The organism is Brevundimonas sp. 2YAF1 (assembly GCF_052114745.1).
Classification (GTDB): domain Bacteria; phylum Pseudomonadota; class Alphaproteobacteria; order Caulobacterales; family Caulobacteraceae; genus Brevundimonas.
This window is the reverse complement of the sequence record NZ_JBFRFI010000005.1, coordinates 1-57671: the sequence shown is the minus strand read 5'-3', so window position 1 is coordinate 57671 and position 57671 is coordinate 1. Positions and strand designations below refer to the sequence as shown.

General features: G+C 68.7%; 44 protein-coding genes and 1 tRNA gene (1 of these 45 running past the window's edge). 9 read left to right on the top strand and 36 right to left on the bottom strand.

What is annotated here, in order from left to right:
* On the top strand, positions 1 to 1973 hold the 3' portion of the coding sequence (locus tag AB4Y68_RS08335) for a M13 family metallopeptidase (protein ID WP_441455059.1). It extends 163 nt beyond the left edge of the window; 1973 of the gene's 2136 nt are visible here — the last part of the coding sequence; its start codon lies beyond the left edge, outside the window; it ends in the stop codon at positions 1971 to 1973.
* Positions 1974 to 2344: 371 nt separating this feature from the next.
* On the opposite strand, the gene hisS is transcribed toward AB4Y68_RS08335, so the two are convergent.
* The 5 genes from hisS to AB4Y68_RS08310 all read right to left on the bottom strand — a co-directional run bounded on the left by hisS (position 2345) and on the right by AB4Y68_RS08310 (position 7095).
* The gene (gene hisS / locus AB4Y68_RS08330) at positions 2345 to 3838 is read right to left on the bottom strand and encodes a histidine--tRNA ligase (protein WP_441455058.1); all 1494 of its coding nucleotides are present in this window, start codon (positions 3836 to 3838) and stop codon (positions 2345 to 2347) included.
* Between the two features lie 9 nt (positions 3839 to 3847).
* Positions 3848 to 5125 (bottom strand): DUF418 domain-containing protein, encoded by a 1278-nt coding sequence (locus AB4Y68_RS08325; protein WP_441455057.1) that lies wholly within the window; start codon positions 5123 to 5125, stop codon positions 3848 to 3850.
* A 68-nt stretch (positions 5126 to 5193) separates the two neighbouring features.
* Positions 5194 to 5757: a hypothetical protein gene (locus AB4Y68_RS08320; protein ID WP_441455056.1), complete on the bottom strand. Its 564-nt coding sequence runs from the start codon at positions 5755 to 5757 to the stop codon at positions 5194 to 5196.
* Positions 5757 to 6635, bottom strand: coding sequence for a 3-hydroxybutyryl-CoA dehydrogenase (locus AB4Y68_RS08315; RefSeq protein ID WP_441455055.1), 879 nt, complete (start codon positions 6633 to 6635; stop codon positions 5757 to 5759). The genes AB4Y68_RS08320 and AB4Y68_RS08315 overlap by 1 nt, the downstream gene beginning before the upstream one ends.
* A gap of 130 nt (positions 6636 to 6765) precedes the next feature.
* Positions 6766 to 7095: a YggT family protein gene (locus tag AB4Y68_RS08310; protein ID WP_441455054.1), complete on the bottom strand. Its 330-nt coding sequence runs from the start codon at positions 7093 to 7095 to the stop codon at positions 6766 to 6768.
* Between the two features lie 122 nt (positions 7096 to 7217).
* Here AB4Y68_RS08310 and AB4Y68_RS08305 point away from each other — a divergent pair.
* Together AB4Y68_RS08305 and AB4Y68_RS08300 are read left to right on the top strand one after the other, a co-directional pair.
* Positions 7218 to 7293: transfer RNA gene (locus AB4Y68_RS08305), tRNA-Ala, on the top strand.
* A 164-nt stretch (positions 7294 to 7457) separates the two neighbouring features.
* Positions 7458 to 8654, top strand: a complete 1197-nt coding sequence (locus AB4Y68_RS08300; protein WP_441455053.1) for an MFS transporter — start codon at positions 7458 to 7460, stop codon at positions 8652 to 8654.
* Here the strand turns inward: AB4Y68_RS08300 and AB4Y68_RS08295 are convergent.
* From AB4Y68_RS08295 to chpT, 5 genes are all read right to left on the bottom strand, one after another.
* Positions 8639 to 9661: an NAD-dependent epimerase gene (locus tag AB4Y68_RS08295; RefSeq protein ID WP_441455052.1), complete on the bottom strand. Its 1023-nt coding sequence runs from the start codon at positions 9659 to 9661 to the stop codon at positions 8639 to 8641. The genes AB4Y68_RS08300 and AB4Y68_RS08295 overlap by 16 nt on opposite strands.
* Positions 9662 to 9707: 46 nt before the next feature.
* On the bottom strand, positions 9708 to 11594 hold the full coding sequence (locus AB4Y68_RS08290; protein ID WP_441455051.1) for a M28 family peptidase: 1887 nt from the start codon (positions 11592 to 11594) through the stop codon (positions 9708 to 9710).
* Between the two features lie 108 nt (positions 11595 to 11702).
* A complete protein-coding gene (locus AB4Y68_RS08285) occupies positions 11703 to 12518 on the bottom strand; it encodes a CheR family methyltransferase (RefSeq protein WP_441455050.1) in 816 nt (271 codons plus the stop codon).
* Complete coding sequence (locus tag AB4Y68_RS08280; protein ID WP_441455049.1) at positions 12515 to 12904, bottom strand: response regulator; 390 nt, start codon at positions 12902 to 12904, stop codon at positions 12515 to 12517. The genes AB4Y68_RS08285 and AB4Y68_RS08280 overlap by 4 nt, the downstream gene beginning before the upstream one ends.
* Positions 12905 to 12982: 78 nt before the next feature.
* Positions 12983 to 13669 carry a histidine phosphotransferase ChpT gene (gene chpT, locus AB4Y68_RS08275; protein WP_441455047.1) on the bottom strand — a complete coding sequence of 229 codons (687 nt, stop codon included), beginning with the start codon at positions 13667 to 13669 and terminating at the stop codon, positions 12983 to 12985.
* An 89-nt stretch (positions 13670 to 13758) separates the two neighbouring features.
* On the opposite strand from chpT, the gene cysQ reads away from it, so the two are divergent.
* The gene (cysQ, locus tag AB4Y68_RS08270) at positions 13759 to 14544 is read left to right on the top strand and encodes a 3'(2'),5'-bisphosphate nucleotidase CysQ (RefSeq protein ID WP_441455046.1); all 786 of its coding nucleotides are present in this window, start codon (positions 13759 to 13761) and stop codon (positions 14542 to 14544) included.
* Positions 14545 to 14555: 11 nt separating this feature from the next.
* On the opposite strand, the gene AB4Y68_RS08265 is transcribed toward cysQ, so the two are convergent.
* From AB4Y68_RS08265 to map, 5 genes are all read right to left on the bottom strand, one after another.
* Entirely contained in the window at positions 14556 to 15416 is an 861-nt protein-coding gene (locus AB4Y68_RS08265) for an aldo/keto reductase (RefSeq protein WP_441455045.1), read from the bottom strand.
* Between the two features lie 66 nt (positions 15417 to 15482).
* Entirely contained in the window at positions 15483 to 15725 is a 243-nt protein-coding gene (locus tag AB4Y68_RS08260) for a BolA/IbaG family iron-sulfur metabolism protein (RefSeq protein WP_441455044.1), read from the bottom strand.
* A 67-nt stretch (positions 15726 to 15792) separates the two neighbouring features.
* Positions 15793 to 16317: a GNAT family N-acetyltransferase gene (locus AB4Y68_RS08255; protein ID WP_441455043.1), complete on the bottom strand. Its 525-nt coding sequence runs from the start codon at positions 16315 to 16317 to the stop codon at positions 15793 to 15795.
* Positions 16314 to 17045, bottom strand: a complete 732-nt coding sequence (radC, locus tag AB4Y68_RS08250; RefSeq protein ID WP_441455042.1) for a RadC family protein — start codon at positions 17043 to 17045, stop codon at positions 16314 to 16316. Before radC ends, AB4Y68_RS08255 begins: the two co-directional genes overlap by 4 nt.
* A 26-nt stretch (positions 17046 to 17071) precedes the next feature.
* Positions 17072 to 17893: a type I methionyl aminopeptidase gene (map, locus tag AB4Y68_RS08245; RefSeq protein WP_441455041.1), complete on the bottom strand. Its 822-nt coding sequence runs from the start codon at positions 17891 to 17893 to the stop codon at positions 17072 to 17074.
* Positions 17894 to 18029: 136 nt separating this feature from the next.
* Between map and AB4Y68_RS08240 the strand changes: the two genes are divergently transcribed.
* Together AB4Y68_RS08240 and AB4Y68_RS08235 are read left to right on the top strand one after the other, a co-directional pair.
* The gene (locus AB4Y68_RS08240; RefSeq protein WP_441455040.1) at positions 18030 to 18788 is read left to right on the top strand and encodes a competence/damage-inducible protein A; all 759 of its coding nucleotides are present in this window, start codon (positions 18030 to 18032) and stop codon (positions 18786 to 18788) included.
* A 168-nt stretch (positions 18789 to 18956) separates the two neighbouring features.
* Complete coding sequence (locus tag AB4Y68_RS08235; RefSeq protein ID WP_441455038.1) at positions 18957 to 20258, top strand: OmpP1/FadL family transporter; 1302 nt, start codon at positions 18957 to 18959, stop codon at positions 20256 to 20258.
* A gap of 480 nt (positions 20259 to 20738) precedes the next feature.
* On the opposite strand, the gene AB4Y68_RS08230 is transcribed toward AB4Y68_RS08235, so the two are convergent.
* Positions 20739 to 22250 (bottom strand): DEAD/DEAH box helicase, encoded by a 1512-nt coding sequence (locus AB4Y68_RS08230; RefSeq protein WP_441455037.1) that lies wholly within the window; start codon positions 22248 to 22250, stop codon positions 20739 to 20741.
* A 407-nt stretch (positions 22251 to 22657) separates the two neighbouring features.
* Complete coding sequence (locus AB4Y68_RS08225; protein ID WP_441455036.1) at positions 22658 to 23311, bottom strand: DUF1345 domain-containing protein; 654 nt, start codon at positions 23309 to 23311, stop codon at positions 22658 to 22660.
* Between the two features lie 87 nt (positions 23312 to 23398).
* Here AB4Y68_RS08225 and ku point away from each other — a divergent pair, with 87 nt between their 5' ends.
* Positions 23399 to 24238 carry a non-homologous end joining protein Ku gene (ku, locus tag AB4Y68_RS08220; RefSeq protein WP_441455035.1) on the top strand — a complete coding sequence of 280 codons (840 nt, stop codon included), beginning with the start codon at positions 23399 to 23401 and terminating at the stop codon, positions 24236 to 24238.
* Here ku and AB4Y68_RS08215 read toward each other — a convergent pair.
* From AB4Y68_RS08215 to AB4Y68_RS08195, 5 genes are all read right to left on the bottom strand, one after another.
* Entirely contained in the window at positions 24235 to 24696 is a 462-nt protein-coding gene (locus tag AB4Y68_RS08215) for an isochorismatase family protein (protein ID WP_441455034.1), read from the bottom strand. The two genes, ku and AB4Y68_RS08215, sit on opposite strands and share 4 nt — an antisense overlap.
* Before the next feature lie 8 nt (positions 24697 to 24704).
* A complete protein-coding gene (locus tag AB4Y68_RS08210; protein ID WP_441455033.1) occupies positions 24705 to 24887 on the bottom strand; it encodes a DUF3606 domain-containing protein in 183 nt (60 codons plus the stop codon).
* 50 nt (positions 24888 to 24937) lie between these two features.
* The gene (gene ligD, locus AB4Y68_RS08205) at positions 24938 to 27502 is read right to left on the bottom strand and encodes a DNA ligase D (RefSeq protein ID WP_441455032.1); all 2565 of its coding nucleotides are present in this window, start codon (positions 27500 to 27502) and stop codon (positions 24938 to 24940) included.
* Positions 27503 to 27610: 108 nt separating this feature from the next.
* The gene (gene gltB / locus AB4Y68_RS08200; protein ID WP_441455031.1) at positions 27611 to 32152 is read right to left on the bottom strand and encodes a glutamate synthase large subunit; all 4542 of its coding nucleotides are present in this window, start codon (positions 32150 to 32152) and stop codon (positions 27611 to 27613) included.
* Positions 32149 to 33582 carry an NAD(P)-dependent oxidoreductase gene (locus AB4Y68_RS08195; protein ID WP_441455030.1) on the bottom strand — a complete coding sequence of 478 codons (1434 nt, stop codon included), beginning with the start codon at positions 33580 to 33582 and terminating at the stop codon, positions 32149 to 32151. Before AB4Y68_RS08195 ends, gltB begins: the two co-directional genes overlap by 4 nt.
* A 260-nt stretch (positions 33583 to 33842) precedes the next feature.
* Here AB4Y68_RS08195 and AB4Y68_RS08190 point away from each other — a divergent pair, with 260 nt between their 5' ends.
* Complete coding sequence (locus tag AB4Y68_RS08190; RefSeq protein WP_441455029.1) at positions 33843 to 36653, top strand: M16 family metallopeptidase; 2811 nt, start codon at positions 33843 to 33845, stop codon at positions 36651 to 36653.
* A gap of 294 nt (positions 36654 to 36947) precedes the next feature.
* Here AB4Y68_RS08190 and AB4Y68_RS08185 read toward each other — a convergent pair whose 3' ends face one another.
* From AB4Y68_RS08185 to AB4Y68_RS08165, 5 genes are all read right to left on the bottom strand, one after another.
* On the bottom strand, positions 36948 to 38210 hold the full coding sequence (locus AB4Y68_RS08185; RefSeq protein ID WP_441455028.1) for a glutamate-5-semialdehyde dehydrogenase: 1263 nt from the start codon (positions 38208 to 38210) through the stop codon (positions 36948 to 36950).
* A complete protein-coding gene (gene proB / locus AB4Y68_RS08180) occupies positions 38207 to 39346 on the bottom strand; it encodes a glutamate 5-kinase (RefSeq protein ID WP_441455289.1) in 1140 nt (379 codons plus the stop codon). The genes AB4Y68_RS08185 and proB overlap by 4 nt, the downstream gene beginning before the upstream one ends.
* A gap of 460 nt (positions 39347 to 39806) precedes the next feature.
* Positions 39807 to 41246, bottom strand: coding sequence for an efflux transporter outer membrane subunit (locus AB4Y68_RS08175; protein ID WP_441455027.1), 1440 nt, complete (start codon positions 41244 to 41246; stop codon positions 39807 to 39809).
* Complete coding sequence (locus AB4Y68_RS08170) at positions 41246 to 44521, bottom strand: efflux RND transporter permease subunit (RefSeq protein WP_441455026.1); 3276 nt, start codon at positions 44519 to 44521, stop codon at positions 41246 to 41248. The genes AB4Y68_RS08175 and AB4Y68_RS08170 overlap by 1 nt, the downstream gene beginning before the upstream one ends.
* Positions 44522 to 44527: 6 nt before the next feature.
* The gene (locus AB4Y68_RS08165; RefSeq protein WP_441455025.1) at positions 44528 to 45721 is read right to left on the bottom strand and encodes an efflux RND transporter periplasmic adaptor subunit; all 1194 of its coding nucleotides are present in this window, start codon (positions 45719 to 45721) and stop codon (positions 44528 to 44530) included.
* Positions 45722 to 45886: 165 nt separating this feature from the next.
* Here AB4Y68_RS08165 and AB4Y68_RS08160 point away from each other — a divergent pair, with 165 nt between their 5' ends.
* Complete coding sequence (locus tag AB4Y68_RS08160; RefSeq protein ID WP_441455024.1) at positions 45887 to 46480, top strand: TetR/AcrR family transcriptional regulator; 594 nt, start codon at positions 45887 to 45889, stop codon at positions 46478 to 46480.
* Between the two features lie 51 nt (positions 46481 to 46531).
* Here the strand turns inward: AB4Y68_RS08160 and leuB are convergent, their stop codons facing one another.
* Genes leuB through ilvD form a run of 9 tightly spaced genes read right to left on the bottom strand, consistent with a single transcriptional unit; the run spans position 46532 to position 56606 of the window.
* Positions 46532 to 47632, bottom strand: a complete 1101-nt coding sequence (gene leuB / locus AB4Y68_RS08155; RefSeq protein WP_441455023.1) for a 3-isopropylmalate dehydrogenase — start codon at positions 47630 to 47632, stop codon at positions 46532 to 46534.
* Positions 47632 to 48222: a 3-isopropylmalate dehydratase small subunit gene (leuD, locus tag AB4Y68_RS08150; protein ID WP_441455022.1), complete on the bottom strand. Its 591-nt coding sequence runs from the start codon at positions 48220 to 48222 to the stop codon at positions 47632 to 47634. Before leuD ends, leuB begins: the two co-directional genes overlap by 1 nt.
* Complete coding sequence (gene leuC / locus AB4Y68_RS08145; RefSeq protein ID WP_441455021.1) at positions 48215 to 49672, bottom strand: 3-isopropylmalate dehydratase large subunit; 1458 nt, start codon at positions 49670 to 49672, stop codon at positions 48215 to 48217. Before leuC ends, leuD begins: the two co-directional genes overlap by 8 nt.
* Positions 49659 to 50627 (bottom strand): branched-chain amino acid transaminase, encoded by a 969-nt coding sequence (locus AB4Y68_RS08140; protein ID WP_441455020.1) that lies wholly within the window; start codon positions 50625 to 50627, stop codon positions 49659 to 49661. The genes leuC and AB4Y68_RS08140 overlap by 14 nt, the downstream gene beginning before the upstream one ends.
* Complete coding sequence (locus AB4Y68_RS08135; protein WP_441455019.1) at positions 50611 to 51867, bottom strand: 2-isopropylmalate synthase; 1257 nt, start codon at positions 51865 to 51867, stop codon at positions 50611 to 50613. Before AB4Y68_RS08135 ends, AB4Y68_RS08140 begins: the two co-directional genes overlap by 17 nt.
* A 1-nt stretch (position 51868) precedes the next feature.
* Positions 51869 to 52114 (bottom strand): ACT domain-containing protein, encoded by a 246-nt coding sequence (locus AB4Y68_RS08130; protein ID WP_441455018.1) that lies wholly within the window; start codon positions 52112 to 52114, stop codon positions 51869 to 51871.
* A 2-nt stretch (positions 52115 to 52116) separates the two neighbouring features.
* Positions 52117 to 53823 (bottom strand): acetolactate synthase 2 catalytic subunit, encoded by a 1707-nt coding sequence (gene ilvG / locus AB4Y68_RS08125; RefSeq protein ID WP_441455017.1) that lies wholly within the window; start codon positions 53821 to 53823, stop codon positions 52117 to 52119.
* Positions 53824 to 53849: 26 nt separating this feature from the next.
* Positions 53850 to 54863, bottom strand: a complete 1014-nt coding sequence (ilvC, locus tag AB4Y68_RS08120; RefSeq protein ID WP_441455016.1) for a ketol-acid reductoisomerase — start codon at positions 54861 to 54863, stop codon at positions 53850 to 53852.
* A 3-nt stretch (positions 54864 to 54866) separates the two neighbouring features.
* A complete protein-coding gene (gene ilvD, locus AB4Y68_RS08115; protein WP_441455015.1) occupies positions 54867 to 56606 on the bottom strand; it encodes a dihydroxy-acid dehydratase in 1740 nt (579 codons plus the stop codon).
* Positions 56607 to 57671: the final 1065 nt, after the last annotated feature.

Genomic DNA, 57671 nt, shown 5'->3' with positions numbered 1-57671 from the left:
GGACGGGGACGGATGCGCCCAAGTACGGCGACTGGGGTTTCGACCTGTCGGGTCGCGACCCTTCGGTGGCGCCGGGCGACAGCTTCTTCCGCTACGCCAACGGCACGGCTTTCGACAAGCTGGAGATCCCGTCGGACCGCACCTCCTACGGCTCCTTCCCGCTGCTGCGCGAACTGTCGGACAACCGCATGAAGGCCCTGATCCAGGGTCTGGTCGCGCGCACCGACCTGAAGCCGGGCTCGGACGAAGCCAAGATCGCCGACGCCTACCGCAGCTACAGCAATGAGGCGCGCATCGAGCAACTGGACGCCCAGCCGCTGCAACCCTTCCTGGTCGCGATCCGCGCCGCGAACACGCACGCCAAGATCGCCGCCTACATGGGTCAGACCCAGGGCCGCGTCGGGTCGTCCTTCTTCGGCACCGGCATCACCATCGACCAGAAGAACCCCACCCGTTACGCCGTGACGACCGGCCAGTCGGGCATCGGTCTGCCGAACCGCGACTACTATCTGGACGCCCGCTTCGCGGACAAGAAGGACAAGTATCAGGCCTATGTCGCGCGGATGCTGAACAATATCGGTTGGGCCGATCCGGCCGGTCACGCCGCCGCCATCGTCGCGCTGGAAACCAAGATCGCCGAGGCCCACTGGACCCCGATCGAGAACCGCAACCGCGACAAGACCTACAACGAATACACCATTCAGACCCTGGCCGCCGAGGCCTCGGGCTTTGACTGGACCGGCTACTTCAACGCCGCCGGCCTGGGTACGGTCGATCGTGTGATCGTGCGCCAGAACACGGCCATGCCCAAGATCGCCGCCATTTTCGCCGCGACGCCGGTCGACACCCTGCAGGCCTGGCAGGCCTTCCACACCACCGACGACGCCGCCGGCAGCCTGTCCAAGCGCTTCTCGGACGCTCAGTGGGAGTTCCGTTCGCGCGATCTGTCGGGTCAGCCCGAGCAGCGCAGCCGCGAGAAGCGCGCCATCAGCTTTGCCGAAGGCGCGCTGGGCGAGGCGGCGGGTCGTCTCTATGTCGCCGAATACTTCCCGGCCGAATCCAAGGCCAAGATGGAAGAGTTGGTCGCCAACCTGCGCACCGCCCTGTCGCACCGCATCGACAACCTGACCTGGATGGGGACGGAGACGAAGGCGGCGGCTCAGGAGAAGCTGCGCAAATTCACCGTCAAGATCGGCTATCCGGACAAGTGGCGCGACTACTCCGCGCTGGAAATCCGCGCCGACGACCTGTTCGGCAACGGCCAGCGTCTGGGCCAGTTCCAGTGGAACTATCAGCTGAATCGCCTGAACAAGCCGGTCGACAAGGCTGAGTGGGGCATGACGCCCCAGACCGTGAACGCCTACTACAACTCGGCCAATAACGAGATCGTCTTCCCGGCGGCCATCCTGCAGCCGCCCTTCTTCGATCCGAACGCGGACCCGGCCGTCAACTACGGCGGCATCGGCGGCGTGATCGGCCACGAAATCGGTCACGGCTTCGACGACCAGGGCTCCAAGTCCGACGGCGACGGCGTGCTGCGCAACTGGTGGACCGATCAGGACAAGGCCAATTTCGAAGGCCTGACCAAGCGTCTGGGCGCCCAGTACGACTCCTATGAGCCGCTGCCGGGCTTCCACGTCCAGGGCGGTCTGACCATGGGCGAGAACATCGGCGACGCCGCCGGCACGGCGGTGGGCCTGGAGGCCTACCACCTGTCGCTGAACGGCAAGCCGGCCCCGGTGATCGACGGCACGACCGGCGATCAGCGCTTCTTCTACGGCTGGGCCCAGGTCTGGCAGTCGAAGTACCGCGAGGACGCGCTGAAGAACCAGATCGCCACCGACCCGCACAGCCCGGCCGAGTTCCGCGTGATCGGCCCGGTGCGCAACGTCGACGCCTGGTACGAAGCCTTCGGCGTCAAGCCGGGGTCGAAATACTACCTCGCGCCGGAAGACCGCGTTCGCATCTGGTAAGGCGCGGCGCCTGACGAATGAAGAGGGCCGGAGCGGCGACGCTCCGGCCCTTTTTCATGGGCGGAAAATAATCGAATAGTTTTCGATAAAGACGCTCGGGCGCTGGCCGCGCGGCCCCTGCTTTCAGGATGTCAGGCATGAAAAAGCCCGCTGCGGGGGATACATCGCAGCGGGCCTTCTCGCTCTCTAAGGAGCGGACGTTTCCTCCCCGAAACGCCTTCAAGATGTCGCTGCGTTTGACCGCTGCGCCTCTCGAGTGAGACCAAATGACGCGAACGCCGGGTTCAAGTCAATCAAGAGGACGCCCGAAGACGCATTTTTTGCGACTGAACGTCGATAATACACGTCGCGGCGTAAAGATTAATCGAAGCCTATTCGATAATGCCGCGAACCGTGGCGACCAGGTCCCCGCGCGCCACCTTCTGTTGTCCAGGACGCTCGGCCTTCCAGGCCTCGTTGTCGGCGATGGCGGCGGCGCGGGCGCGTCCGGCGTCCAGATCCTTGATCGTCACTTCGCCGGCGGCCAGTTCGTCGCCGCCCAGGATGACCACGGCGGGCGAGCGGCGCCGGTCGGCGTATTTCATCTGCGCCTTCATCCCAGCGCGACCCAGATAAAGCTCGGCGGCAATGCCGGCGGCCCGCAGTTCCGATACGGCGTCGAGATAGTGCTGCATGTCGTCCTCGGAGAAGACGATGACCACGACCGGGCCGCGCACTGCGTCGTCGGCGCCGCGTCCCGCCGCGCGCAGGGCCGAGGCCAGACGCGACACGCCGAACGAGAAGCCGGTGGCCGGCACCGACTGGCCGGTGAAGCGCGCCACCAGATCGTCATAGCGACCGCCGCCGCCGATGGAGCCGAAGCGCACGGCCCGGCCCTTGTCGTCCTTGGTGTCCAGCAGCAGCTCCGCCTCGAACACGGCGCCGGTGTAATATTCCAGGCCGCGCACGATGGTCGGGTCGAACTTCACCTCGGCCTCGCCGACGCGCATGGCGGTCAGGGCGCGATCGATGGCGGACAGTTCGGCTAGGGCGGCCTCGCCTGCGGCGCCCAGCGAAGCACCGGCCTTGGCCACGGCGTCCAGCACGCCTGCGCGGCTGAGGCCCGGGGTCTCGGCGGAGACGAGGAAGGCCTCGACCGCGCCGATCACGGCGGCGGGCAGGCGGGCGCCCTTGGTGTAGTCGCCCGACTCGTCCAGTCGGCCCTCGCCCAGCAGGGCGCGCACGCCCTCCAGACCCAGGCGGTCGTATTTGTCGACGGCGCGCAGGGCGGTCAGGCGCTGGACCGCGTCGGTCACGCCGCCGGCGTCGAACAGGCCGTCGAACAGCTTGCGGTTGGAGACGCGGATCACCGACTGGCCGTCGCCCAGGCCGGCGGCGCGCAGGCCTTCGCAGCCCATGGCGATGATCTCGGCGTCGGCCTCGGGCCGATCCGAGCCGACGGTGTCGGCATCGCACTGCCAGAACTCGCGGAAGCGGCCGGGACCGGGCTTCTCATTGCGCCAGACGGGACCGTAGGCGTAGCGGCGGAACGGCTTGGGCAGGGTCTCCCAGTTCTGGGCCGCGAAGCGGGCCAGGGGCGCCGTGTGGTCGTAGCGCAGGGCCATCCACTCGCCCGGCTCGTCCGACCCGGCATCGTCCTGCATCGCGAAGACGCCCTCGTTGGGGCGGTCGGCGTCGGGCAGGAACTTGCCCAGGGCGTCGGCGTACTCAAACGCCGGAGTCTCCAGCGGCTCGAAGCCCCAGCGCTCATAGACCTCGGACACGCGCGCGACGATGCGGCGCTCGGCGGTCAGGTCGCGGCCGCGACGGTCGGCGAAGCCCCGGGGGGCGCGAGCTTCGGGGCGGAGGGGGGCTTCGTCGGTCATGCCGCGCGATTAAGCCATCGGCGAACCCGCTGCAACTTGGGCGACGGTTCTGGGCGTACGGCGAAGCGGCAAACGACGCCCGTAAGTGAGGCAGCGCCACAGCCATTCCAGCGGGCCCATGCGGAATCTGGACAGCCACAACGGGGACCAGATCAGTTGCACGGTCCAGACGGCGATGACGATGGCCCATTGCTCGGGGTAATCGACCCGTCCCATCAGGCGCGGCCCCCAGGGCATGTAGAACAAGGTCGACATGATCAGGGTCTGGGTCAGATAGTTGGTGAAGGCCATCTGGCCCACCGGCGCGAAGAGCCGCCGCACCAGGCCGAGGCTGCGGGTGGTCAGCAGGATCAGCCCGCTGGCGTAGGCCAGGGTGACGAGCAGGGGATAGGAGGCGACGACGGCCGCCCAGCCGTCCGTGGCGGCCTTGATGCTCGGCCCGGCCATGGCCTCGCGCCATTCCAGCGCGCCCAGCAGGGCCAGGACGGCGCCGCCGACAGCGATCAGCGCGACATAGACGCGGGTCGGCAGGCGACCAAGGAAGAAGCCGGCCTTGAACAGCCCCATGCCCAGCATCATCAGCGGCACGGTGGCGAACACGTAGCCGAGCAGACTGGCGCCTTGCAGGATGCCCCACGCCTTGAGGTTCTCGATCAGGCCGCCCGGCCAGCCGCTGCGATAGGCGGCGATGCTGGCGGCGACCGCGTCGTCGGCCAGCGCCATGGCGTCGTTGTTCATGGCATCGACGAGCCCGCTGGGGCCGTTGACCGTCAGCCACATCGTCGCCGCCTGAATTGTCGCCAGCGCGAGGGTCGCGCCCGCGCCGATCAGGATCAGGGGGCGGGCCTGCATGGAGCGCATCAGCATCACGAACAGGCCGGACCAGGCATAGAGCAGCAGGATGTCGCCGTACCACAAGGCCGCGCCGTGGATCAGGCCGAACAGCCCCAGCCACAGCAGCCGCCGACGCAGCACCCGACCGCGCGCCGGATCCCGCCGTTCGCCGCCGACCAGCCAGATCGACACCCCGAACAGCATGGAGAACAGGGTGACGAACTTCTGATGGAAGAAGACCTCGACCGTCCAAAGGGCGACCGCCGACGACCCGGTCAGGGGAAAGGGCGACTGCTCCGGCGACATCGCGACTGCCATGGGCAGGGCGAAGGCGGCGGCGTTGACGGCCAGGATGCCCAGCACCGCCACGCCGCGCAGGACGTCCAGAGTGGCGATCCGATCGCGCGCCGCGACCGGCTGAAGCGTCGTCGCGCCTGTCGTCTGATCGGTCATGGCCGCGTTCCCCTTGAGCGGGAGGCTAGGCGGTCTGGCCGAGACGGAACAGTCTCAAATCGCTGAGATCAGCGCAGGCCGTTCTGCATCAGGCCCATGCGGTCCTTGACCGCGGGCGCGGGCACGAAGGCGATGAAGGCTGCGCACAGACCGGCCCACAGGGCGTAGCTGACGCCGACCAGCACCGCGAGCGGCAGACCTGCGACGCCGAAGATCAGCAGGGTGGTCTCCAGCGCGCCCAGGCCCTGGATCAGGCTTTGCGAGGCTATCACCGACAGCAGCGACATGACCAGGGCGATCAGCGTCTGCACCGCGGCGGCCAACAGTCCGCCGAACACCATGAAGCGGCAGATTACGCCCAGGCGGGTCGAGGGTCGGCCAGTGGCGGCGTGGCTGCGCCGCATCAGCCACAGGCCGATCGGGGCGGCGATCAGGCCGATCACCACCAGCACCAGCCGCCAGTCGGTGTCGACGCCCGAGGCCCAGTTCTCGGGCGGCCAGACGGCCAGGGTGACCAGCAGCGGCGGCCAGGCGGCGGCGGCCAGCGCGGCCAGCACGAAGGCCTGCGTGGCGCGGCGCGGCGCGACGCGCTTCAACCCTGGCAGGTCCTCGATCTGGTCGAGACGCGACATCAGCGGGTCGGCACCGGCGTGACGCCGGAATAGTCGTAGAAGCCGCGGCCGCTCTTCTTGCCCAGCCAGCCGGCCTCGACATACTTCACCAGCAGCGGGCAGGGGCGGTACTTGCTGTCGGCCAGACCGTCGTACAGCACGTTCATGATGGCCAGGACCACGTCCAGGCCCATGAAGTCGGCCAGCTCGAGCGGCCCCATCGGGTGGTTGGCGCCCAGTTTCAGCGCCTTGTCGATCGAGGTGACGTTGCCGACGCCTTCGTACAGGACATAGATGGCTTCGTTCATCATCGGCACCAGGATGCGGTTGACGATGAAGGCGGGGAAGTCCTCGGACTCGGTGGTGGTCTTGCCCAGGCTCTCGGCGAAGGCGACCGCGGTCTCATAGGTGGCGGCCGAGGTGGCGATGCCGCGCACGATCTCGACCAGCTTCATCGTCGGCGCCGGCTTCATGAAGTGCAGGCCGATGAAGCGGTCGGGTCGGTCCGTGACCGAGGCCAGGCGGGTGATCGAAATCGACGAGGTGTTGGACGCCAGCAGGGTGTCCGGGCCGAGGTGGGGCAGCAGATCGACGAAGACCGACTTCTTGACCGCTTCGTCCTCGGACGCCGCCTCGATGATCAGGTCGGCCTGGGCCGTCTCCGCCAGGGTGGCGACGGGTCGGATCCGGGCCAGGGCGGCGTCGGCGATGGCCTGGGTCGTCAGGCCGCGCCCGGCGCGGCGCGCCAGGCTGGCAGCGATCTCGCCCTGGGCCAGCGGCACGCGCTCGGCCGACAGGTCGTAGAGTCGCACCTCGTAGCCGCCGATGGCCACCGCCTGGGCGATGCCCGAACCCATTTGTCCGGCGCCGATGACGGCGACTGTCCTGATCGTGGTCATGAATACGCGCAATCTGCGGCCCCGTCGGGACCATTCGCGGGCACCTTAGGAGCCCGCCCGCCGCGCGCAAGGGGCGGAATCGGGCGGGGTCGAGATTCCTCGCCGCCCGTGTCCGCGCCTCAACGCCGCCTCAGTAGGCGCCGACCAGGTTCAGCGCCGCCAGACGCAGCGGCTCCAGCAGAAAGGCTTGAACGCCCTGGATGATCAGCAGGGCCACGATCGGCGTCAGGTCGATGCCGCCGAGCGGCGGGATCACCCGGCGCAGCGGCGCCAGCACCGGGCTGGTGAACCGGTCCAGGAACTCGGCCACCTGGGCCACGAACCGGTTGCGATAGTTGATGACGTCGAAGGCGAACAGCCAACTCAGGATCGCATTGGCGATGATGGCGAACAGCAGCAACTGTAGCAGCGCGCCCAGCACGAAGAAGATGAAGCCGATGACGCCGGCGCCGATGCCCATTGCGGAAATTCCCTTGAAACCCGTTCGCTTCTAGCGGCGCCACGGCCGAACGCCAAGGATTCCTCCGCGACCCGTTGACACTCCCCCGACGCCCCGCTTATCTCCGCCCCTGCCTGTCGGTCGGGGCCGTAGCTCAGTTGGTAGAGCGCGTCGTTCGCAATGACGAGGTCAGGGGTTCGACTCCCCTCGGCTCCACCAAGGCATTCCATAGCAGGCAGTGATCTCAGGCCAGTTTCGCAGCCTTTCCTACGACTCGCGCGATGACGTGTTCGCAAGGTCGTGAACCGGGCGCCAGGTCGGACAGAGCGACGCTCGCCGGGCGATCTGATATTGGTGCGGTCCCGATTTGATCGAGGGCGGCCGTGCTGAAGCGCTTGAAATCGGTTCCTCGCGGGGTATGGGCGCTCGGGTTCGTCTCGATGTTCATGGATATCTCCTCGGAGATGATCCATGCCCTTCTGCCGGTGTTTCTTGTCGGCGCCCTCGGGGCCAGCGCGATGCTGGTCGGGGTGATCGAGGGGGTCGCTGAAGCGACGACGTCGATCGCCAAGCTCTTCTCTGGCTGGCTGAGCGACAGGCTGGGGCGCCGCAAGATGCTTGTGGTCATCGGCTATGGCCTCGCTGCCCTGTCAAAACCCGTGTTCCCGCTCGCCGTCACGCCCTTCGAAGTGCTCGGCGCGAGGTTCGTGGATCGCGTCGGCAAGGGCGTTCGCGACGCACCTAGAGACGCGCTGATCGCTGACCTCGCAGATCCAGAGGCGCGGGGGGCGGCTTACGGGCTGCGGCAATCTCTGGATACCGTCGGCGCCTTCCTTGGCCCCATGACCGCAATCGGCCTGATGGTGATGTTTGCAAACGACATTCGGGCGGTGTTCGCATGGGCGGTCGTTCCGGCGGTGATCGCGGTGATGTTGCTGGTCTTCACGGTGAAGGAGCCGCGAAGCGCGCCGGAATCGGAGCGCGCGCAGACGCCGATCCGCTGGCGTGAGGTGCGCGGGATGGGCGCCGCTTATTGGACGGTCGTCGGCATCGGAAGCGTGTTCACCCTGGCGCGCTTCAGCGAGGCCTTCCTGATCCTGCGCGCTCGGGATGCCGGGCTGGCGGTCGCGCTGGTCCCTCTCGTGCTGGTGATCATGAACATCGTCTACGCTGCTGCGGCCGCGCCGGCGGGAGGGCTGTCCGACCGCATAGGCAGGAAGCGGCTGCTGATCGTGGGCCTGGTCGTGCTGGTCGTCGCCGACGCGGTGTTGGCCATGAACGCCGAGGTTCCCGGCGTGTTCGCGGGCGTGGCGCTCTGGGGGCTTCACATGGGCCTGACGCAAGGGGTGCTGGCGGCGCTCGTCGCCGATGCGGCGCCGATCCGTATGCGGGGCACCGCCTTTGGCGTTTTCAATCTTACGAGCGGCGTCGCTCTGCTGGCGGCCAGCGTGCTCGCCGGCGCCCTGTGGTCCCGCATCGGGGCGCCGGCGACCTTCGCCGCGGGCGGCCTCCTTGCGTTCATCGCCCTGTTCGCGACGCTGGCGTTCCTCCAGCCCGCGCGGGCTCAGTTCTCGCGGTAGAAGTTGCAGTACCAGTCGACGAAATGGCCGACGCCGTCTTCCACGGGGGTGGAGGGGGCGTAGTCGAGGGCGGCCAGGGTGTCGGTGACGTCGGCCTCGGTATTGGCGACGTCGCCGTCCTGCATGGGCATGAGGTTCAGCTTGGCCTTGCGGCCCAGTTTCTGCTCCAGCACCTCGATGTAGCGCATCAGGGCGACGGGGCGGCCCGCGCCCAGGTTGAGGATGCGCCAGGGGGCGACGCCGCTGGTGGCCGGGTTGGGGGCCTTGGCGTCCCAGGTCGGGTCGATGGCGGCGGGGCGATCCAGGGCCGCGACCACGCCGGTGACGATGTCGTCGACGTAGGTGAAGTCGCGCGACATCTTGCCTTCGCCATACACGTCGATCGGCTCGTCCTTGAGGATGGCGCGGGTGAATTTGAACAGGGCCATGTCCGGGCGGCCCCACGGTCCATAGACGGTGAAGAAGCGCAGGCCCGTGGCCGGGAAGCCGAACAGGTGGGCGTAGGAATGGGCCATGGCCTCATTGGCCAGCTTGGTCGCCGCATAGACGGTCAGCGGATGGTCGGCCGGGTCGCGCACCGAAAAGGGCAGGGCGGCGTTGGCGCCGAACACCGAGCTGGTCGAGGCGAAGACGAGGTTGGCAGCCTTCACCGCGCGGCAGCCCTCGAGGATGCTGAGGAAGCCGACGACGTTGGAATCCACATAGGTCTCGGGCGCTTCGAGGCTGTAGCGGACCCCGGCCTGGGCGGCGAGGTGGACGACGCGGCGCGGTTTGTGCTCGGCGAAGAGGGCGGCGACGCCGGCGCGGTCGGCCAGATCCAGCGTGTGGTGGCGGTAGGCGGGCCAGGCCTGAAGCTGAGCCAGACGGGCCTGCTTCAGCGCCGGGTCGTAGTAGGCGTTGAGGTTGTCGAGGCCGATGACCGTCTCGCCGCGCTCCAGCAGCCGCCGGGCGGTGTGGAAGCCGATGAAGCCGGCGGAGCCGGTGACGAGGACGGGATCGTTGGACATGAGGGTGCGATAGACGTTCGGACGAGGTTTCGCCAGCGGTGGGCGATCAGGGCAGGGCCTCGGCCACGGCGGGCGTCGGCTCGGCGAAGCGGGCGGCGAGGCTGAGGCCGCAGGCGAGGATCAGGCAGGCGGCCGCCCCGATCAACACCGGACGGGTCGCGCCGACGGGCGGGTCGAGCGGGCGCAGGAACAGCAGGACCAGCAGGCCGATCAGGGCCAGGGCGCCGGGCAGGTCCATGCCGATGCCGAGGAAGACGAAATGGCCCAGTCCCATCAGCCAGGCGCCGCCCACGACGCCGGCTACGGCGGGCGGGGTCAGGCTGGCGGGCCGGGTCAGGTCAGGGCAGATCAGGGCGGACAGGGCCGCCGCTGTCGCCGCCAGCAAGGCGGGCCAGACGAACAGGAGGGCGGCCTCGGGCGCTGCGCTCTGGACGATGCAGCCGAGCAGGAAGGCGAGGGCGATCAGGCCGAGCCAGCCGCCCCAGGTCGAGGTCGGCGCCTTGAGCGGCCACAGCGACAGGGCGGCGGCGACCAGGCCTGCGCCGAGCATGACCGGGCTGAAGCCGCCGATCAGCAGGACCAGAAGGGTCAGGACGGCGACGACCCCGGCGACCGTTCGTGGACGCGGACGGCGTGCGCCGGTGAGGAACAGCAAGACCAGGGCGAGGATGGCCAGAACCGCGCCCGCCTCCATCCACGGCAGGCGGCGCAGCAGGACGTAATAGGTTTCGGACGAGATGTGGCGGGTGACGACGGGCCCGGCCAGCAGGCGCACAGCCTGGGCCAGCACCAGTCCGGCGGACAGGAACCATAACCCGTCCAGCAGGCCGCGAGCGACCTGTCCGGCGGTCAGGCCGACAGCGCGGCGGGCGCGCCAGGCGGCGAAACCGCCGAACAGGGCGGTCAGCCCCAGCAGGGCCCAGCCGGTCGCCGCCGAATGGCTGAGCATCAGGCGGCCGAAGACGTCGGCATAGACTTTGTTGGGTCCCTTGGCGGGCAGGGCCGGCGCGCGCAGCAGGGCGTCGGCGGCTTCCAGGGCTTGCGATCCGATGTGCTGCAGTCCGCCCCGGTCGAGGTTGGCGGGGACAGCGTCGGCCGAATGGTACTGGGCCGGGCGGCCGATGAAGGCGAAGTTCAGCCCGCCGATTCCGCGATCCTTGGGGATGGTGAAATCGGTGCCGTTGGGCATCCGCTCGTACATGAAGACGGCCAGGGAGGTGGCGGTGGTCCCGCCGTCGGCACGGTCGGCGGCGCGGCGGAACAGATCTATGGTCGGGCCGGCCTCGCGCCCGGTCTCGAACATGGCGGCGCGACCGCCGCCGCCGCGAGCCTCCAGATTGACTACGGCGCCGATGTGGTCGCGCAGCGGATGGCCGCCGAAGAAGATGCGCGCGCCGTCGAGATTCAGCTCCTCGGCGTCGGTCAGCAGGACGATCAGGTCGCGCTCGGCCGGACCGCGCGCCTCGATGGCGCGGACAGCCTCCAGCACGGCGCCGACGCCGGTGGAATCGTCGGCCGCGCCGGGCGAGCCGACCACGGTGTCATAGTGGGCCATCAGCATGACGGCGGGTTGGCTGCGATCCTTGCCGGGCAGGACGCCGATCAGGTTGATCGCCTGATTGTTCGCCGCGTCGGGATCGCCGCCCGCCTTCTTCAGGCGCTGGATCGAACCCGGCGACAGCGGCCCGGACTGTTCCTGCGGCGACAGGCCCAGCTGGGTCATGCGCGCGGTCAGATAGGCGCGGACGCGGTCGTGTTCGGGCGACCCGACCGGATGCGGGGCGCGGGCGATCTGTTCGACGTCGGTCATGGCCCGCGCGGCCGAGAAGGCGGCGGCGGGCGCGTCTATCGCCGCGGGCTTGGGGACCTGAGTGGTCAGGACGGCGAGGCCCAGCGCCAGCGCCAGCGATCCGAACAGCAGAGCCAGCCGCATAGGTGTGATCCTCCCCGATCCCAGGGGGCAGTAGGGCCGAGCCGCGGCCGGATGGCAAGCGGGCGACGACGGGTCTCTTCACGCCGCCTTTGTATTCAGCCTGAACGCCTAGGCCGCGCGGCGCAGGGCGGCGGGCGCCTTGACATAGAGGCCGGGGCGTCCGGCCACGGGACGGAAGGCGATGCTGTCGCCTTCAGGGCGTTCGTCCACGCCGAGGAAGAGGCAGCCGTCGTCGACCAACCGCCGCTCCAGCCCGTCCAGCACGCGCGCGCGCCGCGCGGGCTCCAGATCGCCGAGCACATGGCGGCAGAAGATGACGTCGAAGCGGCCGTCGTCGGCGGGCTCGTCCAGCAGATTGGCGCGTTCGAACCTCACGGCGGCGCGCAGTTCGGGGCGGGCGCGCCATTGATCGTCGGCCTGTTCGAACCAGCGCAGCATGGTCCGGGCCGACAGGCCGCGCTGAATCTCGAACGAGGTGTAGAGGCCCGAGGCCGCCTTTTCGACGGACAGGCGCGACAGGTCGGTGGCGAGGATCTCGACGTCGGCGCTGTTTTCAAGCGCAGCGATGGCCAGCGAATAGGCTTCCTGGCCGGTCGAGGCCCCGGCGGACCACAGCCGCACCTTGCTGCCGGGACGGGCGGCCGTCAGGGCGGGCATCAGTTCGCGGGCGAAGATGTCGAAGACGGCGCGGTCGCGGCGGAACCAGGTCTCGCCGTTCAGCAGGACCTCGATCACCGCCCAGCCGAGCGAGGCGACAGGCTTGCTCCACAGCGACGACAGCATGGCCTCCACGTTGTGATAGCCCTCGCGCCGGGCGACCGGACCCAGCCGGTGTTCGGCCAGATGCATCCGGTCACGCGTCAGCCGGAAGCCGGCGCGTGTCGCCAGCAAGGTCTGAAGGCGATCAAAATCTTCCGGCGTCATGACGGCGACTGCACAGCTCCCACTTCGGCGAGTTTGGATTGCAGGATCTCGCCGTCGAAAGGCTTCATAACATAATCGTCGGCCCCCGCGGACAGGGCTTCGGCGATCCGGTCGGCGCGGGTCTCGATGGTGCAGAACAGCACCTTGGGCGCGCGGCCGCCGGGCAGGTCGCGCAGGCGACGCAGGAAGGTCAGGCCGTCCATCACCGGCATCTGCCAGTCCAGCAGCACCACATGGGGCAGGGCGCTCATGCAGTAGGTCAGGGCCTCGGAGCCGTCGGCGGCTTCGTCCACCTCGAAGCCCAGGCTCTCGAGGATGCGGCGCGCGACCTTGCGGATGATCCGGCTGTCATCGACGATCAGGCAGGTTCTGGGGTCCAAGGGCATCGTCCCGTTAGGCGTGAACGGCGAACCTTGTTCGCGTCATGATGGCTGGCGGTAACGCACGGTTGGAACCGTGTAAACTCAAGCCGGCGCGTGGGCCGGCATGCGGGCGACCAGGCTGACGCGACCGTCTTGGCTCGCCAGGTCCAGCCTCCCGCCCGCCTCGCGCACCGTCAGCCATAGCCAGTAGGGCTGGATCCATTGCCCCGCCAGGCCCTCGGTCAGCCGCTCGCCCTTCAGGCCGACCACGGCCTCGGCCTTGAGCCGGGCACGCGCGCCCTCGGCCGAGCCGATCAGCAGGACAGCGCCGTCTTCGCGCCGCGCGGTGATGGTCGCGGTTCCGCCTGTCGGCAGGGCCGCCAGGGTCATCCAGGCCAGATTGATCAGGGCGCGGGCCTCGGGCTTGGAAAAGACCTCGCCGTTCATGCGCCAGTCCAGGGTCGCGCGCCCACCCTCGGTCAGGCCGGCGACCAGACCATGCAGTTCGGCGGCGGTGAATTGTTCGCTGGTCGTGGCGGCGCCGAAGGCCACGCGGGCGAAGTGGACCAGGGCCACCATCTTCCCGGCGCTCTGGCGGATCAGGCCCATGGCGTCGTCGCGCATGTCTTGGGCGGTCGGGTCCTCCAGCAGGTCGAGACCCGACATGATGGCGCCCGCCGGACTGATGAAGTCATGGCACAGCTTGCCCGCGATAAAGGCGGCCAGGTCGGCGCCGTCGACTGGCAGGTCGGTGACGGAGAGGTCGGCGGAGAGGTCGGTAAAGGTCATCGCTCGGACGGTCTGCAATCGGGAATGGTTAAGGCTGACCTGATTTGCCGGTTCGTGAAACCGGGCGCATGGGCTATCGGGGACGGAACATGACGCACTCCATCGAGACCGACCTCGCTTCCGGCGCCCTCGCCGAGATCATCGCCGACATCGCCGAGGAGGCCGCGCGCGTCATCCTGCCCTTCTGGCGTGTCGGCACGGCGGTCGAGACCAAGTCCGACGCCAGCCCGGTGACCGAGGCCGACCGCGCCGCCGAGGTTCTGATTCTGAAGCGTCTGGCCGAACATTGGCCCGAGGTGCAGGCCGTGGCCGAGGAGGCGGTGGCCGCCGACGGCGCCCCGGCTTCGGTCGACGACTGGTTCTGGCTGATCGATCCGCTGGACGGCACCAAGGGCTTTATCCAGGGCCGCGAGAGCTTCACCGTCAACATCGCCCTGATCCATGGCGACGCTCCGGTCGCGGGCGTGGTGACGGCTCCGGCGTCGAGCGTCACCTGGGCCTCGACGGCTCCCGGCAAGGGGGCCGTGCGGCGCGCTTTCGGCGAGGCCTGGCGGCCGATCAAGGTGCGCGATCGCCCGGCCGAGGGCATCGCCCTGCTGAGCCACAGCGTGACCGACGAGGAGGCCGCGCGTTTGGCGGCCCGCCACGGCTGCAGCCAGTGGCAGGGGACGGATTCCTCGCTGAAATTCTGCCTCATTGCCGAGGGGCGTTTCGACGCCTATCCGCGCACCGGACCGACGTCCGAATGGGACACGGCGGCGGGACAGGCGGTGCTGGAGGCCGCAGGCGGCCGGGTGCTGGGGTCGGACGGGGCGCGGCTGGCCTACGGCAAGCCGGGCTTCCTCAACGGCCCGTTCGTGGCGATGGGCGGCTAGAAGACGGGGCGTTAGGCTGCCGCCGACGCCGACCCCACGCGCGCCATTTCGATCTGGGCCGACAGGCCGGGCGGCAGGTCGCGCTCGGGCACGGCGGCCAGGGCCTCCATCCGCTCGGGATTGATGGCGCGGACCAGCACGCTGGCGATGGCCGGATCGGTCAGGGTGAAGGCCAGGCAGATGTCTTCGGCGTTCCAGTTCGGCGTCTGGTGCAGGAAGGCGAAGGAGCCGGCGTTGGCCAGGCCTGTCTCCGCCGCCTTGCCGCCGAAGCCGAACAGCCCCTTCTTCTTGGGGGCCGCGCCCGCGCCGGCGGCCTTGCGCTCTGTCGACAGGCTTTCGGGGAAGTAGTCGTAGGTGAAGATGGCCATGTCGCGTTCGCGCGCGGCCCGCATCCGCGAGCGGATGCGCCATTCGACATTGGCGTGGAACGGCGTGAACAGGACGTCGAACGCCCCGGTCGAGACATAGATGTCCATCACCGGGTCGTCGCCCGACACCCCCAGCAGCCGCACCTGACCCGCCTTGCGCAGTGCCTTGAGGGCGATCAGCGAGGCCTGGGGCAGTTCGTCGTCGGCGGGTTGGTCCAGCACGGCCAGATCGAACCAGTCCAGGCCCGAGGCGTGCAGCGCCTGGTCGAAGGAACGGCTCAGCGCCTCGGCGGAGAAGTCGCGGAAGCCCTGCCGGCGGCCGTCGCCGACGCCCAGGGTCATGCTCACGCAGACCAGCCGCCGCTCGACATGGCCCAGGGCCTCGCCGACGATCTCGGCCAGCGCCGGGTCGGCGTTCTCGAGGTGGTAGCTGTTCACTCCGGCTTCCAGCGCGGTGAAGATCAGTTCCTTGAGGGCGGCCGGACCACGCGCGAGCGCGTCCACGCCTAAGCTTAGGGTCAGGCCTGAGACCGCTGCGCCGGAGGAGCCGAACGGGCGATAGCGCATCGGTCAGACCACCTCGGCCGGGGCCGAGGTCTCCAGGGCCAGGGCGTGTAGTTCACCGCCCATCTGCCCTTTCAGGGCGCCGTAGACCAACTGGTGCTGGCGCACGCGCGGCAGGCCCTTGAAGGCTGTCGAGACGATCCGGGCGCGATAGTGATCGCCGTCGCCGGCCAGATCCTCGATGGCGATGTCCGCATCGGGAAAGGCCTCGACCAGATGGGCGCGCAGGACGTCGGCGGACATGGGCATGGGGGCTACTCTCGAAACACGCGGGACAAGTCTGAACGGTAAACCTTAATGAGGGGCGCCGGGTCTGTCAGCCCGCGACCGTGCGCGGGCGTTCGAACAGGGTGACGGTCGAGCCCTTGTAGTCGGCCTCGGCGTAGGGGCGATAGCCGACCCGCTGGGCCAGCTTCACCGACGGCATATTGTCGGGCGAAATCATGCAGACGGTGCGCGGCTCCAGCCGATAGGCGTCGGTCCAGACCAGGGCGGCCTGCAAGGCTTCCTGCGCCAGGCCCTGGCCCTGGAAGGCAGGGGCGACGCCCCAGCCCAGTTCCGGCGCGTCGAACGGCGGATCCATCTCGCGGCGGTAGTCCAGAACGCCGACGCTGCCGACATAGGCCTGCGTCGCCGTCTCGCGGATCGACCAGTTGCCGTAACCCTTGGCCTGCCAGTGGCCGAGGTCCCGCAGGCAGCGGAACCAGACCTCTTCCTCGGACAGGCCGCGCCCCATGATGTGGCGGGTGAAGGCCTCGTCGGCCCACAGGGCGACCAGGTCGTCCATGTCGCTGGCGGCGACGGGGCTCAGGGTCAGGCGGTCGGTGGTCAGGATGGTCACATCAAACCCAATTGCTTGAAACTGGCCACGCCTTCGCGGCCGACGATGAGGTGGTCGTGCACCTGGACGGACAGGGAGCGGGCGGCCTCGACCACCTGTTGGGTCATGTCGATGTCGGCGCGGCTGGGGGTCGGGTCGCCCGAGGGGTGGTTGTGGACGATGATCATGGCGCTGGCCGACAACTCCAGCGCCCGGCGGACCACTTCGCGTGGATAGACGGGGGCGTGGTCCACCGTGCCCCGGTTCTGGATCTCGTCGAGGATCAACTGGTTCTTCTTGTCGAGGTAGAGGACGCGGAACTGTTCGCGCGGTTCGTGCTGCAGCGACAGCCGGACATAGGCCAGCAGCGCCGTCCACGACGAGATGACGGTGCGCTTGTTGGCCTCTTCCTTGGTCACGCGGCGCGAGACCTCGTGCAGGGCCGCCAAGTCCAGGGCGGTCTCGGCGCCGACCCCCTTGGAACGACCGCGCGTGTCCTCGGAGCGGACGGTCATCAGGTCCTCGACCGAGGCGGCCAGGACGGCGGCCAACGATCCGAAGCGGGTCAGCAGGGCCTTGGCGATCGGTTTGACGTCGCCCTGCGGCTGGCTGCGGAACAGGAAGAGCTCGAGCAGTTCATAGTCGGGCAGGTGGTGGAGGCCCGCGCCGCGCGCGCGTTCGCGCAGCCGTTCGCGATGACCGGCGTGGTGCGGTTTCGACTTTGGTTCTTCCGGCGGTTGATCGAGCATCAGCCTCCCCCGAAGGGGAGACTAACTCAGAATTTCGGGCGGAACAGGCCCTTCGGCGAGGCGGAGAAGATTTCCAGTCCGTCTTCCGTCACCCCGATGGTGTGTTCGCACTGGGCCGATAGCGACTTGTCGCGGGTCACGGCGGTCCAGCCGTCGGACAGGACCTTCACCGCCGGCTTGCCCAGGTTCACCATCGGCTCGACGGTGAAGAACATGCCCGGCTTGAGCACGGCCCCCTCGCCGCGACGGCCGTAGTGCAGGACATTGGGGCTGTCGTGGAAGATGCGGCCGATGCCGTGGCCGCAGAAGTCGCGGACCACGCTCATGCGCTGGGCCTCGACGAATTTCTGGATGGCGTAGCCGATATCGCCGAAGGTGGCGCCCGGCTTGACCTGGGCCAGGCCCAGTTCCAGGGCGTCATAGGTGACGTCGATCAGCTTCTTGGAGCGGGCGTTGATCTCGCCCACCGGATACATGCGGCTGCTGTCGCCGTGCCAGCCGTCGACGATGACGGTGTGGTCGATGTTGACGATGTCGCCGTCCTTCAGAACCTTGTCGCCGGGAATGCCGTGGCAGACGACGTGGTTGATCGAGGTGCAGACCGTCCGGGTGTAGCCCTTGTAGCCGAGGCAGGCGGGCACGCCGCCGCGTTCCAGCGTGAACTCGCGCACCAGATCGTCCAGTTCGCCGGTGGTGACGCCCGGCTTCACGTGCTCGCCGATCATGTCCAGCGCCTCGGCCACCAGGCGGCCGGCCTTGCGCATGCCCTCGAAGGCCTCCGCGTCGTGGATGCGGATCTCGTGGCTGCGGACGAAGGCGTCGTTATCCAGGTCGGGGGTCTCGTACATGATCTACTTTCGGGCGCGCCGACGCTGGGGGAGTGGCGCTGTGGCTTTGAGAGTCAGATGGCGAGCCTAGCACAAAAGCTCAACCCCGTCAGGCGGCGGCGATGACGCGGGGGCAGGCGGCGCCTATCTGAAGCCGATGACCGCTCAATCCGCCCCCACCGCTGCGGTCCTGATCATCGGCGACGAAATCCTGTCCGGCCGGACCCAGGACGTGAACCTCAACACCCTCGCCCGCTTCCTGGCGGCGCTGGGGATCGACCTGGAGGAGGCGCGTACGGTTGGCGACCGGCAGGACCGGATCGTCGGGGCGCTGAACGCCCTGCGCGCGACCCATGACTATGTCTTCACCACGGGCGGCATCGGGCCGACGCACGACGACATCACGGCGGACGCCGTGGGGGCGGCCTTCGGCGTGGCGGTGCGGGAGCATCCCGAGGCGCTGGCGATCCTGGAACGGCGCTACGGCCCGGGCGAGTTTAACGCCGCGCGGCGGCGCATGGCCCGCATTCCCGAAGGCGGGACGCTGATCGCCAATCCGGTCACCGACGCGCCGGGCTTCCAGATCGGCAACGTCTTCGTCATGGCCGGCGTGCCCAAGATCATGACGGCCATGCTGCAGGACGTGGCGCCCCGCCTGCGCACCGGGGCGGTGGTTCACGCCCGCACGATCCGCGTCGTCGGCGTGGGCGAAAGCGCGATCGCCGATGTTCTGAGGGCCGCCGCCGACGCCCGGCCGGACCTCTCGTTCGGCAGCTATCCGTTCGGCCTCGGGACCGACGGGGAGGTCGGTACCCAACTGGTGATCCGTGGTCGCGATGTGGCGGAAGTTGACGCTGCGGCACACGATTTTTCTCAAGAACTTCGTTCTTTAGGTATTGAAATTGCCGTAGCCTAATCTCTCAAAGGTTTGAAGTTGTGCGATTTCGCCGCCACGCTTTTGCCGATTTGCGGTCCGACAGGGGCCACGCATGCAACGCTTTCTCGACGTGAACGCTAAGCTTGCGTCCCTCCCCGACAACGGCTCGCCGCATGGACGACGGGCTGGCGCAATAGGTGAACAGAAATGACTCCCAGGACGATCGGCCGCCTTGGCGGCCTGACCCTGACCTCGGTCCTGATGGCCGGCGTCGCCGCCCCGGCCTTGGCCGGCTCCTTCTATCTGCAGGAACAGTCGGTGCGGGGCGCCGGTCGGGCCTATTCCGGCGAAGCCGCTGATCGCGGCGTCGCCTCCCTGTGGTGGAACCCCGCCGCCATCGCCCGCAGCGGCCGAGAACTCTATGTCGGCGCCCATGGGCTCAAGATCGACTCGACCGTCGACAACGCCGGTTCGACCATCACCTATCCGGGCGGAACCACCTTGCCGGTGCAGGGGCTGGGCCACAACATCGACCCGATCGAGAGCGGCCTGGCGCCGAATTTCGCCATCGCGACCCCGATCGGCGACCGGTTCGCCGTCGCCTTCGCCCTGGCCGCGCCCTACAATTTCACCACCAAGTACAATGCCGCCTCCTTCGCTCGCTACGACGCCCTGACGTCGAAGTTGCGCACGGTGGACGCGGGGCTGACGGCGGCGATGCAGGTCACGGACTGGCTGGACGTCGGCGCCGGTTTCAACGCCCAGCACGTCAAGGCCAAGCTGACCTCGGCCCTGCCCAACCTGTCGCCCCTGCTGCCGGACGGCGCCAATTCTCTGGAAGGCGACGGCTGGGACTATGGCTGGAACGTCGGCGCCCAAGCCCACAAGGGGCCGTGGGATTTCGGTCTGAGCTATCGGTCGAAGATCAAGCACGAACTGGACGGCGACGTCGTCATTTCGGGCCTGCTGGGTCCGCTGGCGGGCGCCAACGTCGCCACCCGGGGGACGGCCAGCTTCACCACGCCGTGGTTCGCCTCGGCCTCGGTGCGCTATGCCGTCAGCGACAAGTTGACCCTGAACGCCCAGGTCAACCGCATCGGCTGGAGCGAGTTCCAGTCCATCGACGTCGCCTTTCCGGGCGGCGGCGACTCGATCCCGCAGAACTACAAGGATGTGACCACGGGCGCGATCGGGGCCGACTACGCCCTGAACGACAAGGTCACCCTGCGCGCGGGCGTCGGCTATGATCCGACCCCGACCCGCGACAGTCTGCGCACGGCCCGTATCCCGGACGCCAACCGTTGGCTGTTCTCGGCGGGCGGCACCGCCGAGGTGCGTGACGGCCTGAAAGTCGACGCCGGCCTGACCTATATCGCCTTCAGCGACAGCCAGATCTTCGACGACCGCACCTTCTATGCAGGCACGCCGGCGGCGACGACCTCGCACCTGCGCGGCGGCGCCAAGGGTTCGGCCGTGGTCGCCTCGGTGGGCGCGCGCTGGGCCTTCTGATCCCGCGACGCGGCTGACATGGAAACGGCGGCTTCCTCGCGGGAGCCGCCGTTTTTCGTGGGCGGGATTGCACGGCGCCGCAAAAAAACAGTGCAATTGGTGCAATCCGGGGCGGCGGGAGGGCCGGCCTGGGCGGAGAAGTCTCTGGGGCGGGAGGTCTGGGCGGTCATGCGCGAAGTCTAGGCGCGAGATGGACCTCGGCGAGCAAAGCGGTCTGAAACGAGCCTAGGGCGTTGTTTTTGTGGAAGGGGCGATGCGAGGTTCGCAGGGGATGGCGGGGCTTTCGTCCGATTCCGTGGAGAGGTGGCGCGATAGCGCCGTGGCGGAGGGGCGTCTCGTCGGTTGAGGGCGGCCCCTCCACCGCTACGCGGTCCCCCTTCCCACAGAGTGGGGAGGAAAGAGAGCGAAGGCGGCCGAAATGAAAAACGCCGGGCTCTCGAGGAGAGCCCGGCGCTTCAGTCTTGTCGCTGATCCGCGGGATCAGCTTTGTGAGTAGCCCTTGCCGCCGTTCGACGGGCGGCGGCTGCGCGGACGACGCGGCATTTCACCGACGGGCTTGGGCTCGGCCGAAGGCGCCGCGCGGGGCGACGATTTCGGACGTTCGCCGGCCATCGGATCATAGGTCGCGGCCGGACGCTCGGCGTGGTGGGTGCGGTCGCGGCCCGGTCCCGGCTTGCGCTGACGATGCGGCTGACCGCCGCCCTCCGGCTTGACGCCGTCGCGACGCGGGTTGCGGCTGCGGTTCTGGCCACGGCCTTCGCCGCCGCCACGTCCGCCGCGCTCTTCACGGTCGGGCAGGGTGGCCTTCTGCTTGACGCCGGCGGCCATGATCGAGGCGTCGAGCATGCCCAGGGCCTTGTCGTTGCGGCGGTCGATGGCCGGGATCTTCTGACGCGTGACCTTTTCGATGTCCTTGAGCAGCTTCATCTCGTCGCCGGCGACGAAGCTGATGGCCGTGCCGTCGGCGCCCGCGCGGGCCGTACGGCCGATGCGGTGGACGTAGGCTTCCGGCACGAAGGGCAGCTCGAAGTTCACCACGTGGGTGACCTTGTCCACGTCGATGCCGCGGGCGGCGATGTCGGTGGCGACCAGGACGCGCAGCTTGCCCTGTTTGAAGGCTTCCAGAGCGCGTTCGCGTTGCGACTGGCTCTTGTTGCCGTGGATGGCGCCGGCTTCGACGCCGCCGGCTTCCAGATAGGCCGCGACCTTGTCGGCGCCGTGCTTGGTCTTGGTGAAGACCAGGCAGCGCGTATAGGCGGGGTCAGAGAAGAGTTCGGTCAGCAGGGCGCGCTTGCGGCCTTGCTCGATGTGGACGACCGACTGCTTGATGCGCTCGACCGTGGTGGCCTGAGGCGTGACCTGGACCTTGACCGGATCCTTCAGCAGCTCGCCGGCCAGCTTGCCGATCTCCGACGGCATGGTGGCCGAGAAGAACAGGTTCTGGCGCTTGGCCGGGATGCGGCTGACGATCTGACGGATGGGCTTGATGAAGCCGAGGTCCAGCATCTGGTCGGCTTCGTCGAGGACGAAGATTTCCGTCGACGACAGGTCCAGCGTCTTCTGCTGCAGGTGGTCCAGCAGGCGGCCGGGGGCGGCGACCAGGATGTCGAGGCCCTGTTGCAGCGCGCGTTCCTGCGGGCCGTACTTCACGCCGCCGAAGATGACGGCGACGCGGAAGCCCAGGTGGGCGCCGTACTGCTTGAAGCTGTCGGCGATCTGGCTGGCCAGTTCACGGGTGGGCGACAGGATCAGGCAGCGCGTGGTGCGCGGCTTGGGCGCGATGCGGTTCTCGGCCAGGCGATGCAGGATCGGCAGGGCGAAGGCCGCGGTCTTGCCGGTGCCGGTCTGGGCGATGCCCAGCAGGTCCTTGCCCAGCATGACGTCAGGGATGGCCTTGGCCTGGATCGGCGTCGGCTTTTCATAGCCGGTCGAAGCCAGCGCCTGGAGGAGGGCCTTGTTCAGGCCCATGGATTCAAAAGTGATATTGCTCACGGAGCGTCTTTCGCTTGCGGCGAAGCGCATTCCTGATGCGTGCGGTCGGAAGGCTCCGCCTTCTCGACTCGACGCACGCTAGGAGAGACGCCTCGCCAATCCCGATAGAGCTTCGGAATGAAGCCGTCGGGGTGGATCGGGGCGCCGCCCCGCGTGTCCGGACGACGTAATGACTCTGAGGTCTTGCCAGCTGCGTCTGCAATCAGGTCTTCGCAGAGGAAGACCCACACGCGTTGCAGGAAGCCGGCCATCGCATGGTGCGATGCAGCGCAGATGGGCCTCAATAACGGCCAAGTCAAGGCGATGAGCCGGAAACCCTAGAGCCGGGTCGGGTGAATCAAGCTCCAGGCATGATGCTGGAGCAAATATCTGAGTTTGGACGCGATCGCGTCCAAACCGATTTCGCTCTAGAGCAGGTTGACCGCCAGATTGACCGCCAGGGCCACGATCACCGTGTTGAACAGGAAGGCCATCAGGCTGTGCAGGGTGGCGATCCGACGCTGGCGCTTGCCGGAGATTTGGATGTCGGCGGTCTGGGCGGCGACGCCGATGACGAGGGCGAAATGCAGGAAGTCCCAGTAGTCGGGCAGTTCGTCGCCAGGGAACATCAACCCGCCCCGGTCGCTGCGGTCGGCCTCGGCCGGACCGTAGAATTCGTGGGCGTAATGCAGGGCGAAGATGACCTGAACGAACAGCCAGGACACGACGATGGTCGACATCGAGAAGAGGGCGGCGCTGAGCGACGGATGCGTCGAGCGGCCCGTCGCCTCGACCACCACCACGGCCACGCTGGCGGCGGCGGCCAGCAGGCTGAGCGGCAGGACGGCGGCGCCCGCCTGATCCATCCGCGCGGCGCGGGCGCGGATGGCCTCGATCGAACGAGTGCGTCTGATGCGGAGCAGGGTCAGGCTCAGAAAGGCCAGAGCCCCGGCGTCCCAGCCGGCGGCGACCTGCAACGGCCAGTCCCAGCGCGCGGGCGACAGCAGCACGCCCGCCACGACCACGATCAACGCCAGCATGAGGGCGGAGTGCAGGCGGAACAGGCGGCGCAGGAAGCTCATGCGATGATGATTACGCGGTTCCTTGGCGAGCGATAGAGGCTGAACGAAGCCGCGGGGCGGACGTTCTGCAGGCTGGAGGACGAAGTCATGGCCGCGCGACCGACCTGGCAGGGACATCTGAAACTGTCTTTGGTGACCTGTCCGGTCGCCCTCTACACCGCCACGACCAGCGCCAGCGACGTGCGCTTTCACCTGATCAATCCGGCCACCAACAACCGCATCCGCATGGTGACGACGGACCCGGACACGGGGCCGGTCGAGCGGTCCGATCTGGTCAAGGGTTATGAGGTGTCGAAGGACGAATACGTCCTGTTCGACGAGGCCGACTTCGACAAGGTGAGGCTGGAAAGCACGCGCACCATCGCCATCGACCAGTTCGTCGACGAGGCGGATATCGACCGTCTGTACTGGGACGATCCCTTCTATGTCGTGCCGGAAAAAGGCGTCGGGGTCGAAGCCTTCGCCGTGATCCGCGAGGCGATGAAGGCGGCGGGCAAGGTCGCCCTGGGCCAGTTGGTCCTGCGCGGCAAGGAGCGGCAACTGGCGCTGGAGGTCCACGGCAGGGGGCTGGTCGCCTACACCCTTCGCGCCCACGACGAGGTGCGCGCCGCCGACGACTTCTTCGACGACATCCCTGAGGTGAAGGCCGATCCCGACATGGTCGAGATCGCCGCCCGCATCATCGGCCAGAAGGAGGCGGGCTTCGATCCGACCCGCTTCCACGACCGCTACGACGAGGCCCTGCGCGAGATGATCGCCGCCAAGGCCAAGGGCGGCAAGGGCGTGGTCGCCGCGCCCGAGCCGGACGACACCAACGTCATCGACCTGATGGCGGCGCTGAAGGCCAGTCTGAAGGGGACGCCCTCGAACTCGACCTCGGCCAAGCCGGCCGCGAAGAAGGCGCCGCCGAAGAAGAAGGCGGGCTAGAGATCCTGGCTGCTGACCACATGCCTGAAGTGGTGGCGCCACAGCCGGGCGCCCAGTTCGCCCGACCGGTCCAGCGACGAGCCGACGGTCAGGTCGCTGATCAGGGTGGGGGTCAGCCCCGCGTCGAACAGGGCGAAACCGGCGGCCAGGACGCAGGTGTCGGTCTGGATGCCGCAGACCAGCACCCGCTCCGGGTTCAGCGCCTTCAGATGCACCACCGTCTCGGGCGTCGGCGCATAGCCGTGCTTCACATGGATCACGTCGGCGGCGATCAGACTGTCGTCGTCGGGGCCGGGGGCCCAGCCGAGCTGGCGCTGGAAGGGGGTGACAGCCTCGTCGTGGCGCTCGACCGTGGCGACCGAGGGCATGGTCCCGATCAGCCGGTTGATCCCCTCGATCAGCCATTTCGGCGGGCTGAAGCTGGGCTGGACGTCGATGATCAGAAGGGCCTGGCGCATTGATGAGATCAGCGCTTCTTGCCCAGTTCGGCGGCGATATCCTTGGTCATGCGGCCGACCTTGCGGTGGGCGGCCGTGATCTGGTCGCGGGTCACGCCCCAGCGCTTCATCCAGTATTCGACGGCCTGACGCTCGGACAGGTCGATCCGATCCTTGTCGATGAAGCCGCGCTTGTCCTTGAGGCCCGCCATGATCTTTGTCTCCGTTTCCAGCCAGCCATAGGCCGATCCGCCGTTCGACGTTAGAGGCCCAGTTGCTTCATGGCCGGCTTCAGCGCCGCGGCGGCCTTGCGGAAATCCGCCCACGGGTCGGGCTGTTTCAACAGGTCCGCGGCGGTCGCCAGGGTGAAGGCCCTAGGGTCGAGCCCCGGCTCCACCTGATCCCACGACAGGGGGAAGGCGATCCCCGCCCCCGGTCGCGCTCGGGGCGACCAGGGGGCGACGGCAGTGGCCATGCGATCGTTACGCAGATAGTCGAGGAAGATCTTTCCGCCGCGCGCCTTCTTGGCCAGGGTGGTGGTGAAGCGGTCGGGATGGTCGGCCTTCATCGCTTCGGACACGCCCTTGGCGAAGGCCTTGGCCTGACCCCAGTCGACCCGGCTGCGGGCGTCGGCCTTGATCGGGACGACGACGTGCAGGCCCTTGCCGCCGGTGGTCTTGACGAAGGGCGTCAGGCCCAGGGCCTCCAGCCGGGGCTTCAGCAGGGTGGCGGCGGCGACCACGTCGTCGAAGTCGAGCCCCTCGTCCGGATCGAGGTCGAAGGTGATCTGGTCGGGCGTCTCCGGATCGCCCGGCTTGCAGCCCCAGGGGTGCAGCTCCAGTCCGCCGGACTGGCCGATGGCCACCAGACCGCCGACGTCGGTCACGCCGACGTAGGGCTGGCGCTCCTTCACGTCGATCAGCTTCAGGCGCGGATTGTGGCCCGGCATGGCGTGACGCTGGAAGAAGCGCTCGCCTTCGATCCCGTTCGGCGCGCGGATGATCGACACCGGCCGGTCCGCGACGTGGGGCAGGATGCGGTCGGCGGCCATCTCATAGTAATGCGCCAGTTCGCCCTTGGTGATCGGCGGCGCGCCGTCATGGGCGGGCCACAGCACCTTGTCGGGGTTCGAAATGGTCACCCCCGCCACGATCAGCCTGGCCTTGGCGCCCGGCGCCACGGGCGCGCCCCGGGCCGCCGGCGCCGAGGCGGGCGGCTGGGGCTCGGCCGTGACCTCGTCGGCCGGCTTGTCCTCGCGCAGGCCCTTGTAGGCCGCCTGCCGCACCGAGCCGCTTTCGGTCATCCCGGCGTGTTCGATCTCGGCCACCAGGGTCGGGGTCAGCCAGTGGATGTCCTTGCCGCCCGCGGGCGCGTCCTTGCCCGCGAAGGGGCTCGTGGTCGCCGCCGCCGCCTTCAGCGCCGGCAGCAGGGTCTTGGTCAGCACGGCGGAGAAGCCCGTGCCGACCCGGCCCATGTAGCGCAGCCCGCCCTCGGCCTGAACCCCGACCAGCAGAGAGCGCAGCCGGGCGCCGCCTTCGGACGACCAGCCGCCGATCACCACCTCGTCCCGACCCCGGCATTTCGACTTCAGCCAGGTCGCGCTGCGGCCCGCGCGGTAGGGCGCGTCGAGCTTCTTGGAGATGACCCCTTCCAGATCCATCTTGCAGGCGCTCAGCAGCACCGCCTCGCCGGACGAGGCGAAATGCTCGACATATCTCAGGCTCGGCCCGGCCTTGCCGACCCGGTCGACATAGGCCTGAAGCCGCGCCTTGCGGTGCGACAGGGCCTTGCCCCTCAAGTCCTCGTCGCCCTCGAACAGAAGATCGAAGGCGAAATAGACCAAGTCGTCGGTCTTTCCCTCCGAGATCGCGGCCTGCAGCGCCGAGAAATGGGGCATGTGGTCGGCGTCCAGCGCGCACAGCTCTCCGTCGAGGACGCCGTCTGGCCAGGTCGCCGCCTGTTTCGCCAGCGCGGGAAAGCGGTCGGTCCAGTCCAGGCCGTTGCGGGTGCGCAGCACCGCCTGACCGCCGCCGACCGAGATCTGGATGCGATAGCCGTCGAACTTGATCTCATGCACCCAACCCGGACCCGGCGGCGGGTGATCGACCACCTTGGCGAACTGGATCGGAACGAAGGCGCGCGGCTTTCCGGCCTTCGACGCCAGGGCCTTGCTCGCCTTTGGCGGGGGCAGGGGCGGGGCCTTGCGGCCGGTGGCCTTGGACGAGGTCCATTGCGTCTTCCCTTCGGCGATCTCGGCCAGGCTGCGGCCGGTGGTGATCGAGGCGTCGATCTCGGCCAGGGCGTCGCCTTCGCCTTCGACGGCATAGGCGTCCTTCTCCTTGAGCAGCAGCCAGTTGGGCCGTTTGGAGGGTTTGCCGCGATCCGATTTGAGCCGGATCAGGGCCCAGCCGCCCTTCAGACGTTCGCCGTCGAGGGTCAGTTTGACGACGCCCTTGGCGAAGGCGGCGTCCAGGTCCTCATCCTGGGGCGTCCACTCGCCGACGTCCCACATCTGCACCGTGCCGGCGCCGTAGTTGCCGGCAGGGATGGTCCCTTCGAAGCCGCCGTAGTCGAGGGGATGGTCCTCGACCTCGACCGCCAGCCGTTTGACATGGGGATCGCGCGAGGGGGCCTTGGTCACGGCCCAGGACTTGAGCACCCCGTCGTGCTCGATGCGAAAGTCATAGTGCAGGCGCGACGCGGCGTGGCGCTGGATCAGATAGCGAAGGCCCGTCGCGCGCGCCTTGGCCTTGCGGCCTTTGGGCTCCGGCGTGGCGCCGAAATTCCGCTTGGCCTGATAGGTGTCGAGTTCGCCGCGTGCCGCCATCCAGCCTGAACGCGGCTGGGCGACGAAGGCTTCACCCCCGCGCCGCCGTTCCCGCTCTAGGGGCCGTGGCGGTCCGGGAGAGAAGGCGCGGCGGGAGGGAAGGCGACGTCAGGCCGGTTGGGCCAGCCTGACGTCGGTGTCGGCGGTCTCGGCGGCCAGAACGGTTTTCGGCGCGATGCGGACGAACCGGGGCGCGAACGTCGGCCAGTCGCTGAGGATGCGGCGGGCCAGAGGCGAGGCGGTGGCGGCGGCGTGGGCTCCGATCAGGGCCTTCAGGCGGGCTTCGGCTTCGGCGTCGATGCGACCGATGCCGGCCAGGTCGCCGTTCAGCGCCTGGGCGGCGCGGCCCTCGACGTCCAGCACGAACAACTCGCCGCCGCTCATGCCCGCCGCCAGGTTCCAGCCGACCGCGCCCAGGACGACGACGCGACCGCCGGTCATGTATTCGCAGCCGTGCGCGCCCAGGCCCTCGACCACGGCCTCGGCGCCGGAGTTGCGGACCGCGAAGCGCTCGCCCGCCGCGCCCGCCACGAACAGTCGGCCCGAGGTGGCGCCATAGAGGGTGGTGTTGCCGCAGACCTGCTGGTCGGCGCGCCACTCATAGGGACGGACATGGATGTCGGCCCCCGACAGGCCCTTGCCGACATAGTCGTTGACCTCGCCGGTGACGTCGAGGATCAGCCCCTTGGCCCCGAAGGCGCCGAAGCTCTGACCGGCGATGCCTTCCAGCTTCAGCGTCAGGCGGCCTTGCGGACCCTGTGGGCCGAAGCGGCGGACGATGGCCGACGACACGCCGGCGCCGGCGGTGCGCTGGGTGTTGTTCAGCGGATAGGACAGTTCCAGCGTCTGGCCGCGTTCGAGGAAGGCGGCGGCGTCCTTCAGCACCAGGGCGTCGATGCTGTCGGGCACCGGGCGGCGAACCTTGTCGGCCCAGCGGCCGGGGCGGTCGACGTCGACCTTCATCAGCAGAGGGTTGAGGTCCAGGTCGTCCAGATGCGAACCGCCGCGCCGCGTCTGACGCAGCAGGTCGGTGCGGCCCACGATTTCATCAATGGTGCGGGCGCCGATGGAGGCCAGGATCTCGCGCACCTCCTCGGCGATGAAGGTGAAGAGGTTGACCACCTTCTCTGGCGTGCCGGTGAACTTGGCGCGCAGGCGCTCGTCCTGCGAACAGACGCCGACCGGGCAGGTGTTGGAGTGGCACTGACGCACCATCAGACAGCCCATGGCGATCAGGCCCGAGGTGCCGATGCCGTATTCCTCGGCCCCCAACAGCGCGGCCATGACCACGTCGCGGCCGGTGCGGATGCCGCCGTCGGCGCGCAAGGACACCGAGGAGCGCAGGTGGTTCAGGCTGAGGACCTGATGCGCCTCGGCCAGACCGATTTCCCACGGCATGCCGGCGTGCTTGACCGAGGTCTGGGGCGAGGCGCCCGTGCCGCCGTTGTGGCCGGCGATCAGGATGGCGTCGGCCTTGGCCTTGGCCACGCCCGAGGCAATGGCGCCGATGCCGGTGGCGGAGACCAGCTTGACCGTGACCTTGGCGTCGGGATTGATCGCCTTCAGGTCGTAGATCAGCTGGGCCAGGTCCTCGATCGAATAGATGTCGTGGTGCGGCGGCGGGCTGATCAGGGTGGTGCCGGGAACGGCGTGGCGCATCCGGCCGATGAACTCTGTGACCTTGAAGCCGGGCAGCTGGCCGCCTTCGCCGGGCTTGGCGCCTTGCGCCACCTTGATCTCGATCTCGCGGCACTCGTTCAGGTATTCGGCGGTGACGCCGAAGCGGCCCGAGGCCACCTGCTTGACCGCCGAGTTGGCGTTGTCGCCGTTCGGACGCGGGACATAGCGCGCCGGGTCCTCGCCGCCCTCGCCGGAGACGGCGCGCGCGCCCATCCGGTTCATGGCGATGTTCAGGGTCTCATGGGCCTCAGGCGACAGGGCGCCCAAAGACATGGCCTGGGACAGGAAGCGGCGGCGGATGTCCGAGACGCTCTCGACCTCGTGCAACTGGACCGGGGTCAGGCCTTCGCGGAAGTCCAGCAGGTCGCGCAGGGCCAGGTCCGGCTGTTCACGGACGGCGGCGGAATATTGCTTGAAGCGCTTGAAGTCGCCGCGGTTCACCGCATCCTGCAACAGGTGGATGGTCTTGGCGTCGTGGGCGTGGGCCTCGCCGCCCGCGCGGATGCGGAAGAAGCCGCCCATCGACGGCGACGGGACCGCCGCGCCGAAGGCCAAGGTGTGACGCTTGAGCGCCGCCTGCTCCAGACCGGCCAGGCCGATGCCCGAGATGCGCGACGGGGCGCCGGGGAAGAACTCGGCGGCCAGGGCGCGGGACAGGCCCAGGACCTCGAACTCGCAGCCGCCGCGATAGGCGGAGATGACGCTGATGCCCTTGCGCGCCAGCACCTTGAGCAGGCCCGCCTCGATGCCGTGCTTGTAGTTGAGGCAGGCGTCGTGAAGCGTCAGGCCCGGATAGGCGCCGCGATCCAGCCGCTCCTGGAACAGCTCCTGCGCCAGCCACGGATTGACGGCAGTGGCCCCGACCCCGACCAGAACGGCGAAGGCGTGCGGGTCCAGGGTCTCGGCGGACCGCACGACCAGCGAGCAATAGGTGCGCAGGCCCGCCGCGATCAGGCGGCCGTGGGTCCCGGCGGTGGCCAGGATCATCGGCGCGGCCAGACGCTCGGCCGAGGCGTGCTCGTCGGTCAGGACGATCAGGGTGGCGCCTTCGCGGGCGGCGGCCTCGGCCTCGTCGCGGATGCGGTCCAGGGCCTGCCGCAGGCCGGCGCCGGGGCGGTCGCCTGCAGCCGGGACCGGATAGGTGCAGTCGATCACCGTGGTCGAGCCGTCGGCGACCACGCCCAGCAGACGCTGATACATGCCGGTGGTCAGGACCGGGCTGTCCAGCACGAAGACCTCGGTCTGGGCCTCATCCTGGGCGAGGATGTTGCCCAGGTTCTTGAAGCGGGTCTTCAGGCTCATGGCCCCGGCTTCGCGCAGGGGGTCGATGGGGGGGTTGGTGACCTGCGAGAAATTCTGGCGGAAGTAATGCGCCAGGGGGCGGGGCAGGCTGGACAGGACGGCGGGCGGGGCGTCGTCGCCCATTGACCCCACGGCCTCCTTGCCGTCGCGGACCAGGGCGTCCAGCAGCAGGTCCAGATCCTCGCGGCTGAAACCGGCGGCGATCTGGCGGCGGATCAGGGCCTCGCCGACAGCGGCGCGCGGCTCGGGTCCGGGGCCGATGATCGGCTCCAGGTCGACCATGTTGTCCAGCCACTTCTGATAGGGCTGGGCGGCGGCCAACGCGTCGACGGCCTCATGCTCGTCGTAGAGACGGCCGTGCTTCAGATCGACGGCGATCAGCTTGCCGGGGCCGATGTGCAGGCGGCGCTTGACCCGGCCCTCGGGCAGGGGGACCAGACCGGCCTCCGAACCGGCCAGCAGCAGGCCGTCCACGGTCTCGACGGCGCGCAAGGGACGCAGGCCGTTGCGGTCCTTGCCGGCCACGACCCAGCGGCCATCGACGGCGCACAGGGCGGCGGGGCCGTCCCACGGCTCCATCACGGCGTTGCAATAGGCGTAGAGGGCGCGGTGTTCGGGCTTCATCACCACGTCGTCCGAGGACCAGGCCTCGGGGACCAGCAGGGCCTTGGCCAAGGGCGCGGGGCGACCGGCGCGGACCAGAACCTCGAAGACATTGTCCAGCGCCGCCGAGTCCGAACCGCCCGGCTGGACCACCGGCTTGACCTCATGGTCGCGGTCGCCAAACGCCGAGGCCGCCATACGGATTTCGTGGGCGCGCATCCAGTTCAGGTTGCCCTTCAGCGTGTTGATCTCGCCGTTGTGGGCCAGCATGCGGAAGGGCTGGGCCAACTTCCATTCGGGGAAGGTGTTGGTCGAGTAACGCTGGTGGAAGACGGCGTAGCCGGCGACGACCGTCGGGTCGTTCAGGTCGTGATACAGCTCGCCCAGCAACTCGGCGCGGACCATGCCCTTGTAGACGATGGAGCGGGCCGACAGGGAGCAGAGGTAGAAGCCGTTCAGGCCGCACGCCTGCACCGCCTTTTCGATGCGGCGGCGGCACAGGAAGAGCTCGCGCTCCAGTTCCTCGATCTCCATGCCCCCATTCTGGAGGGACTCTGGCGCGGCCAGCATGATCTGTTCGATTTCGGGCCGGGTGGCGTCGGCGCGCACGCCGACGACGGACAGGTCCATCGGCGTCTGGCGCCAGCCGTAGATGTAGAAGCCCGAGCGGATGGCCTCGGCCTCGACGATGGCGCGGGCGTGGTCCTGGGCGCCCAGGTCTGTGCGCGGCAGGAAGACCTGACCCACGGCGATGGGGCCGGGACGCAGGGTCTGGCCGACCGCGCGCACCTGGGCCGCGAAGAAGGCCTGGGGCAGTTCGATCATGATGCCCGCGCCGTCGCCGGACAGGCCGTCGGCGTCGACCGCGCCGCGGTGGGCCACGGCCTTCAGCGACTGGATGGCCATGTCGACGATCTCGCGGCGGGGCTTGCCGTCGATGGCGCAGACCAGACCGACGCCGCAGGCGTCGCGCTCGGAGCCCGGATCATAGGCGTGGCCGGCGGTCAGGCGGTCGCGGTTGGCTTCGTACTGGGCCAGCCAGTTGGATTGCGAGGCGTCGGTCATGCGGCGGCTTCCTGGGTGCGGGCGCGCAGGTAACGGTCGATTTCGGCGGCGGCGTCCTGGCCGTCGCGCACGGCCCAGACGACGAGGGAGGCGCCGCGCACGGCGTCCCCGGCGGCGAACACGCCGGGCAGGCTGGCGGCGAACCCGCCGCGTGCCACCTGCAGGGTGTTCCATTTGGTCAGGGCCAGACCGGCGTCGATCTGTTCGGCGAAGGCTTCGGGCTCAAAGCCCAGGGCCTCGATCACCAGGTCGGCGGGCAGGTCGAAATCGGAGCCGGGAACGGGGGCGATGTCGCGGCGCTGGCCGGGGGCGGCCTCGGTCAAGGCCATGCGCTGGGCGCGGACGGCGACGACAGCCTCGCCCCTGGACATCAGGGCCTTGGGTGCGCCCAGCCACTCGAAGCGGACGCCTTCCTCTTCGGCGTTGGCGACCTCGCGAGCCGAGCCGGGCATGTTGTCGCGGTCGCGGCGATAGAGGCAGAGGACACTGTTCGCGCCTTGGCGGACGGCGGTGCGGACGCAGTCCATGGCCGTGTCGCCGCCGCCGACGACGACGACATCGCGACCGGCCGCGTGGGGCGCAGACGTATCGACGGCGTCGCCGCAGTCGACGCGGTTCTGGGCGATCAGGAAGTCGAGCGCGGCGACGGTGTCGTCGGGACCGCGACCGGGAACGCTGAGGGTGCGGGCCTGATAGACGCCCATGGCCAGAAGCACCGCGTCGTGGCGGCCGCGCAGCTGGTCCAGGGTTACGTCGACGCCGACCGAGCAGTTGAGCACGAACTCGACCCCGCCCTCGACCAGGCGGTCGATGCGGCGCTGGACGATGCGCTTCTCCAGCTTGAAGCCGGGGATGCCGTAGGTCAGCAGGCCGCCCGCGCGGTCGTGACGGTCATAGACAGTGACGGCGTAGCCTTCGCTGCGCAGGCGGTCGGCGGCGGCCATGCCGGCGGGACCGGCGCCGACGATGGCGACGCTCTGGCCGCGCTCGGCCAGGGGGCGGATGGGCTCGACCCAACCGTTGTCGAAGGCGGTGTCGCCGAGCCAGGCCTCGACCGAGCCGATGGTGACGCCGTCCCAGCCCGATTGCTGCAGGGTGCAGGCGCCTTCGCACAGCCGGTCCTGCGGACAGATGCGGCCGCAGATTTCGGGCATGGTCGAGGTGGATGCTGCGACGCGCCAGGCCTCGCGCAGGTCGCCGTCGGCCGACAGGGCCAGCCAGTCGGGGATGGAGTTCTGAAGCGGGCAGGCGTTCTGGCAGAAGGGCACGCCGCAGTCGGTGCAGCGCGCCGCCTGGGCTGCGCCGCCGTCGGCGGTCGGTTTGAGCGTGATCTCCGTGAAGGCGCCTACGCGCAGTTCAGCCGGCTGTTTTTCAAGCCGCCGCTGTTCAATCAGGAAACCGCCAGGGTTGGATCGTCCGCCTTTTTGCATCTGCTCATTAAGCGAAACATGGGGTTGATGTGCAAATATTTTTCTTAGCTAGGCTGTAAAATGCTGATCATCAGCATGAAGTTACGCAGAATTGTGTTCAATGCGCATCTTGTGACCGTTTGTATGTGTGCGCCGCAGCATTATTTCTCGCGCCGGCGGGCGCGCAGGACCGGATCGGCGTATTAAATTTTGGAAAGGTTTGTTTCCCGCGACATAGCAACGTTACGGTCGGTCATCGCGCTATCGCATCGGGGGACTTCATGACCATCACCGCACGCCGCCTGGCCCTTATGGGCGGGGCCGCCGTCAGCCTTCTGGCCGCCGCCGCCCACGCCGCTCCGGCGCCCGCCGCCGCGCCCGCCGCCCAGAACCGGGCCGCCGCCGCGGCAGCCCTTCCGGCCCTGCCGGACGTCGACATTCCCTTCACCAAGATGGTGCTGCCGAACGGCCTGACCCTGATCGTCCACGAGGACCACAAGGCGCCGATCGTGGCGGTCAACATCTGGTACCACGTCGGCTCCAAGAACGAGCCTGTCAGCCGTTCGGGCTTCGCCCACCTGTTCGAACACCTGATGTTCAACGGGTCGGAGAACTACAACAACGACTTCTTCAAGGGCACGGAGCTGCTGGGCGCGACCGACCAGAACGGCACCACCAACACCGACCGCACCAATTATTTCCAGAACGTGCCGACCTCGGCGCTGGACTCGATCCTGTGGCTGGAAAGCGACCGGATGGGCCATCTGCTGGGCGCCATCGATCAGGCGCGCCTGGATGAGCAGCGCGGCGTCGTCCAGAACGAGAAGCGCCAGGGCGAGAACCAGCCCTATGGCCGCGTCTGGGACGCCATCACCAAGGCCACCTATCCGGTCGACCATCCCTACGGCCACACGGTCATCGGTTCGATGGACGACCTGAACGCGGCTGACCTGGAGACGGTCAAGGCCTGGTTCCGCGACTATTACGGCGCGGCCAACGCCACCATCGTTCTGGCCGGAGACATCACGCCCGAGGAAGCCAAGGCCAAGGTCGAGCGCTATTTCGGCGACATCCCCTCGGGTCCGCCCGTCACTCACGCCAATCAGATGATCGCCAAGATGACCGGCGCTCAGAGCGAGACCATGTTCGACCGCGTCGGCCAACCGCGCCTCTACAAGGTGTGGAACACGCCGCAGACCGGCGCCGCTGACGCCGACTATCTGGGGATGCTGGGGCAGGTGCTGTCGAGCGGCCGCAACTCGCGCCTCTACAGGCGTTTGGTGTTCGACGACCAGGTCGCCACCTCGGTCGGCGCCTTCAACTCGGAAGCCGAGATCGGCAGCCAGTTCCTGGTCACGGTCACCGCCAAGCCGGGCCAGGACCTGAACCGCATCGAAGCCATCGTCGACGAGGAAATGGCCAGGCTGCTGCGCGACGGACCGACGGCGGATGAACTGGAGCGCGCCCGCACCAACGTCGGCGCGGCCTTCATCCGCGGCTCGGAACGGATCGGCGGCTTTGGCGGCAAGTCCGACATCCTGGCCAAGAGCCAGGTCTATCGGGGCGATCCGGGCGCCTGGAAGGCCGGCTATGACCGCATCCTGGCGGCGCGCCCCGCCGACCTGACCGCCGCCGGCCGCCGCTGGCTGACCGACGGCAGCTACGCCCTGTCGGTCCTGCCCTTCCCCGACTATTCGGTCGCGGCGACGGATGTCGATCGCTCCAAAGGCGTGCCGACCCCGGGCGCCGTGCCGGCGGCGGACTTCCCCGATATCGAACACGCCACCCTGTCAAACGGGTTGAAGGTCGTTCTGGCGTCGCGCGGCGGCGTGCCGACCGTCAGCATGAACCTGATCGTCAACGCCGGCTCGGCCGCCGACGGCGCCGACAAGGCGGGCATCGCCCAACTGGCTCCGGCGGTGATGACCAACGGCACCACCCATTTGGACGCCCTGCAGATCAGCGACCGGATTCAACTGCTGGGCGCCACGCTAAACGCGGGTTCGGCGACGGACTACAGCTCGGTGTCGCTGACGGCCCTGACGCCGCGTCTGGCGCCGTCGCTGGACCTGTTCGCCGACGTGATCGAGAACCCGGCCTTCCGTCCGGCCGATTTCGCCCGCGCCCAGGCGCAGCAGGTGTCGAGCATTCAGCAGTCGAACCGGAGCCCCGGCGCCATCGCCAACCGCGTGCTGGCGGCGAACGTCTATGGGCCGCAAAGCCCCTATGGCCGACCGACCTCGGGCACGGAGCAATCGGTCGGCGCCCTGACGCCGCAGGACGCCAAGGCCTTCCACGCCGCCTGGTTCCGGCCGGACAACGCCACCCTGGTGGTCGTCGGCGATATCAGCATGGCCGAGCTGAAGCCTCAGCTCGAACGGGCCCTGGGCGGCTGGCATGCGCCCTCGACGCCGCTGCCGGTCAAGGCTCAGGCGGTGACGGCGACCGCGCCCTCGACGCCTCGGGTGCTGATCGTGGACCGCGCCGGCCCGCAGTCGATCATCATGGCGGGCCGCCTGGCGCCGGCCTTCGACGCGGCGACCCAGCCGTCCCAGGTCGCGTTCAACACCGCGCTCGGCGGGGCCTTCACCAGCCGGATCAACATGAACCTGCGTGAGGACAAGCATTGGTCCTACGGGGCCTCGGCCGGCGTGCGCACCGCCAACGGGCCGCGCATGTTCGCGGCCACCGCGGCGGTTCAGGCCGACAAGACCGCCGAGAGCGCGGCCGAGCTGCGGCGGGAACTGAGCGAAGTGGTCGGTTCGCATCCGGTGACGGACGGTGAGCTGACCGCGGTCAAGGCCAACCTGATCCAGGGCATGGCCGGGGACTGGGAGACCAACGCCTCGGTGATGGGCGACCTGACCCAGATGGTCGTGTTCGGCCTGCCGGAGAACTACTACGACGGCTATGCCGCCGGGGTGAAGGCGACGACGACCACGTCCGCCGCCGTCGCTGCGCGCGCCATCGTCGGCGACGGCCCGACGACCTGGGTCGTGGTCGGCGACCGCGCCGCCATCGAGCCCAAGATCCGCGCCCTGAACCTGGGCGAGGTGCAGGTGGTCGATACCGAGGGTCGGCCCGTCAACTGACGGAAGGGTCCTGAAGACCGGAAGAGGGCGGCGCTGCGGCGTCGCCCTTTTTGTTGGGCCTACCGCCCTTTGGGCGGCTTGAGGCGCATTGTTCCAGGCCTACCGCCCTCTGGGCTGCTTGAGGCGCATTGTTCCCGGCCTACCGCCCTCTGGGCTGCTTGAGGCCCGCGCATGGTCGGCGTCATCCCGGAAACGGCGGAGCCGTTATCGGGGACCGCCCAAGATGCTGGCGGTGAGTCTGTGGCGGTCCCGGCTCGGCGCGGCTGAGCCGCTGGGCCGGGGTGACGGCGCGGGCTAGGGCCGGGTCTGGCCCTGGCCGCGCACCACGTACTTGTAGGTGGTCAGCTGTTCGGCGCCGACGGGGCCGCGCGCGTGCAGTTTCGAGGTCGAGATGCCGATCTCGCCGCCGAAGCCGAACTCGCCGCCGTCGGCGAACTGGGTCGAGGCGTTGATCAGGACGATGGCGCTGTCGATCCCGTTGGCGAAGCGTTCGGCGGCATCGGCGTCGGTGGTGATGATGGCCTCGGTATGACCCGAGCCGTAGCGGCGAATGTGCTCGACCGCGCCCTGCACCCCGTCCACGACCCGCACCGACAGGATGGGGGCCAGGTATTCGATGGTCCAGTCAGCCTCGGTCGCTGCGGCGGCCTCGGGGACCAGGGCGCGGGTCGCTTCGTCGCCGCGCAGTTCGCAGCCGGCGGCGATCAGGTCGGCGGCGACGGCGGGCAGCAGGCGCTCGGCGGCCGCGCGATCGACCAGCAGGGTCTCGGTGGCGCCGCAGACCGAGACGCGGCGCATCTTGGCGTTGACGGCGACGCGGCGGGCGACGTCGAGGTCGGCGGCGGCGTCGAGATAGGTGTGGCAGAGGCCTTCGAGGTGGCCGAGCACGGGGGCTTTCGCTTCCGCCTGAACGCGGGCGACCAGGCTCTTGCCGCCGCGCGGGATGATCAGGTCGATGGCCCCCTCAAGCCCAGACAGGATGGCGCCCACCGCCTCGCGGTCAGGCACGGGCACCAGCTGGATCGCGTCGGCGGGCAGGCCGGCCTCGGTCACGGCGCGGGCGACCACGGCGGCGATGGCGCGCGAGGACTCCAGGCAGTCCGAACCGCAGCGCAGGATGGCGGCGTTGCCCGAGCGCAGGCAGAGGGCGGCGGCGTCGGCGGTGACGTTGGGGCGGCTCTCGTAGATGACGCCCAGCACGCCAATGGGGGTGCGGACGCGGGTGATGTCCAGACCGTTGGCGGGGGTCCAGCGGGCCATCTCGGAGCCGACCGGATCGGGCTGGGCGGCGATGGTCTCGACGGCTGTGGCCATGCTCTCGACGCGGGCGGGGGACAGGGCCAGCCGGTCGATCAGGGCCTCGGACAAGCCCGAGGCGCGGGCGTTTTCGATGTCGCGGGCGTTGGCGGTCAGGATCTCGGCCTCGGCGGCGCGCAAGCCGGCGGCGAGGCGGGTCAGGGCCTCGGTGCGGGCGTCCGGCGTTGTGGCGCGAAGGGCGTCGGCGGCGGCGCGGGCGCGGCGGCCCATGTCGAGCATGAGGGCGGCTACGTCGGTCATCGGGTTTCCAGCACCAGGTCGTCGCGGTGGATCACGACGGAGGGGCCGCGATAGCCCAGCAGGGTTTCGATCTCGTCGGAATGGCGGCCCCGGATCAGGGCGATCTCGTCGGCGGGATAGGAAGCCAGACCGACGCCGACGACGGCGCCGCTGGTGTCGAGCAGGCGCAAGCTGTCGCCCTTTTCGAAGACGCCGCTGACCGAGGCGATGCCCGAGGGCAGCAGGCTCTTGCCCGACTTCAGGGCGCGCACGGCGCCGTCGTCCAGCGTCAGGGCGCCGCCGGGGGCCATGCTGCCGGCGATCCACTGCTTCCACGCGGCCAGCGGCGTGGCCGGGGCGGTGATCAGGGTGGCGCGGGCGCCCTCGGTGACGGCCTTCAGCGGATGCAGGGTCAGGCCCGAGGCGATGACGGTGGCGCAGCCGGCCGAGCGGGCGATCTGGGCGGCGGCCAGCTTGGTCGCCATGCCGCCGGCGCCCACCCCGGCCGTCATGTTCGGCCCTGTCGCCATGCTCAGGATGTCGGCACTGAGCGTCTCCACCAGGGGCAGGTGGCGGGCGTCGGGATCGCGGCGCGGATCGGCGGTGTAGAGGCCGTCCACGTCGGACAGCAGGATCAGCAGGTCGGCGCGCGCCAGTTGCGCGGCGCGGGCGGCCAGCCGGTCGTTGTCGCCGTAGCGGATTTCCTCGGTGGCGACGGTGTCGTTCTCATTGACCACGGGGACGACGCCGTGGGCCAGCAGGGCTTCGACCGTGGCGCGGGCGTTGAGCCAGCGGCGGCGGCGTTCGGTGTCGTCGCGGGTCAAGAGGACCTGGGCGGTGATCAGGCCGTGCGGGGCGAGGGCCTCTTCCCAGGCGTGCATCAGCAGGGTCTGGCCGACGGCGGCGGCGGCCTGCTTGTCCTGCAGCCGACCGGGCGTGGTGTTCAGCCGTCCGCGCCCCAGGGCCACGGCGCCGGAGGAGACGACGATAACCTCGCGGCCTTGCTGGCGAAGGGCGGCGATGTCCTGAGCCAGGGAGGCCAGCCAGTCGCGAGCGACGGCGCGAGTCGCGTGGTCGATGAGCAGGGAGGAGCCGATCTTGACCACCACGCGCCGCGCGTGCGCCAGCGCTGTCGCAGGCGAGGGGGCGGCGGCGATCTCGGCGGCGGCGGGGGAGGGCGCGGCGGGAGTGGTCACGCCCCTGTCCTAGAGCATTCTTCACGCGGGGGTCACGCCATGAGCGCACAAATTTTCTGCAAACGACCTCCAATAGTTCCAATAGAGGGTTGGATGACCTTGCCGCGGGACAAGCGGACGTCGAGCGCACGGGGCGCCCGATCCTCGGGTAAAGCCCTCCCCCTCGATGGGGGAGGGTTGGGTGGGGGTGGAGGCAGACTGTTCCAAATAAAGGCCGGAGAGACGCCGTGCCTCATGCGTTCAACCTTCGAGGTAGCGCCCTCACCCCCATCCCCGGCCCTTCCCCCATCGAGGGGGAAGGGAGACATCGGCATTGGCGATCAATGGACTGTGCCAACACTCAACGTGAATGCGGCCAAAAGAAAACGCCCGGCGGGGTCGAACCTGCCGGGCGTTTGCATTTTCAGCGATGATCGGACGATCAGGCTTCCGGGTTGGGGGCCTGGTCCCAGCCGCCCGCCAGGGCCTTGAATAGGGCGATCTGGTAGGTGGTGACCTGAGCTTCCGAAGCGGCGAGGGCGGCGTCGGCGCCGGCCAGGGTCCGTTCGGAATCCAGCACCGTCAGGAAACTGTCGGCGCCGGCGTCGAAGCGTAGGCGCGACAGGCGGGCGGCGGTCGCCGCCTGATCCCGCGCCGTGGTCAGGGCCGTGCGACGGTCCAGTTCGTTGGCGTAGGCGCTGAGCGCCGTCTCGGTTTCCTGCAGCGCCGTCAGCACGGTCTGGTCGAAGGTCGCCAGGGCCGCGTCGGTCAGGGCGCCGGCCTGTTTGATGCGGGCGCGGGCCACGGCGATGTTGGGGAAGGACCAGCTGATCAGCGGGCCGACGCTGAAGTTGAAGCTGGTGGACTTGCCCAGTTGGTTCGTTTCAAGCGCCGAGGTGCCGACCGACCCGCCCAGGCTGATGGTCGGATAGAGGCTGGCGGTGGCCACGTTCACGCGGGCGGCAGCGGCCGCCAGCTTGCGCTCGGCCTGACGCACGTCGGGACGACGGGCCAGAAGCGCCGCGCCGTCGCCGATCGGGATCGGCTGCGACAGCTGCGGCGGCGACTGGCAACCGCGCGCCGCCTCGCTGGCCTCGGCCGGGGTGCGCCCGGTCAGGGTGGCGAGACGATAGAGGGCGCCGTCGCGCTGAGCCCGCAGGGGCGGGAGGCTGGCGCGGGTGGATTCCAGCGACGCGCGGGCGCGGGCCACGTCCAGACCGTTGCCGGAACCGCCATCCAGCAGGCGCTGGGTCAGGTCGACGGTCTTGCCTTGCAGGTCGATGGTGCGTTCGGCCACCGCGATCTGGGCGTTGGCCGAACAGGTGTCGGCGTAGGCCCGGGCCGTTTCGGCAGCGACCGAGATGCGGACGATCTCCAGCGCCTCACGAGCGGCGTCGGCGTCGGCGCGGGCGGCGCGGATGACCGAGCCGACGCGACCGAACAGGTCGATCTCATACGCCATGTCGAGACCGGCGCTATAGGTCTCGACATTCTTCAACGGCTGGCCGTTGTTGCCGCCGACGGTATCGGCCGAGGCGCGGCCGTATTGGCCCGAGGCGCTCAGATTGGTCGAGGGCAGACGCCCGGCGCGGGCTTCGGACAGCGAGGCCCGGACGGCGCGCAGATTGGCCGCGGCCGCCTCCAGGTCATTGTTCTCGGTCAGCGCCTGCTGGATCAGACCGTCCAGCGTGGCGTCGTTATAGAGCCGCCACCAGTCGTCGCGGGCGGCCTCGGTCGAAACCGAGGCGTTCTGGGAGCCGATGAAGGCGCCCGACGCCTGGGGGGGAAGGGCGGCGTCGGGGGCCTTCGGCCCGACCGCGCAGGCTGCGAGAAGAAGCGCGGCGCTGGAGGCGGTCAGGAGGGGAAGGGCTTTACGGTTCATCAGGCGTCTCCCAGGCGCGGGCTGGCCGATTGGGGCGCGGCCGGCGCGGGGTCGGTGGGGTCGTACGGATCATGGGCGGGCGTACCGTAGGTGGTCGGCAACTCGCGCGGTTTGGAAGGCTTCTGGGGCAGTTTGGCCGAGAGCCAGCGCATCATGACGTAGAAGACCGGGGTGAAGATCAGACCGAAGAAGGTCACGCCCAACATGCCGGAGACGACGGCGGTGCCCAGCGACTGGCGCATTTCGGCGCCGGGGCCCGTCGCCAGCATCAGCGGCATGACGCCGAAGATGAAGGCGAAGGAGGTCATCAGGATCGGACGCAGACGCACCTTGGCGGCGTAAACAGCCGCTTCGAAGCGATCCATGCCGTTTTCTTCTTCCGCCTGTCTGGCGAACTCGACGATCAGGATGGCGTTCTTGGCCGCCAGCGCAATCAGGACGACCAGGCCGATCTGGACCAGGATGTTGTTGTCCAGCCCGCGGATGTTCACCCCGATCATGGCCGCAAGCAGACACATCGGCACGATCAGCACCACCGCGAGCGGCAGGGTGAAGGCCTCATACTGGGCCGCCAGCACCAGGAAGACGAAGACGACGGCCATCACGAAGATGATGGAGGCGCCGCCCGAGGCTTCCTTCTCCTGAAGGGCCAGTTCGGTCCATTCGTAGCTGAAGCCTTGCGGCAGAGCCTTGGCCGCCAGCTGTTCCATCGCCGCGATCGCCTGGCCGGACGAGACGCCCGGCGCGGCCTGGCCCTGAAGCTCGGAAGCCGGGAACAGGTTGTAGCGGACGACGCGGGCCGGACCGGAGTCCTCGCGCAGGTTGGCGACGGCGCCGATCGGCACCATAGCGCCGGAGGCCGAACGGGTCTTCAGGTTGGCGATGTCGGCGATGTCGTCGCGGGCCGACGGTTCAGCCTGGGCGGTGACGCGGAAGGTGCGACCCAGCAGGTTGAAGTCGTTGATGTAGGACGAGCCCAGATAGACGCCGAGGGTGTCGAACACCGCTGAAGGCTGGACGCCCATCATCAGGGCCTTGTCACGATCGACGTCGGCGGCGATGCGCGGCGAGCCGGTGTTGTAGGTCGAGAAGACCTGCTGCACCTTGTCGGGCATCTGGGCGGCGCCGCCCATCATGGCGAAGGTGGCCCCTTCCAGCGCGCGGTAGCCTGCGCCGGAACGGTCCTGGATCATCATCTTGAAGCCGTTGCCGTTGCCCAGGCCCTGAACGGCCGGGGGGGCGATGACGAAGATATTGGCTTCCTGGATGCCGGTCGTGGCGCCGGTGATGGTGTGGGCCAGGGCGACCGCGGCCTGTTCCTTGGTGCGGTTCTCGAAGGCGTCGAGGCGCACGAAGATGGTCGCGGCGTTGGAGCCGAACGAGAAGCTGGAGCCGTCGAGACCGGCGAAGGCGACGGTGCCGTCGACGCCATCGGTTTTCTGGATGATCTCGTTGGCGCGCTTCATCACGGCTTCGGTGCGGTCCAGCGAGGCGCCGGCCGGAAGCTGGATGACGCCGATCAGGAAGCCCTGATCCTGTTCGGGGATAAAGCCCGACGGCGTGTCCACCAGGCGCCAAGCGGTCAGGCCCAGCAGACCGACGTAGACGATCAGGACGAGCATCACCGTGCGCACCAGGCGCGCGGTCAGGCGACCGTACTTGTCAGAAAGCCAGTCGAAGCCCTGGTTGAACTTGGCGCCGGCCCAGCCGCCGTAATAGGCGAGCGTGCCCCACAGGCCGGGCTTGCGCTGATGGCCGTGGACGTTGTGCGGCTTGAGCAGCAGGGCGGCCAGGGCGGGCGACAGGGTCAGGGACACCACCAGGGAGATCAGCGTAGCCGAGGCGATGGTGACGGCGAACTGGCGATAGAAGATCCCGGGGATGCCGGGCACGAAGGCGGTCGGCACGAACACCGCCGTCAGCACCAGGCCGATGGCGATCAGGGCGCCCGAAACCTCCTGCATGGAGCGGTAGGCGGCCTCCTTGGGCATCAGCCCCTGGCGCAGGTAGCGCTCGACGTTCTCGACCACGATGATGGCGTCATCGACGACGATGCCGACGGCCAGAACCAGGGCGAACAGCGACAGGGAGTTGATCGAATAGCCTAGCGCCAGTTGAACGGCGAAGGTGCCGACCAGGGCGACCGGGATGGCGATGATGGGGATGATCGCCGCGCGCCAGGTCTGGAGGAACACCAGGACGACGATGGCCACCAGGACGACGGCTTCGAACACCGTGTGCTGCACCGCCTCGACCGAGGCGGCGACGAATTCGGTCGGGTTGTAGGGGATGGAGGCGGCCATGCCGGCCGGCAGGTCGGCCTTGATGGCGTCGACCTCGGCCAGGACCCGTTTGGCGGTGCCCAGGGCGTTGGCGCCGGGTTGCTGGACGATGGCGATGCCGACGCCGCGCTGGCCGTCGAAGAAGCCGCGGATGCCATAGTCCTGAGCGCCCAGGTCGACGCGGGCGACGTCGCGGACGCGGGTCACGCGGCCTTGGGCATCGGTCTTGATGACCACGTCGGCGAACTGATCAGGATCGGACAGGCGGCCTTGCACCTGGACCGGCAGCTGGAAGGCGGCGGCGTTGGTGGCGAAAGGCGGCTGGCCGATGGCGCCGGCCGCGGCCTGGACGTTCTGGGCGCGCAGGGCGGCGACGATGTCGGGACCCGTCAGACCGCGCTCGGCCGCCTTGGCCGGGTCGATCCAGATCCGCATCGAATAGTTGCCGCCGCCGAAGACCTGGACCTGACCCACGCCGTCGATGCGGAGCAGGCGGTCGCGCAGGGTCGAGTTGGCGTAGTTGCCGACGTAGTCGTTATCCAGGCTGCCGTCCGGCGAGGTCAGGCCGACGATCATCAGGAAGCCGCTTTCGGCCTTGTTGACCGTCACGCCGATCTGGCGGACCTGTTCGGGCAGTTTCGGCTCGGCCAGGGCGACGCGGTTCTGCACCAGCACCTGGGCGGAATCGAGATTCGTGCCGGGCTGGAAGGTCACGGTGATCGCCACCGCCCCGTCCGAGGTGGACGAGGAGGTCAGGTACAGCATCTTCTCGACGCCGTTGACTTCCTGCTCGATGGGGGCCGCCACGGTCTCGGCCAGGGTCTCGGCCGAGGCGCCGGGATAGGCGGCGTTGATGGTGATCGTCGGGGGCGCGATCTCCGGATACTGCGACAGGGGCAGCAGCGGATAGGCGAACAGGCCGATCAGGGTGATGAACACCGATATCACGCCCGCGAAAATCGGGCGGTCGATGAAGAAGCGGGAGATGTTCATGAAGGATCAGCCCGCGTTGGCGAAGGAGGCGCTGGAGGCCGGCGCCGCCTGGGTGACGGGGGCCGCACCCGCTTGCGGGGCGACCGGGGCGATGGTCCCGTTCTTGGGCGAGACCTTCATGCCCGGCATCTGGATGCGCTGACCGCCGGCGATGACGACGCGGTCGGTCGGCTTCAGGCCCGAGCGAATGACGCGCAGGCCGTCGACCAGCGGGCCGGTCTGGACCGCGTGCGGGGCCGTCGTGCCGTCGGCGTTGACGACGATGACCACGCGACGCGCGGCGTCGGTGGCGATGGCGGCGTCAGGCACCAGCAGGGCCTGATAGGAACCGCCGCCGGCCAGTTGGGCCTGGCCGAACATGCCGGGCTTCAGGAAGCCGTCGGCGTTGGGGACCACGGCGCGCAGGCGGATCGTGCCCGAGGCGGTGTCGATGGCGTTGTCGGTGAAGTCGAGCGTGCCGCTGCGGTCATAGCTGGTCTCGTCCTGCAGACGGATGCGGATCGGCGCGGCGCCGCCGGTACGGGCGTCGCGCTGATATTTCAGCGCCAGGGCTTCGGAGCCGTCGAAGACGAAATAGATCGGCGAGGCCGAGACGATGGTGGTCAGGATGTCGCCCGCCGAGGAACCGCCGCCGATCAGGTTGCCCGGATCGACGCGGCGGTCGGACACGCGGCCCGCGATGGGGGCGACGACACGGGTGAATTCGACGTCCAGCTGACGGGCGCGGATGGCGGCGTTGGCGGCCGAGACGGCGGCCTGGGCCTGGGCCACGGCGCCGCGCTTGGCGTCGACCTCGGCTTGCGACACGGCCTGCGAGGCCAGCAGGCCCTCAGAGCGGGCGAACTCGGTGCGGGCCAGGGTCAGCTGGGCCTGGGCCTGGGCCAACTGGGCCTGAGCGGATGCGAGCGCGGCCTGGGCCGGGCGCGGATCAAGCGTGAACAGCAGTTGGCCCTGGCGGACGAAGTCGCCGTCCTTGAAGTGGACGGCCTGGATATAGCCGCCGACGCGGGCGCGCACATCGACCGAGCGAGGGGCCTCGAAGCGGCCGGTGACCTCGTCCCAGTCGACGACCTGACGGACCAGGGGGGTGGCGACCGTAACGGGCGGCGCCTGAGGCGCGGGGGCCTGGCCTCCCTTGGAACAGCCATAAAGGGCGGCCGTCATCAGGACGGACGCGACCGCGATCTTCACCGTGCGCATCGGCGCATTCTCCTGTTGGGAGGGATTTCATACATAACAGACCGGCGCTCTTCGGGGGAGAAAGCGGCAGTCAACGTTGGGTGACTTAATGATGAGGGCGGTTCCGCTTGTCAACGCCTGATGACAAAGCCATATAGGCGGTAAGGTTTATTGGAGTACGACCAATTGGTCCTTTGCGACGCCCCCCGACCGCGTAACGCCAACGCGACCCGTCAGGCTATTCTGGAGGCGGCGCGTGAACGCTTTTGTTCCGAAAGCTACGACGACGTCGGCATGCGCGACGTGGCGCGCGATGTCGGCGTGGATGCGGCCCTGATCAGCCGCTACTTCGGGTCCAAGGAAGATTTGTTCGTCGCCGTCCTGGACAGTTGCAAGAACGGCCGCGACCTGATGGACGGCGCGCGCGAGGACTTCGGCGAGCGGCTGGCCCGCGAGATCGTCTATGGCGAGGTCATGCCCTGTCAGGACGAAGACGGCGGCGCCAAGATGCGGGGCCTGCTGATCCTGCTGCGCTCGGTCGGTTCGGCCAAGGCCATGGACGTCATGCAGCGCACCTCCAACAATCGCTTCTTCGATCCGCTGGCCCAGTGGATCGGCGGTCCCGACGCCCCGGTTCGCGCGCGTCTGGCGGCGGGCCTGATCATGGGGATGGCGATCGGGCGTGAGTTGTCGGACGGCTATTCGAAGCTCGATGAGGGTCAGAAGGCGGAGTTGGCGCGCCGGATGGCGGTGGCGCTGCAGGGCCTGATCGACAACTGAAAGCCAAAAGGGCGGACCGCGAGGCCCGCCCTTTCTTTATATTCTTAGGCCTCAGGCCCAGTGCATCGGCACGTGGCGCGCGGCGGCCCAGTGGATGGCGCGGATGGCGTCGACGATGGCGCGCGTGGCCTCGACGGTGCCCAGGGCGCCGCCCAGATCAGCGGTGACGGCGCCGGACGCTTGGACGGCGGCGACGGCGGCTTCGATGGAATCCGCCTCGTCCTCCAGGTCGAAGCTGTGACGCAGCATCATCGCCGCCGACAGCACCATGCCGATGGGGTTGGCCAGATCCTGACCGGCGATGTCGGGGGCCGAGCCGTGGATCGGCTCGAACAGGCCGGGGCCGCTGCCGCCCAGCGAGGCCGAGGGCAGCAGGCCGATGGAGCCGCCCAGCACCGAGATCTCGTCCGACAGGATGTCGCCGAACATATTCTCGGTCAGGATGACGTCATACTCGCGCGGTTTGCGGATCAGGTGCATGGCCATGGAGTCGACCAGGGCGTGCTCCAGCGTGATCTGCGGATATTCCTCGGCGTGGATGCGGGTCACGACCTCGCGCCACAGGCGGCTGGTCTCCATGACATTGGCCTTGTCGACCGAGGTGACCTTGCCGCGACGCTGGCCGGAGGCCTGGAAGGCGGCGCGGGCGACGCGTTCGATCTCCTCGACCGTATAGACGCACAGGTCCGAGGCGCTGGTTGCCGTGCGGGTCTTCTCGCCGAAATAGACGCCGCTGGTCAGCTCGCGGAAGACGATCAGATCGACGCCCTCGACGATCTCCTTCTTCAGCGGCGACAGGTGGGCCAGGACCGGCGAGACCTGCAGCGGGCGCAGGTTGGCGTACAGGCCCATGGCCTTGCGGATGGCCAGCAGACCCTGTTCGGGACGGACCTTGGCGCCATCCCACTTGGGACCGCCGACCGCGCCCAGCAGGACGGCGTCGGAGGCCAGGCAGGCGGCCTTGGTGTCTTCGGGCAGGGCCTCGCCGGTCGCGTCGATGGCGGCGCCGCCGATCAGGTGCTCGGCGAACTCGAAGCGATGGCCGTAGATGTCGCCGATGCAGGTCAGGACGCGCTCGGCGGCCAGGGCCACCTCAGGGCCGACGCCGTCGCCGGGCAGGACCACGATGTTGAAGGTGCGGGTGTTGGGCATCAGTTGGTCTCCGGCTCACGGAAGCGTTCGTAGGTCTGGATGTAGGGCAGCTTGGCTTGCAGCCAGCCGAGGGTGTCGACGCCGTCGAGCAGGCACTGGCGGGCGAAGGCCTCGACCTTGAACGGGACGGGGGCGACGTTGCCGCGCCGGATCTCGCCGGCTTCCAGGTCGATGGTGACGGGCTGTTCGGGATGGGCGGACAGGTCGTCCCAGGTCGCCTGATCGACGACGATGGGCAGGAAGCCGTTCTTCAGCGCATTGGAGGTGAAGATGTCGGCGATCTCGGTCGAGATCACCGCCCGGAAGCCATAGTCCAGCAGGGCCCAGGGGGCGTGCTCACGCGACGAACCGCAGGCGAAGTTGGGGCCGGCCAGCAGGATGCGCTGTTCGGTCGGATCGATGCGGTTCAGCACCGCCTCGGGCTTGGCCGAGCCGTCGGCCTCATAGCGCCAGTCGTGGAAGGCGTGGACGCCCAGACCCTCGCGCGTCGTGGTGGTCAGGAAGCGGGCCGGGATGATCTGATCGGTGTCGATATTGGCCTGGCTCAGGGTCAGGGTCTTCGACGTCAGGACTTTGAACGGTTCAGACATGATGTTTCTCCCCTACCGCCGCGCGCGCGGCGCTCGGCTGCATGAGGGGAGCCTCCGGCAGATAGGCGCGCGGGTCGGTCAAGACGCCGGCGACGGCGCTGGCGGCGGCGGTGGCGGGGCTGGCCAGGATGGTGCGGGCGCCCTTGCCCTGACGGCCCTCGAAATTGCGGTTGGAGGTCGAGACCGCCAACTGGCCGGGGCCGACGAAATCGCCGTTCATGGCGATGCACATGGAGCAGCCGGGGATGCGCCATTCGGCGCCGGCGGCGATGAAGACCTGGTCCAGACCCTCGGCCTCGGCGTCGCGACGCACGGCCTCGGAGCCGGGGACGACCAGCATGCGAACGCCCGGCTGGACCTTGCGGCCGCGCAGGACGTTGGCGGCGGCGCGCAGGTCGGGCAGGCGGCCGTTGGTGCAACTGCCGATGAAGACCACGTCGACCTTGTGGCCGGTCGTCGCCTCGCCGGCGGTGAAGCCCATGTAGTCGATGGCCTTGCGGTCCGAGTCCGAGCGCGGCTGCGGCACGGGGGCGCCGACGGGGGCGCCGGCGTCAGGCGTGGTGCCCCAGGTGGCCATGGGGCGGATGGCGGCGCCGTCCAGCACGACTTCCTGATCGAAGGCCGCGCCGGGATCGGAGGCCAGGGTCAGCCAGTCGGCGGCGGCGGCCTCGAAGTCGGCGGGGACATGGCGGCGGCCGCGCAGCCAGTCGATGGTGACGCGGTCGGGGGCGATCATGCCCGCGCGGGCGCCCGCCTCGATGGACATGTTGCACAGGGTCATGCGCCCTTCCATGTCCAGGGCGCGCACGGCCTCGCCGGCGTATTCGATGACGTAGCCGGTGCCGCCGCCGAAGCCGATGGCGGCGATGACGGCCAGAGCCATGTCCTTGCCCGAGACGCCGGGGCGCAAGCGCCCGTCGACGGTGACGCGCATGGATTTCGCCCGGCGCTGCAACAGGCATTGGGTGGCCAGGACGTGCCCGACTTCGGAGGTGCCGATGCCGAACGCCAATGCTCCGAACGCCCCATGCGTGGCGGTGTGGCTGTCGCCGCAGACCACGGTCATGCCCGGCTGGGTCAGGCCCAGTTCGGGCCCCATGACGTGAACCACGCCGCGTTGGTCGGAATCCCAGCCGGCCAGTTCGACGCCGTGGCGTGCGCAGTTGGCCTCCAGCGTCTCGACCTGGTTTTTGGCGGCGGCGGTGAAGTAGGGCCGCTCGCCGTCCGCGCCGGCCGGCAGGGTCGGGGTGGAGTGGTCCAGGGTGGCGAAAGTGCGGTCGGGGCGGCGGACCCTCAGTCCGCGCGCCTCGATTTCGGAAAAGGCCTGGGGCGAGGTGACTTCGTGGACCAGGTGCAGGTCCACATACATTACACCGGGCGTCTCGGCCGTTTCCGGCACGACGACGTGCCGGTCCCAGACCTTTTCATACAGGGTCCTAGGCGGGCTCATGCACGCGCTCCTTGGGAGAGGTCGCAGCCTCGCCGATGGGCTCCAGCCAGCCGAAGCGGTCGGGCGTCGTGCCGTCGAACAGGCCGCGGAAGGCCTTGTTGACTGCCTTGGTGATCGGGCCAGGACCGTTGGCGCGGGTAGGGATGCCGTCAACCGAGCGGACGGGGGTGATCTCGGCGGCGGTGCCGGTCATGAAGACCTCGTCGGCGACGTAGAGGGCTTCGCGCGGCAGGGTCTGTTCGCGGGCCTCATAGCCCAGGCTGCGCGCCAACTTCATGACGCTGTCGCGGGTGATGCCCTGCAGGAGGGAGGCGGCGGCGGGCGGCGTCATCAGCACGCCGTCCTTGACCACGAACAGGTTCTCGCCGGCCCCTTCGGACAACAGGCCGTCGGCGCCCAGGGCGATACCTTCGCCGAAGCCGCGGACGCGGGCTTCACGCCCGATCAGATAGCCGGACAGGTAGTTGCCGCCCGCCTTGGCCCCTGCCGGGATGGTGTTGGGGGCGACGCGGTTCCAGCTGGAGATGCAGGCGTCGACGCCCTTCTCCAGCGCTTCCTCGCCCAGATAGGCGCCCCAGGGGAAGGCCGAGATCATGACGTCGGTGCGGATGTTCTCAGGCGACGGGGACACGCCCATGCCGCACTCGCCCAGGAAGGCCAGGGGGCGCAGATAGGCCGAACGCAGGCCCTCGGAGCGGACCACGTCCTTGCAGGCCTGGACCAGCTCGTCCTCGGTGAAGGGCAGGGGGAAGTGATAGATGCGCGCGCTGTCGAACAGGCGGCGGATGTGGTCGGTCAGGCGGAAGCCGCACGGGCCGTTGGGGGTGTCATAGACGCGGATGCCTTCGAACACGGAGGTGCCGTAGTGCAGGGCGTGGCTCATGACGTGGATCTTGGCGTCGGCCCAGGGCGTCAGTTCGCCGTTGATCCAGATATTCTTAGCCAGCGGTTGCATAGGTCTTGTCCATTTGTGCGGAGGCGCCTGCGGCCGTCACGGCCGCGATGATGGCGCTCAGTTCCGCGTCATTGATTTCGCCGATCTGGTCGGCGCGATGTTTGAAGCCGGCGAAGACGTCGGCCAGGCGCTGGCCTTCCAGCACGTGCCCCAGGGCTTCGGCCCGCTTGCCGACCGCGTGGCGGCCGGAATGCTTGCCCAGCACGAAGTAGCTGCCCTCGAAACCGACGTCCTGGGGACGCATGATCTCGTAGGTGCGGGCGTCGGCCATCATGCCGTGCTGGTGGATCCCGGCCTCGTGGGCGAAGGCGTTCAGGCCGACGATGGCCTTGTTGCGGGCGATGACCGTCTCGGTCACTTCGCGCAGGGTCTCCGACGCGCGCACCAGGTGACGGCTCTCCGCGCCGACTGTCAGACCATAGCGGTCCGCGCGGGTGCGCAGGGCCATGATGATCTCTTCGATCGAGGCGTTTCCAGCGCGTTCGCCGATGCCGTTGATCGCGCCCTCGATCTGACGCGCGCCGCCCTCGACCGCGGCCAGGGAGTTGGCGACGGCCAGGCCCAGGTCGTTGTGAGCGTGCGACGAGAAGATCACGTCCGCGTGGCGCGGACGGATGATCCCGTCCAGATAAGCGAAGCGCTGACGCACTTCTTCGGGCGTGGCGTAGCCGACGGTGTCCGGCACGTTCAGCGTCTGGGCACCCGCATCGGCGGCGGCCATCAGGGCCTCGGCCAGGAACTCCGGCTCGGTGCGGAAGGCGTCCTCGGCCGAGAACTCGACGTCGTCGAACATCGAGGCGGCGTATTCCACCGTGCGCGAGATCGTGGCCAGCACCTCGTTGGTGCTCATCCGCAGCTTGGCCGAGCGGTGGATCGGGCTGGTGGCCAGGAAGACATGGCAGCGACGATGCGATTTCGGCGCCGGCGACAGACCCCGGAACGAGGCGTCGATGTCCTTCTCGTTGGCGCGCGACAGCGAGGCGAAGACCGGGCCCTCGATCTCGCCGCAGACGCGCCGGATGCATTCCTCGTCGCCCGGCGAGGCGGCGGCGAAGCCGGCCTCGATCACGTCCACGCCCAGGTCGCGAAGGACATGGGCCATCTTCAGTTTCGACTCGACCGACATGGAGAAGCCGGGGGCCTGTTCGCCGTCGCGCAGGGTGGTGTCGAAGATGATGACGCGGTTGGGATCGGTCGCCGCGATTTCTGCGGTTCTGGATACTCGTTCTACTCGGGACATTTTACGCGGCCTCAGGGTGGAAAGACTGGATGCGAGCGACGCCGAACAGGCGGTCGATCTGGCAACCCAGGTTGTCGATGGAACGCGCGGCGTCGCGGCCGCGCACGGTCAGGGCGATGCGGCGCGAAACACCCTCGTCGGCCATGCTCATGCCGTCGATGTGGAAGCCGCGGCGCTCTACAAGGCCGATGAGACGCTGAAGCGAGCCGTCGGCCCGGTCGATCTGGATGTGAATGGTGTCGCTCATGGTCATGCGCCTTCCATCATTTCAGCGTTGCTCTTGCCCGGCGGAACCAGAGGCCAGACATTCTCTTTGGGGTTGATGATGACGTGGGCCAGGCAGGGGCCGTCGGCCGCCAGCAGGCGGGCGATGCCGGCCTCGACCTGATCGCGACGGTCGATGCGGAAGGCCTCGATGCCGAAGGCCTCGGCCACCTTCACGAAGTCCGGATTGTCGGACAGGTCGACCTCGGAATAGTTCTCCTCGAAGAACAGCTCCTGCCACTGGCGCACCAGGCCCAGCGAGGCGTTGTCCAGCAGGACGATCTTCAGCGCGACGCCGTAGCGTTTCAGCGTCGCCAGTTCCTGGATGTTCATCATGAAGCCGCCGTCGCCAGCGATGGTGACGACCGTGGCCGAGGGGGCGGCCAGCTTGGCGCCCAGGCCGGCGGGCAGTCCGAAGCCCATGGCGCCCAGGCCGCCCGAGGTGATGTGGGCTTCAGGACGCGAGAAGCGGCAGTGCTGTGCGGCCCACATCTGATGCTGGCCGACGTCGCAGGCGGCGACGAAGCGGTCGCCGGCGGCCTCGGACAATTGCTTCAGCAGGGCCGGCGCATAGACGCCCTCGCCCGGGGCGTCATAGCGGGCGGCGTGACGCACCGCCGCTGTGGCGCAGCGGATGACCCAGGGGTCGATGGCCAGGGGCGCAACAGCCAAGCGCGCGGTCAGGGCCTCGACGCCGGGCTTCAGTTCGCCGGCGACCGCGACATGGGTCTCGCGCAGCTTGCCGATCTCGGAGGCGTCGATGTCGAAGTGGACGACGCGGGCGTGGGGCGCGAACTCGGCCAGCTTGCCCGTGGCGCGGTCGTCGAAGCGGGCGCCCAGGACGATCAGAAGGTCGGACGACTGGACCGCCTCGTTGGCGGCGCGCGTGCCGTGCATGCCCAGCATCCCCAGGAAGCCGGGGGCGTCGGTCGGGATGGTGCCCAGGGCGTTCAGGGTCGCGACGGCCGGGATGCCGGTGGCCTCGGCGAAGGCGCGGACGGCCTCGGTGGCCTTGGCGATCTTCACGCCGCCGCCGATGTAGATCAGCGGGCGCTCGGCGGCGCGGATGAAGCGTTCGGCCTCGGCGATCGCGTCGTGGTTCAGCGGGATCGTCTCGTTGGGGACGTTGAAGCCGAACGGGGCGACGGCGGTGGCGAACTGGACGTCCTTGGGCAGGTCGACCAGGACCGGGCCGGGACGGCCCGAGGCGGCGATGTGGAAGGCCTGTTCGACGGCGGCCGGAATCTCCGACGCGTCGCGCACTAATATAGAGTGTTTCACGATCGGCAGGGTGACGCCCAGGATGTCGATCTCCTGGAAGGCGTCGGTGCCCATGACGCCCTGGGGGACGTTGCCGGTGATGCAGACCATCGGCACCGAATCCATCATGGCGTTGGCGATGCCGGTGATCAGATTGGTGGCGCCGGGCCCGGAGGTGGCCATGCAGACGCCGACCTTGCCCGAGGCGCGGGCATAGGCGTCGGCGGCGAAGGCCGCACCCTGTTCGTGACGGACCAGGATATGCTTCAGGCCCGTGCCGGTCAGGGCGTCATAGATGGGCATGATGGCGCCGCCAGGATAGCCGAAGACGACATCCACCCCCAGCCGCTCCAGCGTGGAGACCAGCAGGCGCGCGCCGCTCTGGGGAGCGGCGTCGGGGGATGTCTTCAAGGCGGGCGCAGCGGCGCTCATCACGATCACTCTATGCTTTCAACGGTTCAGGCGGCTTCGGACTTGGCCGTCTGCAGCCAGGCCATCCGTTCGCGCAGGCGCGCGCCGGTCTGTTCGATCTGGGACTCGCTGTCCGACTTCAGCCAGGCGGCGTACTGCGGCTTGCCGGCCTCGTTCTCGGCGATCCAGTTCTTGGCGAAGGCGCCATTCTGGATCTCGGTCAGGACTTCCTTCATGCGGGCGCGGGTCTCGTCGTTGATGACGCGCGGACCCGAGGCGACGGCGCCCCACTTGGCCGTTTCCGAGATGAAGTGGTGCATCTTGGAGATGCCGCCCTCGTAGAACAGGTCCACGATCAGCTTCAGCTCGTGCAGGCATTCGAAGTAGGCGATCTCGGGCTGGTAACCGGCCTCGACCAGGGTGTTGAAGCCCGACATGACCAGCTCTTTCGCGCCGCCGCACAGGACGGCCTGCTCGCCGAACAGATCCGTCTCGGTCTCTTCGCGGAACGAGGTCTCCAGCAGGCCGCCGGTCGCGCCGCCGATGCCCTTGGCGTAGCCCATGGCGCGGTCTCTAGCCTTGCCCGTCGCGTCCTTCTCGATGGCGAACAGCGAGGGGACGCCGCGGCCGCGCGCGAACTCGCGACGGACCAGATCGCCCGGACCCTTGGGGGCGACCAGGATGACGTCCATGTCGTCGCGCGGCGTGATGCGGTCGTAGATGATCGAGAAGCCGTGGGCGAACAGCAGGGCGGCGCCCGGCTTGGCGTTGGGCTCGATGATGTCGCGATAGACCTCGTTCTGGATCATGTCCGGGGTCAGGATGGCGATGATGTCGGCGCCGCGAACGGCCTCGGCCGGCTCGGCGGTGGGGACGCCGTCGGCGGTGGCGTGTTTCCAGCCGGTGCCGCCCTCGCGAACGCCGACGATGACGTCATGGCCCGAGTCCTTCAGGTTCTGGGCGTGGGCGCGGCCCTGCGAGCCATAGCCGATGACGGCGATGCGCTGGCCGGCGATGGCGCCCGGCTTGATGTCGTCGTTGGTGTAGATGGTGATGGCCATGGTTCAGGCGTCCTCAGAAATCGGGGCGTTGGAATAGGTTTCGGCGGTTTGGGCCGGCGGGGGATTGGGAATGGTCACGGCCCCTTGCGAGGCGGAGGCGACGGCGGCGCGGTATTTCGCGAAAACGCCTTGCGCCGGACGGACCCGGTTGGGGGCGAAGTCCGCCCGGCGCGCCTCCAGATCGACGAGCACGTCGATCCGGCGGTTGGTGACGTCGATGACGATAGGATCGCCATCGCGAATGAGGGCTATCGGGCCGCCCGCCGCCGCTTCGGGCGAGACGTGGCCGGCGACGAATCCGTAGCTGGCGCCCGAGAAGCGGCCGTCGGTCAGCAGGGCGACGTTCTCGATCTTGCGGCCCTTCAGGGCGGCGGTGACCTGCAGCATCTCGCGCATGCCGGGACCGCCCTTGGGCCCTTCGTAGCGGATGATGATGACGTCGCCTTCGCCGACCGAGCCGTCCTGAACCGCGTGGAAGGCGTCTTCCTCGCAGTCGAACACGGCGGCCGGGCCCTCGAAGCGATCGACCTTGTGGCCGGTCAGCTTGATGACGGCGCCTTCAGGGGCGACGTCGCCATAGATGACGGCGTAGGAGCCGCGCGCCATGACGGGGGCGTCCATGCTGGTGACGACCTGCTGGCCGGGCGTTTCCTCGGCCTCGGCGGCCTCAGTAAACAGGCTGCGGCCGGAGACGGTCGGCGTGTTGACGATCTTGCCCGCCTCGGCCAGCCGCTGGGCGACCAGACGCGTGCCGCCCGCCGCGAACAGGTGCGAGGCCAGGAAGCGGCCGCCGGGTTTCAGGTCGCAGATGACGGGGGCCTCGACGCAGGCCTGGTGGCAGTCCTCGATACCGAAGTCGACGCCGGCCTCGGCGGCGATGGCGGTCAGGTGCATGACGGCGTTGGTCGAGCCGCCCGAGGCCGAGACGGCGATGGCGGCGTTCTTCAGGCTGGCGCGGGTGATGTATTTGCGGGCGGTGTCGCCGGCGAAGACGCGTTCGACGATCAGGCGGCCGCAGCGCTCGCCCTCGGCGCCCTTGCCGGGATCGACGGCGGGGACGTCGTTGGCGCCCATGGGCGAGATGCCCATCATCGACAGGGCCATGGCCATGGTGTTGGCGGTGAACTGGCCGCCGCAGGCGCCGGCGCCGGGGCAGACCGCGCTCTCGACCGCCTTCAGGCCCTCGTCGGACAGGGCGCCGGCGCCGTGGGCGCCGATGGCTTCGAACACCTCCTGGACCGAGACCTCCTTCTCGCCGATCCGGCCGGGCAGGATGGTGCCGCCGTAATAGACCAGGCCGGGGATATCCATCCGGGCCAGGGCCATGGCCGCCGCCGGGATGGTCTTGTCGCAGCCGACGATGCAGACGACGCCGTCCAGCTGGTGGCCCTCGACGGCCAGCTCGATGGAGTCGGCGACGACTTCACGGCTAATCAGCGAGGCCTTCATCCCCTGGGTGCCCATGGAGATGCCGTCGGTGACGACGATGGTGTTGAAGTCGACCGGATAGCCGCCCGCCGCGATGATCCCGGCGCGCACGTCCTTGGCGAGGCGGTCCAGGTGCATGTTGCAGGGGGTGACGGTCGACCAGGTGTTGACGATGGCGATCATCGGCTTGTCGAAGTCGGCGTCCTGCATCCCTGCGGCGCGCAGATAGGAGCGCGCCGCGGCCCGGGTGGGGCCCTGGGTGACGGCGGAACTGCGCGTATTGGGTCGTTTTTTGCTGTCGGAAGAGCTGGTCATCGGATTTTTGGAAGGTTCTGCCTAATGGGTCCGTGCCGGGCACATGAAAAACCCCGCTGCCGGAAGGGAGCGGGGTGAAGCGGGCGATTCTGGCTGGGTTCAGGTCAGGTCGCAGGCATCCACACCGCTCGGCTGAGCGGAATAAGGGATACGGTAAGAAGGAGGAGGCCCAGCGACAGCAGGCGCAGATCCGCAGCCGCTTTCGCGGGGCTCTGGATCACAGCAATGGCAGCGCGGTGGGACAAGGGAAAACCTCTAAACGAGGCGCTCTTATGCCGCCCTCCATGCTGCGATGCAACCCGACCTGGCGCGAATGTGGAATAAAAATGCGCCAAGGCGCCTCTCGCCCCATCTGCGACGCGCCTGTTCTGCGTTGGAGCGGCGATGGCGCAACATTTCACCCGTCTACTGGCGGCGGGGCGCTCGGCGCGTGTTCGGGGCGGGTTGTGTGCCGGTTCTGGCTCGCCAGGCCGGGCTGTCGGGCTGGCGCGCATCGGCGGGGTGGGGCCAAGGTCTGGAAAGCTTGAAGTGGCTTGTTCTGTCCGCGCGGCGGTCTGGACGCTCCTGCATAGGAGGGGGCTGCATCCTGGTATTTTTCCTGAGCGTCTATGGAGTCCTGTTCGTTCGGTTTTTCATGGAAGTGTCGTTCGCGGGGTTGTGGAGTCGGGGGGTGGTTTGTATATCCCCGCCTCGCTCGGAGACGGGCGGGGCCGCAGGGTTTCGGGATTGAGTTTCCGGGGCTTTGGCGGGAAGAGGGAGCTGAAAAACTTCTTGCTTCTGCCGGGCGGTTCGATTAGTCTCCGCGCTTCGATCAAATCGCTGATTTGCCGGTGCGAGAAGCTTCTTCGCTTCTCCTGTCGGTCTTCTGCGGCTCTGAAAGCTTCGGCATTTGGAACTGCAGAAAGGTTGGTTGGTTCGGTTGACTTGGAGCTCGGCCTTCATTAGATAGCCGCCTCCGCTGTTCCTTCGGGAGCGGCCGGGTGAAAAGAAGTTCTTTAAAAAGAACTGCTTGACACTGAAAACCAGGGGCGGTACACACCGCCTCCGCCGCAATCGGGCGTTAAA

Bases quoted from the DNA above. Each gene is read 5' to 3' on its own strand.
- hisS (WP_441455058.1), bottom strand. From the start codon at position 3,838: ATGACCGACGAAGCCCCCCTCCGCCCCGAAGCTCGCGCCCCCCGGGGC.
- AB4Y68_RS08325 (WP_441455057.1), bottom strand. From the start codon at position 5,125: ATGACCGATCAGACGACAGGCGCGACGACGCTTCAGCCGGTCGCGGCG.
- AB4Y68_RS08320 (WP_441455056.1), bottom strand. From the start codon at position 5,757: ATGTCGCGTCTCGACCAGATCGAGGACCTGCCAGGGTTGAAGCGCGTC.
- AB4Y68_RS08315 (WP_441455055.1), bottom strand. From the start codon at position 6,635: ATGACCACGATCAGGACAGTCGCCGTCATCGGCGCCGGACAAATGGGT.
- AB4Y68_RS08310 (WP_441455054.1), bottom strand. From the start codon at position 7,095: ATGGGCATCGGCGCCGGCGTCATCGGCTTCATCTTCTTCGTGCTGGGC.
- AB4Y68_RS08295 (WP_441455052.1), bottom strand. From the start codon at position 9,661: ATGTCCAACGATCCCGTCCTCGTCACCGGCTCCGCCGGCTTCATCGGC.
- AB4Y68_RS08290 (WP_441455051.1), bottom strand. From the start codon at position 11,594: ATGCGGCTGGCTCTGCTGTTCGGATCGCTGGCGCTGGCGCTGGGCCTC.
- AB4Y68_RS08285 (WP_441455050.1), bottom strand. From the start codon at position 12,518: ATGACGCCGGAAGATTTTGATCGCCTTCAGACCTTGCTGGCGACACGC.
- AB4Y68_RS08280 (WP_441455049.1), bottom strand. From the start codon at position 12,904: ATGCCCTTGGACCCCAGAACCTGCCTGATCGTCGATGACAGCCGGATC.
- chpT (WP_441455047.1), bottom strand. From the start codon at position 13,669: ATGACCTTTACCGACCTCTCCGCCGACCTCTCCGTCACCGACCTGCCA.
- cysQ (WP_441455046.1), top strand. From the start codon at position 13,759: ATGACGCACTCCATCGAGACCGACCTCGCTTCCGGCGCCCTCGCCGAG.
- AB4Y68_RS08260 (WP_441455044.1), bottom strand. From the start codon at position 15,725: ATGCCCATGTCCGCCGACGTCCTGCGCGCCCATCTGGTCGAGGCCTTT.
- radC (WP_441455042.1), bottom strand. From the start codon at position 17,045: ATGCTCGATCAACCGCCGGAAGAACCAAAGTCGAAACCGCACCACGCC.
- map (WP_441455041.1), bottom strand. From the start codon at position 17,893: ATGTACGAGACCCCCGACCTGGATAACGACGCCTTCGTCCGCAGCCAC.
- AB4Y68_RS08240 (WP_441455040.1), top strand. From the start codon at position 18,030: ATGACCGCTCAATCCGCCCCCACCGCTGCGGTCCTGATCATCGGCGAC.
- AB4Y68_RS08235 (WP_441455038.1), top strand. From the start codon at position 18,957: ATGACTCCCAGGACGATCGGCCGCCTTGGCGGCCTGACCCTGACCTCG.
- AB4Y68_RS08225 (WP_441455036.1), bottom strand. From the start codon at position 23,311: ATGAGCTTCCTGCGCCGCCTGTTCCGCCTGCACTCCGCCCTCATGCTG.
- ku (WP_441455035.1), top strand. From the start codon at position 23,399: ATGGCCGCGCGACCGACCTGGCAGGGACATCTGAAACTGTCTTTGGTG.
- AB4Y68_RS08215 (WP_441455034.1), bottom strand. From the start codon at position 24,696: ATGCGCCAGGCCCTTCTGATCATCGACGTCCAGCCCAGCTTCAGCCCG.
- AB4Y68_RS08210 (WP_441455033.1), bottom strand. From the start codon at position 24,887: ATGGCGGGCCTCAAGGACAAGCGCGGCTTCATCGACAAGGATCGGATC.
- ligD (WP_441455032.1), bottom strand. From the start codon at position 27,502: ATGGCGGCACGCGGCGAACTCGACACCTATCAGGCCAAGCGGAATTTC.
- gltB (WP_441455031.1), bottom strand. From the start codon at position 32,152: ATGACCGACGCCTCGCAATCCAACTGGCTGGCCCAGTACGAAGCCAAC.
- AB4Y68_RS08195 (WP_441455030.1), bottom strand. From the start codon at position 33,582: ATGCAAAAAGGCGGACGATCCAACCCTGGCGGTTTCCTGATTGAACAG.
- AB4Y68_RS08190 (WP_441455029.1), top strand. From the start codon at position 33,843: ATGACCATCACCGCACGCCGCCTGGCCCTTATGGGCGGGGCCGCCGTC.
- AB4Y68_RS08185 (WP_441455028.1), bottom strand. From the start codon at position 38,210: ATGACCGACGTAGCCGCCCTCATGCTCGACATGGGCCGCCGCGCCCGC.
- AB4Y68_RS08175 (WP_441455027.1), bottom strand. From the start codon at position 41,246: ATGAACCGTAAAGCCCTTCCCCTCCTGACCGCCTCCAGCGCCGCGCTT.
- AB4Y68_RS08170 (WP_441455026.1), bottom strand. From the start codon at position 44,521: ATGAACATCTCCCGCTTCTTCATCGACCGCCCGATTTTCGCGGGCGTG.
- AB4Y68_RS08165 (WP_441455025.1), bottom strand. From the start codon at position 45,721: ATGCGCACGGTGAAGATCGCGGTCGCGTCCGTCCTGATGACGGCCGCC.
- leuB (WP_441455023.1), bottom strand. From the start codon at position 47,632: ATGCCCAACACCCGCACCTTCAACATCGTGGTCCTGCCCGGCGACGGC.
- leuD (WP_441455022.1), bottom strand. From the start codon at position 48,222: ATGTCTGAACCGTTCAAAGTCCTGACGTCGAAGACCCTGACCCTGAGC.
- leuC (WP_441455021.1), bottom strand. From the start codon at position 49,672: ATGAGCCCGCCTAGGACCCTGTATGAAAAGGTCTGGGACCGGCACGTC.
- AB4Y68_RS08140 (WP_441455020.1), bottom strand. From the start codon at position 50,627: ATGCAACCGCTGGCTAAGAATATCTGGATCAACGGCGAACTGACGCCC.
- AB4Y68_RS08135 (WP_441455019.1), bottom strand. From the start codon at position 51,867: ATGTCCCGAGTAGAACGAGTATCCAGAACCGCAGAAATCGCGGCGACC.
- AB4Y68_RS08130 (WP_441455018.1), bottom strand. From the start codon at position 52,114: ATGAGCGACACCATTCACATCCAGATCGACCGGGCCGACGGCTCGCTT.
- ilvG (WP_441455017.1), bottom strand. From the start codon at position 53,823: ATGAGCGCCGCTGCGCCCGCCTTGAAGACATCCCCCGACGCCGCTCCC.
- ilvC (WP_441455016.1), bottom strand. From the start codon at position 54,863: ATGGCCATCACCATCTACACCAACGACGACATCAAGCCGGGCGCCATC.
- ilvD (WP_441455015.1), bottom strand. From the start codon at position 56,606: ATGACCAGCTCTTCCGACAGCAAAAAACGACCCAATACGCGCAGTTCC.